The sequence below is a fragment of the Pseudobdellovibrionaceae bacterium genome (genome assembly GCA_020635075.1).
Taxonomy (GTDB): domain Bacteria; phylum Bdellovibrionota; class Bdellovibrionia; order Bdellovibrionales; family UBA1609; genus JADZEO01.
The window spans coordinates 1-57,671 of sequence record JACKAM010000001.1 but is presented as its reverse complement, the minus strand read 5'-3'; the positions used below and the strand labels follow the sequence as shown (position 1 = coordinate 57,671).

The window sequence follows — 57,671 nt, the reverse complement described above, 5'->3', positions numbered from 1 at the left end:
GACCAAAATCTCAGGCTTTGCGACCCCGGGCAAACCCAATCGGCTGATCACGGCATCCATGGCGGCGAGAACCTTGGGTTCGAACTTCTTCAGCCATGGGCCGGAAAAATCACCGGTAAAATTGAAATTGTCAGGACTTAAAACATAGGCCGGCTGGATGGGTGTCAATCCTCCCTTGGAAAGGGACTTCAGCACCGCCATTGCCTTGGTCATCGACTCCTCGTTTTTGGAGAAGGGATCGACGGCCCATACCACTAAGTTTTTGGTCGCTGCTTTTTTTGCGGCTTTCTTTTTGGCGGGCTTTTTCTTGGCCGCCGTTTTTACAGCCTTCTTTTTGGCAGTCTTCGTTTTTGCCTTCACTTTTGTCACTTTTGACCTCCCCGATTTTTTCTTTGCTGCCATCTCAACCTCTCCGCCAGCCTGCTGTTCTCAATTTTTCCAACACTTCAAAAGAATCTTCAGCCCAATCTATCTGCAATGGTCCTGCCAGTAAAACCCTTTCGCAGTACCCCCAATTGTGACGCCCGGGCCTAATTTTCCCAATTGACGGGTTCATTTACCCCTTTGTTGCTTCGCGAAAGTCACGGACTGCAGCAAACTGAGCCTTCATGACAACGGCCACCCGCTTTTCCCCGAATATGCGAACCAAGAGAGGGATTTGAGCCAACCCCCTGCGCTGAAGAGTTCTGAGGAACCGCGCCTCACTTTCGACTGAGGGAGGCTCCACCTCAACCCGAAAATTCTGACTGACAGCTGAATAAAACCGAGTGGTGCAATCGCGGACCACCACATGGGCCGCGACCTTCTCCTGCCCCAACCAGTGATGAAGCCAAGCCCACCCCGCCAAGAGCATGATGGAATTGAGACTACCACCAAAAGCAGTGCCCCGGTGATTGCGGTTGGGCGCCAACTCTGCCGCAAGAATCAAACCCTCTTTGGAAAGGCGGAGGTCATTGATTCCCATTTCCTGAGAAATGGGAATCTCATTGTGAATTGAGGATAGAAGTTGAGATTCTTCTTGAGTCACCGAGTTGGCCTAAACGGACATCCCCCGGCCATGATAATAGGAACCACTGCCACGATTGCGATCCTGGGCAAAGCTCACGCGCAGGTTACGACCATTGACCACCTGACCGTCCATTTTGACTGCTGCCTCCGCAGCTTCAGGCTTTTCAAAGGTCACAAAGCCAAAGCCCCGGGCTTTGCCAGTGAAAAAATCCTTCACAATTTTTAACTCGCGAATTTCCCCACAGGGAGCAAACAAGTCCCGCAGCTGTTCTTCCGTGAGATCATAGGAAAGATTTCCCACATATACCTTGTTGGTCATACATCCTCCCGTCCTTGGATGTGCACATCATAGCTGCATGGAAGCGAATAACCGCCTCTTTCTAAAATAACAGTATGACAATCCCCTCTCAGACACACAAGAAGGAAAAGTCCGGATTTTTCCCGCAAATGTATAATAATCTTAATTTTTCCTTAAATGCCGCTCTGCTTCAGGGGGCATGGAGGATAACCTGATCCTACTTTACCGTCAGTTTGATATTGGTAAACAGCAATTTGGAGTTTCCGTCTTGGAGGAAGTTGGCGAGGATCACAATCTTGGCCAACTTAATTCCTACGGGAAACTGAGTCGGCGTGGGGTTAAAAACTTCACCTGTTGAGGTTCCCGAAACTACGGTCCAAGTCGTGGGTACACTCAAATCTCGAGCGGCCGGATAAAGGTGCCAATCACCATTGGTGTGTTGCATGACAACCGTGTCAGGGTTCTGTTGTACAGTGGTGACCCAGTCGATTGACAATGATCCGTTGAGGGAAATCTTGGTCCCGGCGGCGGCACTATAGCCACCTTTTTCTGGCGCCGTACTCATCATGTCATCCCAAAGGAAGTAAACGAAATCCGGAGTGTGAGTCGTATCCCCATCCAGATAAAATCCCACATTTCTAAACTGAGCCTGGACCGCACCTGTTTGCCAACCGGCCAGTGCTGCAGTGGCAGTGATTTCCATAGGTGCTATGGATGCAACCTTTGCTGCCGTCCCGCGACGGGAGTACTCCAGGGAATGCATTTGCCTGTCTTCACCGTAAAAAGGCATAAAGCCAAAGTAGAGCCGACTTGGTGTTTCTCCGGAGGATTTGAACACCCCTGAAATGGTGTAGGACTTGCTGGGGTCAATGCCCACCGTCGCGTCAGAGACGATAATCTGATACCCGGTTGAGGAAAATACTCTCAGGTAATCGAGATTGGTTTCACGCTGGATTCCCGGTCCCAATAAGGCACTGGCAGCATCATCAGTGGCTGCGATATCCAGCGGTAGGTTTTGATAGATGTGAGTAAAGCCCTCGACTTCAGGCTCTTCGGACTGAGGGTTTTCAATGTTTGAACTCAGATTGACCAGATCATGCGGGATCACTCCCTTGGCGCAATTCTGAAAAATGGGAAACAAGGCCAGTAGAGCCACTCCCACGACTGCAGGAATCACTCCACGCCAAAGAGATTTGGAATGAGTCAATTTCCGATTCGCCACGCATTGCCCCTTCGTAGGCCTTATCGGGAGACTGGCGCCAATGTCTAAAGGCGGTCAGCACTAATACCCTGATTCTTATTTTAATTCATTATTAGTCTCAAACCTAGTCGGCCGCGTACTTGTCTCATGTCGAGACACTCTTATTCTCTCCATAGAAATCTCTTTCGTTGCCAGGTGCAGGGGACACTGGGAAGATGAGATTTGCTTCAAAATGAGATGGGATCAGCCATGAGAGAGGGTATTGAAGTTCAAGACCTAATGAAGGTCTTTCGCACACGTAAGATCAATCAGGATCGCCCCTGGTGGCAAAGATGTTCGTCCTACCTCAAACCCGACTATGAGGAAATGAGAGCCCTGCAGGGAATTAGTTTTTCCGTTCAACCGGGGGAGCGCATTGCCTTTATTGGTCCCAATGGTGCTGGCAAATCGACGACCATCAAAATCCTGGCAGGCATTCTTCATCCGACGACGGGCCAAGTTTCTGTGAGTGGTCTTATCCCTTGGAAGGACCGACAAAAACTGGGCTACCGCATCGGAACGGTTTTTGGTCAACGCAGTCAGCTTTGGTACCACCTCCCTGCCGGCGACACCTTACGCCTTTTGGCCCGGGTCTATGATTTGCCCATGACTGATTTTCGCCAGCGCCGAGATGAATTGGTTCGCCTCTTCGATATCAAAGAGCTTTTGGATCAACCAGTGAGGCAAATGTCCTTAGGACAGAGAATGCGCTGTGAAATTGTCGCCAGCCTTCTCCACCGTCCGGAGATTCTGTTTTTGGACGAGCCAACCATTGGCCTTGATGTCACAGCCAAAGCTATTATTCGTGATTTGATTCATACTCAATCGGTCAATGAAGGGACCACGATCTTTCTCACCTCCCATGACACTGGAGATATGGAGCGCGTCTGTGAGCGAGTAATTGTGATCAATCATGGACAGCTTCTCTTTGATCGATCTCTGCAAAATTTGCGGGCTCATTTTATCAAGCGCAAGATTCTCACCTTCATGACGGCTGAGGAAACTCTGCATTTGCAGATGCCGGGCCTGAGTCAACTTAAGATCGAACCCCATCGCTCGGTGTGGTCCGTTGACACCAAAATTTTGCCGGTGGGCCAGGTCGTGGCACAGGTTCTTCAGCAGGCCAAGTTGCGTGATCTCACAGTCGAGGATCCTCCCATGGAAGATATTGTCCAGGACATCTACCGCGCTCCAGCCCTGGTCCGGCAAGAGGCCCCACAATGAGCCATACACTCCGATCCTATGGTGGTTTTTTTCTTCTTGCCGCCCGCCAGGAACTATTTCATCGCGGGGCTTTGATTGGCCGATTTGCCTTTTACGGAGTGATACTTTTGGTATTTTCGCGCATCTGGTTCGTGGTTAAAGATGCCGGGCAACTCCCAGGTACAGATGCGCGAAATCTCCTTTGGTATTTGGCCGTCACCGAATGGATTATTCTTTCCATCCCGGTGACTCACACCGAGATCGAACAGGAAGTTAAGACCGGCAACATTGCCTACGCCCTCACCCGCCCTGTTTCCTTTATTTGGGTCAAAACCTTTGAGGGCGCTGGCCACCTGTTATTGCGTATGTGTGTCTTAGCTGTAGCGGGACTTTGCTTTGCCTATGTCCTGGCTGGTGGCCCACCCTCTCACCCAGAGGGCCTACTCCTCGCCTTCCCGGTTGGCCTATGCGCTGGTCTGGTGTCTTTGCTATTCCACAATTGTATTGGCCTTAGTGCTTTTTGGCTCCAGGATGCCAATCCTCTTTATTGGGTCTGGCAGAAATTAAATTTCATTCTTGGCGGATTGATCCTTCCCCTCAGTCTTTATCCAGAGTGGCTGCAAAAGATCGCCATGCTCACTCCTTTTTCGGCTCTCTTGTATGGTCCTGGGCAAATTGCCATGCAGGCGGATGTATATCTTGCTTTGTCGGTCACTGGCCGTTTGCTGCTGTGGGGGGGCTTGGCGGCATTACTCCTCGAATTGCTCTATCGGCGAGGATGTGCCATCCTCAATGTGAACGGAGGTTAGGCTATGTCTCATTGGACCTTCCTCCGAGCACTGATTGCCACAAATCTAAAGGCCTCAACGGCCCTGCGTGGAGCCTTTCTCATGCAGTGCTTTTTTATGGTCCTTAACAATCTTATTTTCTTCGCAGTTTGGTGGATCTTTTTTAAGAACTTTCGCGAGATCGGCGGCTGGGGGTTACCGGAAATCACGGCCCTCTACGGAGTGGTCGCCGGCTGTTTTGGCTGGGCAATGATATTGGGCGGTGGCATTCGCCATTTGGCCCGGATGATTACCGATGGGGACTTGGATTCTTTTATGACCCAACCAAAAAATCTTTTGGTTCACGCAGCGGGTTCTCATTCCATGGCCTCCGGCTGGGGCGATGTTATCAGCGCTATTATCTTGATTCATTTTTCCGGGTATCTGACCTGGCACAACCTGCCAGTTCTTGTTTTGTGCATGATTTCAGGAACGCTTTTGTTTATGTGCGCAGGGGTCTTGTTTAACTCGATGGCTTTTTTCCTCGGGCCGGTGGACACCCTGGCGCGGCAAATGTTTGAGTTTGTGGTCACTTTTTCGGTTTATCCTCAGACCATTTTTACCGGCTACATGAAGCTCATGCTCTTTACTCTTATTCCTGCCGGGTTTATTGGTTATCTCCCCATCGAGGCCCTGCGCGATTTCAGGTGGTCTCATCTGGTTGCCATCATTGTGGGGACGGCTGCCTACGCTGGCTTCACCCTGGTGGTTTTCCATCTGGGTCTCAAGCGCTATACATCTGGAAATCGTGTGGGCGTGAGGGTTTAGGCTGATTCGCTAAGAAAAGATTTCTCGACAACTAAAGTCTTTTTTCAGGACCCGCTCGGCCCCCTTGCCCTTGAAAGTGGAGCGTGGGAGATTGCCAAAGTTATTTGAGCTTGAATACAGTTCGAGGGCTTTTGGGTAAGGACTCACGGGCCGTTGAAAAGTTCAATTGAAAGGCTTCCTCTGGAAGCCTTTCGCTTTTTTGACCTGTGGATGTTATTCCTCTTCCGCCGGGACCGTGAGATTCCATTCAGTCTTGACCTCACTCAGCGTTCGCGCAAACAGGGTATCCTCCTCGCCCACACCACTTTGCAGGGACTCCATGAACTTACCGAAGTTGGGCGTGGCGTAAGCCGTGTCGAATAGACGACCTGTGAGGCCTTGGCTGAGGTCAATTGTCTGGTCCTCTCTCACCCGGCGCACGACATATCCGACGGTCAAATCCCTGTCGTTCAAAATGGACAGTAAACCGCTGGGCATACCCGCCTGAGCAAGGATCATACTAATCTTGAAGGTTTGAACTTGGCGATAAACCTGGAAGAGCACCCGCAAAGTGCGTCCATGGGCCTCATCAATTCCAGACCCCTCTTTCCAAGCCAAGTCGTCAGGAGCAAATATGGCCTGGAAGACCTTGGGTTGGTTAGCAAAGAAAAGCTTATCCTCCCGCCAGCTGTGGCTGACCACCCATTGGCCGGCCAATACGTGAGCATAGGCCACGGTAATGGCGTGAGGATTTCCGCCCAGCTTGTTTCGCTTGGCACTGGCAAATTGAGCCAGGGTCCTCATACTTATGAACAAAGGTTCATTACAGGCTGTGAATGAATCAAAATCCAGGACCTCGTCCAGATCAGCTTTTTCCAGAAAGCGCTCAAGACACACATCCACCATCACCGCCGAAATCTCGGGCTTCACATAGCGGGTGTCCTCGCGACCAGGGTAACGTACATTCAAACGACCACTTTCCAGATCAGCGACGATTCCCTGCATGATTTCCTTGCCAGACTCGCCTCCATGGAGAACCAGGACATCCAGGGCCTCGCGGAGACTGGGATCGTTGACGGCCTTGGAGGCTCGATGGGTCGGCAGAGGGGTCTGACCAGAACCGGTCACAATTCCTCGCCGCGGAATTGGCGTCAATCCATTTGGGTTGTGATGAGGAAACACCACATGACCTGATTGATTGCGGTCCTTCTTCTTACTACAGCCAACCGGACCGCCCAATGCCAGGGTTAGGGCTAAAGCGAGCCAGCCTACGAAAATTGCGGTTTGTGTGATTAGGGCCTTCTTCATGTTCACTCCTCTTCGAGTGCCCAATTGTGCAAAATAACGGCCCCTCGACGGGCTAATTTATTAAGTATTTTCAATTAGTTGCAAGATGGCTCCGAGGCTATGCTGGGGAAATTATGGGCACCGGTGACATTTTGGGCGGGAATGAGCCCTGCACTTGTCCCTGTTCTGAGAGAGGAATAAACTTGGGCCTGAATCGAACAACCGGGGTTTCCTCTCTGAATCGCATTTGTTTCATCGCGCTTTTTCTCCTTTCATCACTCCCGATCCTGGCCCAGGGCCCTCTCCCCCACCTGGACTTTTCCATCACCGGCACGGCCTATCCAGAGCTGGACATGCCGACGATCACCAAGAGCGAGCACATCTATGAATTCAAGGCGGATGGGACTTTGCAGAAAAAACGCTGGAGTTTCTCCTACGAATTCTACGGCAAATATCAAGGGCAGAGCGAATTCCCCAGAGAGAGACTGCTCTTCGATTTGCCGAACACCTACCTGGAGTACCGTCAGGCTCTGTGGCGGCTTCGTCTTGGTAGCCAGGTTTATGACTGGGGTGTCTTAGAGGGCTTTCGCCCCTTGGATCGCATCAACCCGTCCATCTATCACAATCCGCTGAACCCGCAGAAATTGGGTGCCGGGTCAGCGCAATTATTATTTGAAAAAGGAAACTGGCAAACAGAGGTCCTATTTATCCCTCAGCAAAGGCGGTCCCATTTTCCGGCGGAGGACAGCCCCTGGTTACCACGGGAATTTTTGCAGCAACTCGACACCGCCTTTGGCACCATCCTACTTCCCAAGGACATCCGCTACCATTATCTACCTTCCATAGTGAGCCAGAGAGCTCTGCAGGGGAATGCCGGTTTGCGCCTAAAGTGGCGCTCACTGGACTGGGACCTCAGTGTTTCCCACTTTGAGGGGGTGAACCCGGTCCCCTTGCTGCGGCCGGTGGTGGATCTAGTTCCTGTCGTGATTGGTCCCGAACCTGTGTACCGCGCCCAAAGTGATGTTTCCCTAGAACCCTATTATTATCGTCAAAGAACTTCGGGACTGACAGCCGTCTACGCGGGAGAGGAGTGGATTGCCCGAGTTGAAGCCGCCTACCATCACGCCCTCACCGAGGAATCGGGGGTTGATCAGTGGGCCTGGGAAGGTGGAGTGAATGTTGAGCGCAGTGGGTCCATTGGCTCAACCGCCTGGACAGCTCTTCTCCAGTACCACCAGGGCGAACACGCCCAGCAGGCCGACAACCTGGCCTCGTCGTCGGCGCGAATCTTTGACGAAGCATGGGTACTCGGCTACCGCCTGGGTTTTTCTGAACAACAGTCCCTCACCTTGCGCAGTCTTTACAGCCCTCCCGCAAGCGGGAGTTATCTGAGTCTAATATGGGAAGACACCTTTTGGGACAGGTTTAAGATTCAACTCTCTGGTAGCTGGCTGGATGGAGACAAGGAAAGCCTCCTCGGCACCTATCGAAAAAACGATGCATATCAAATTACGGTTCAAACCTATTTCTGAAAAATAATCTGTAGGGAACTGGCGTTGTAATGAAAGCGCTTGGCTTTTAGTACCAGCTTCTCTTTCACCTTGAGCTGAGGAAGTGGCAGAATCCAGTCCACTTCTTCAACCACATCCTTGATGCGACTGCCGATGCTCTTATGGGCAAAATGAGTCCAGGGGTAGAATTGGGACAAATAGTTCTGATCCCACTGGTATTCCAAAGTCATAGAGGGGTGAGGAAACCTGACATGAATCCCATCGCTTTTGACTTCCATTTCGGGCAAGGCTCTGAAGTCCGTCTGAAAATCCATATAGGAAACAAAATTCCCCTTCCAGGGCAAAAACATCTTCGCTGACATGGGCCAATAAAAGGTTCCCCTCAGCACTCCGTCCAAGCTGGAGACTTCAGAAACATGGGGAGCCTGGCGGCCAAAAATCTGCAGCGCAAAGTTGGTCTTTTTGGAGTAGTTCATCAGGTCGGGCCAGAGGAAAAACTGGTACCACCGGGAGCGCATTAGATCCCGCAATCCTTCCACTTCCTGAAAGCGAATGGTGCGATAGAGTTCACCGTTGGCACTAAACGCCCCAAGAAGGTTCGCGATCAATCGCGGTGGAACGGCCAATGCCGTTCCCTCTGAACCATCCAGCCCACCGTCGCCCTGATCGAACTCAACCTTCAAAACTTGGGCTGGGGCGCGACTGTTGGGAAAATGACCATGAATGTGACCACGAATGATCAGATCCCGACGGGCATTTTCGTCAAGAGACTCTGGAACCATGATCATCTTAAAGTTCGTAAAACCCAAATCAATGGGAGCGGCCATCAGCAACTGGCTGGAAACCTGAGCTGACCACTGGTCCACCTTTTCCTGAATCAGACCTTGCACCGTCCCCTGCCACAAGGCTGTCTGTTCCAAATACCTTTGAATTTCATCTTTAAGGATTGCCTCGTAACCTTGGGGCGCATGACATCTAGCGATCGACAATTCAAAGCGCCAGTTTTGGTTGGTGATGAACAAATCCTCCAGATTCCAATGCAGTTTACTCGGCTGGATGACTCGGCTGAGTCGCAAATCAGCTTGCACCTTGTCGTCAATAAGTTTTGCTGAGATCCCCTCGCAAGAGCCTTGAATGTGAACCCGCACGCGAACACCATTGATCACCTGTTCAATAAGCTGAGAAGTTTCCACCCGGTCAATCTGAAAATTCATCTCCGGAATTTCCAAGCGCAATCCAACCTCTGGCCCGTGATGGCTGACTCCGTTGACCTGACTTTTTACCAGCGCCTTAATGCCCTTGACCGAAGTTGCGTAGGGTTGACCAATGGTAAAATCCGGCACAGGAATCTCCCAAGATTCGTTGATCTCTCCCAGTCCACTGGTCAAAATCTGTTCGTATTCCTGGTTGCCCAACTGAAAGCTGAACTCGCTCTGAACTTCAATCTGTGCCCCCGCCCGTTCAGCAAAAGTAAAAAGGTTCACTGCCAGAGCACACAGGAGTATTTTTTGAAGAGTTGCCGAAAACATTACCTCATTCCGTTTCCCGAATCCCAGATGGTTCATCGGAAAATTTCTGTGCGACTCAAGTTTTGCGCGTTTATGCCGTTCTTTCAGTCGGGGGCACACGAAGAACGGGTAAAATGTGAATAGTATTTTTGCAAAGTTAGAGAAATTTGAAAAAAATGGCAGGAAGTTTTCTGTTGGTGTCATCGTGTTGTTCACTTTGCTCACGATTCTCGCTGCGCTCCAACTGGAAAATCTCCGCACCCATTATTCATTTGATCAGTTTTTACCCGCAGACCATCCCCTTTTGAAACAAGACCTGAGTATCCAAAAGACTTTCAACCTCGAGGCCTCCTCACCTTACTTGCTCACCCTCAGTTTACCACCTGACTCCCGTGCTTCCTGGTTAACGCCCGCCTGGATGGAGCGACTCCAAGAACTGACTAGGAGTCTCCATGGCACCAGTGAAGTGGACAAGGTGACCAGCCTGTCCAATATTCGTCTAGCAGTGAGTGATGAACACTCCTTTGGCACTGGAACCCTACTGGAAATTCAAAAGCAGGGGCAGTTTCGACAGGATCGCCTGCCCTGGAGCCTGTTGATACCCCAGGTGTTGTCACTTGATCACAAGCACACCCTCGTTGCGGTCTACCCCCGACTGGACCTGTCCTCTTCTGATCACGAAGCTTTGCACCAAAAACTCTATCAAACCGCGCACCACTACTTTTCGACGGCGCGAATCCAAGTTGGAGGCGGCCCGGCGATAAAAACAGAAATGAACAAATTGTTAATGAGCGAGATCCAGCGATTTCTGGTTCTGTCTTTGCTGGCTGCTCTCGCTGTTTTGGCTTTTGTAGTGAAGAGCCCCTGGGCCCTGGTGGTCGCCCTCTTATCCGTGGCTCTCGCCAATTTGTTTGGCCTGGGTTTCATGGCCGCGATGGGATTGACCTTCACTGTGTTGTCCACGACCGTTCCGGTACTTATTACGGTAACCGCAGTAGCGGTTTCCACCCACACCTTCGTCCGCCTCAATGAGGAATCCAAAGGCGGCCACCTTCACTTTTCCATGGTGTTCAGGGTTCTGCGTGAATTGGCCCTCCCTCATTTACTAACTGCGATCACCACAGCGGTGGGCTTTGCTACCCTCTTATTTAATGATAGCGAGCTCATCCGCGAGTATGGCCTAAGCGTTGCCACTGCTGTGCTTATGAGCTGCGTGGTCACCCAGCTTGTTTTGGCTGTTGGACTTTCCCGCCTACCCTGCCTCATCACTCGCGACTGGCGACCTCTGCGCCTTTTCTTTGCCAGGCGAATTCTTCAGCATCGCGAAATCCTCTTCGTCACCGTGTTGTCCGCCTGCCTGCTTATAGGCCTCAACGGCAACAGCATGAACTGGGGAGCACGTCTTTTTGACGATTTGCCATCTGGCCAACCGGCGCGAACTTCAACCGAATTTATCAGCGCCAAATTGGGAGGAGTGATCCCCCTCGAATTCTCCGTTCAAGCTCCTAAGGGATCGGAAAAATTTTGGCTGAACCCAGAAACCCTACAAAAGCTTCATCAACTCACTGAGCGCTGGCGAGCAAAACCCGAAGTCCTAAGTGCTCTCAGCTTGGCCGATTGGATTCGTGCCGGCAATGGTCAGGGCCATTTGCCATCAGATTCAAAGGCCGTTGCGGAAATTCACTTCCTTTACGGAATGGATCGAAACAACCCACTAAGGCAGTCATTGACCAGCTCGGGAGAGTTCACCCGCATCAGTCTTCGCCTGGCCGACCTGCCAGCATCCGACATGACCCAACTTGTTCATCAGCTGGCCGGCGACATTGAAGGCGAGTTCCCGGGGGTGATCACGCAAAAGGGTGGGTGGGCTGCCACCGTTCCGGAAGTTGGACAGCAGCTCAGTCAAACCCTCATGTATGGCTTCTTCCAGGCCTTATTTTGGATTTTTGTTCTTCTCTGTGTCATCTTTCGCTCGGTTCGTTGGGCCTTGGTGGCAGTTATCCCAAACTTGGTGCCCGGTGCGATCATTGCCGGAGCGCTCTCAATCACCCAAACCCCCATCAAACCAGGAATTGCACTGATTTTTGCCATCTCTTTAGGTATTGCCTTTGATAATACGGTTTACATCCTTGAGAGACTCAAACATCGGTTGAAATCCAAAGGCCACCTTCCTATCGCCACCACTCTTGCCCGAGAACTCAGCCCTTGCCTGGCTTCAAGCCTCTCTTTGTTTGCCGGCTTCTCTGTGTTTTTGTTTTCTTATTTCAGTATTAATCAGACCTTTGGACTGTTTATGATCCTCTCTCTTATTGCCGGGCTCATTGGCGATCTGGTACTCTTACCGACAGTACTGGGGTTATTTCCAAGATTACTCGGATCAGGTTCAAAACCAGACCGCCCCTTGGCGACCGTGATCCCCTTGTTTGTGAAGGAGGCACCTTCTATGATGAAAAAAGCTGCCGCACTGGCACTCATCACAATGATTGGTCTCGCTCTCTCCAATTCTGTCGACGCCACTAACCAGCTTACAGCTGAACAAATTCTCGGCAAAGTGGAACAACGACTGTCGGCTCCCAATGAGTTTGTCACCCTCAAAATGAAGATTCATGAGGCTGATGGCTCGAACAAAGAGAGAACCTTGCAGATAAAACGTAAGAATTCGTCCCAGAACCAAAAGGCCCTCGTCCGATTGCTGGCGCCCAGCGATCTCAGAGGCGTCAGCGTACTCACAGTTCAAGAGGGTGACGAAGAAAGCCAGTGGCTTTACCTTCCATCCGCTGGGCGATCACGAAGAATCACCGGATCCAGCACATCCAGTCGATTTTTGGATTCTGATTTAAACTATGAGGATTTCCGCTTCTCCACCTACAAGGCCTTTAACAACAAGATCTCAGGGTATCAAAATAAGCCTGAGGGACAGGAAGTTGTGATTATCAGTGATGCCAAAAAAGATGCCGAGAGTTCGTACAGCAAGATCAAGACCTGGATTAATCTGAAGCACTTCCGCATTGTCAAAAGTGAGTACTACGATAAAGATGGCAAACCTCTAAAGGTGATAAAGTTTGGCAACTACAAAGCCGTCCACAAGAGGTTTTGGCGAGCTCGGCAAATGAGGGTGGAAAACCTGCAGACCAATACCACGACCGAACTCACCATGACGGGCTTATCCACTAAAAAACTAGAGGACTCTGAGGTCTCTCTGTCTGCTCTCGAAGCAAAAAATTGATTATCCGCCGTTGGTCCGAAATCCCGGGAGGTCCAGTTGGACCCTGGGATTGTCGATGTTATCCTTTTTCTCAAGATCTTTGGGGACTTCAGGGAGACCATTGGTGGAAGCAGTTTCAGTCGTCATTCCTCTTTATAACGAGGAAAACACGATATTACCCACATTTACAGAACTCACGCGGGAGCTGGAAAATGCCGGGCTGACTTTTGAAATTGTCTACGTCGATGTCGGCTCCCGGGACCGTAGTTTTATGATCTCATCGCGGCTGGCAGAACACCACCCTCATGTTCAGGCTTTGAGTTTGCCATCTCCCTACCCGAGACTGACACAAGCGGAGGCTCTTCGCTTGGGTGCGGACTCCGCTCGCTATGAGGTTGTCTTATTTCCAGGATCCAGCGGCCAACTCCCCGCCTTTGAAATTCCCAATCTACTAAAAGCACTTCACGCAAATGAGTTGGATCTCATCTGCGGTGCCCGCAAGGGTGGAATGCGCTCCCGCCTGGCAAGTCAGGTTTCTCGTTACTTTTTGCGACGATTTTTCTCCCTTGATCTACGCGATTTCTGTTCACCCATTCGGGCGGTGCGCAAAGGTCGGCTGTCCCACTTTCTCCCAGTAAAAGGCTTTGATCGCATGCTCCCTTTGTATTTTAAACTCAAAGGCCTGAGTGTCTCTGAAGTTGGGGTCTCCACCCGCATCCACAAAACAGCCTCCTCTCCGGGCCCGCTATGGATCTTGCCCGAAATCTGGAGACTGCGGCGCCAGGTTCAACAACAGGGTCTGGCCTTCCTTGAAGAAATTCCCGGTCAAAACTGAACTGCCGACTATGTCATTAGCGTGAAATGCTGCCTTCGATTTTGTGAGAGGCACTACTTGCCGTTGAGGATTGGCCAAAGCCCACTCGCCCCTGAACCTTGTAGTTGGCCGACGAAGATGTTTGCGTTCCTGAGGACAGGTTGCCAATAGGTGGTTTGGTACCCACGGGAATTTTGTAATGGACCGTCACAATTGTGTCGCCGCTCGGGCCACCCTTTGTGAGCGAATGCAAATAGATATCGAAACTGAACTCGAAACTGGTATTCCAGTAGGCCAAGTCGGTCAAGCTCTTGAGACTCAGGGAGAAGCTTTTCCCATCCTTGCAGTTGATCACCGGAGCCGATGCCGACAGGTCTTCTGGCTTTGTCCAGCTAGTTTTGTCGGCTATGCGGATCTCAAGATCCTGGACTCGGCTGTCACACTCACCGCTGATAGGAATCAACTGCATGGGCGAGGTGAGAGTGATCGAGGACTTGGTTTTTCCAGCCAGCGTCGGCTGGGGAACCTTGTCACTACTTAGATCAGAAAACTCTGGCACCCCTCCTTCGCAACTCCAGATGACAAGGCACAGAAAAAAGGAGAGCAACCTGCCGCTCCCCTGCTCAATATCAAACTGATGCCTTTTTGATCCAAGATTCCTCATCGCCTGCTTATCGGCATTTGCCCGCCAAAAGTACAGGAGCCACCGACAATCCTCACCTTCTCGCTTTGAATCGTCTCAATGGGAGAAGTTGTCAGGACTTGGTCAATTTCGCCGGACTTTGGTCCGATAATATAGTGTGCGATCAAAGAGCGAATTTGGCGAAACCGGTCCGTTGGCTCACGAGGGAATCGAAATGATTCGTGGAATATCTGTGCGTTGCTTCATCTGTCGGCTTTTATTTGTGGCCGTATTTTGCTATCCGGTTACAGCTTTCACCCAAACGGATGTGGAGTTGAGCTTCACGTTTGATGGGCGCCTTTTTGACAATGTCGGCAATCCCAACAACACGGCATCGGCTACGTTCCGCTTCGTGATCATGGACCCCGGTGGCACCTGCCTTCTCTATCAGGAAAGCCAATCAGGAATTGACCTCTCCAATGCCGACCCCAATGAGGTGGGACGCTTTTCTTTGAAAGTTGGCTCGCCCATAGGCAGCCCTAAAAGATCTGGTCCTGACCCGGCCAATGCCATGGGAACTATATTTAGCAATCTTACATCTTCCTCAATTCCATCAATCGCTCCCTGTGCGTCCGGATACACTCCGACTTCTGGGGCCTCGCGACTTTTGCGGGTCTACGTGGACGATGGTGTGAGTGGGGAACAGCAACTCTCGCCCGATTATGTGCTCTCATCAGTGCCTTCAGCATTTGTTGCCCAAACCCTACAGGGCATTCCTCCGAGCCAAATTATTCAGTTCCTAGGCTCGGTCAATCAAACCAATGTGGAAGCTCTTACTTCCCGAGTGGGTTCGTTGAGTGCCTTAGGTGATGGAATCTCCACTGCCTACGTCAAAAGCGATGGGACGAACTGGGCGCCGGCAGCGGCGATCAACATGAACGGACAAAACATCACCAACCTCCCTGCCCCATCGGCGGGAGATCAGGCGGTGAACAAAACATATTCTGACGGAAAGTTTGGCGGCATGGATTTGAACCTCGCCGGTTTGGCTGACGGCCAGTCTGTTCGCTGGAACAATGCCATGACTCGGTGGGAAGTCTACACCCCCAGCGTGGCGACAGGTACCGTGACTTCTGTCATGACGGGAACCGGGTTGACCGGTGGACCCATCACCACAACCGGCACCATCAACGTCGATGTGGGAACAGGCCCCAACCAAATCGTGCAACTCAGTGGCAGTAGTGAACTGCCAGCCGTCTCGGCTGTGAATCTGACAAATCTCAATGCCAGTAACCTTGCCTCTGGCACTGTCGATAAGGACCGATTGCCTGCCACCTTTAATGGATTTTCGGTCATTGGCTCAGGAATTAATATGAGCTCTCAGTCCATCACTAATTTGGCTACACCAGTTGCGCCAAATGATGGAGCCAACAAAACCTACGTGGACACCATTGCCAGCCTTCTCGTGCAAAAGTCAGGTGATACGATGACGGGGCCTCTGAACATGAGCACCAACACCATCAGCGGCGTGGCCGCACCCACCAATCCGGATCACGCTGTCAATAAGGCCTACTCGGACGGCAAGTTAGGTGGACAAAACCTGTTCACCACTGGAGTCGTAGACGGACAAGCCCTCAGATGGAGCACCGGAAACTCCCGCTGGGAACCTTACACTCCCAGTGGTGGCGGCGGAACTGTTACTTCTGTCGGTGCTGGCGTGGGACTTACCGGTGGCCCCATTACGACCTCCGGTGTGCTCAACGTCAATACGGGAACAGGGCCCAACCAAATTGTGCAACTCAACGGCTCAGGGGAGCTACCCGGGGTTTCCGCGCCAAACCTCTTGAATCTGAATGCCACCAACGTCACCACAGGTACACTCAACAAAGATCGCCTACCTGCAACTCTCAATGGCTTTAGTGTCACCGGCAGCGGCATCAACATGGGTTCACAGTCCATCACCAACTTGGCCGCACCTGTAGGAGGGTCCGATGCCGCCAATCGATCCTATGTGGATCTTGCCGACTCCAACCGGGTCTTGAAGACGGGCGACTCCATGACCGGCCCTCTTAATATGAGTACCAATAATATCTCCGGTGTGGCGACGCCCACCAATCCAGACCACGCCGCCAACAAGGGATATGTGGACACAGCGATCGGAAGTTATGTTTTGAAATCTGGCGACTCCATGTCCGGACCGCTCAATATGGGTACCAATATCATCAGTGGCGTGACCACACCCACCAACCCTGACCATGCCACCAATAAGTCCTATGTCGACGCTCTGGTTGGCGCGATTCCCTCATGTAGCGGCGCTCAGAAACTACAAATTACTGGAGGGCCACCCTACACCTGGTCATGCGTCACCGACAACACCAGCCCAACAGGCCTTGCCGGTGGTGATTTGAGCGGCACCTATCCCAACCCCACTGTGTCCCGCATCCAAGGGCGGATCGTAAGTACAAATATCCCATCTACGGATCAGGTGTTGAAATACAACGGCGCTCAATGGCAGCCACAAAGTCTCCCTTGGCTTGAGAGTGGCGGCGACCTCTACCGCTCCACCGGAAACGTGGGTATTGGTAATGCGAGTCCGAGTTATAAGTTGGACGTCTCGGGAACAGGCCGCTTCACAGGAGACCTCTCTACCAGCAGCAAATTGGGCGTGGGTGGCCCCCCCGATGCTCTAGCCCCACTCAAGGTTACTGGCAGTGCTGTCGACCTCGTGCAAATTCAAGGAACGAGCACCACAGCCGGTATTAACTTTCGTAGCTCCGCAAGTGGTACGGGAAATCAAATCTATATCAACAACTCAAACAACTATTATATTCGCACCGACGGCGGCATTCGTATGCGCATCTTCGATAGTGACGGAACAACTGAGGTGGAAAAACTTCGAGTCCTGGGCAACGCAGACATGAATACCACCAATCGCATCATCAACACGGCAGATCCCGTGGCCCCCCAAGATGTGGCCACCAAAAACTATGTGGACAATGAAAACAAATTTATTGGCGCCAGATACATGATGTCCTCGAACCCCAACATCCCAAACGGGACTTGGACCAGGGTTAATTTTGACCAAATGGACTACGACATTGGAGGCAACGTGACCACTGGGGCTGGATGGGTCTTCACCGCTCCCAAAACTGGATTTTATCGAGTGGCCGTCAACTTGCAGTTTGTCGACCCCATCGCAGCGGGATCCGGTGCCGACTTAAAATTCTTTTGGGCCAACGGCACCCGGCAGGTGTCCATTGCCGGGAGATGGGGGGAGACTATTTCCTTTTATCCCGTCCTGACCGGTTCAACCACCGTTCGCATGAATGCCGGGGATACTGCCTATTTTGAATTTCTCCACGATGATCCTGGGAGCTACCAAATCGATGGGGCCAACGAGTACACCTTTTGCTCAATTGATTTCGCCGGCCCATAAGGGCCGTGATGCTCCACATCATCAAGACCCCTTCGCCGCCCAACCAGCTTTTTACTTGCCTCACTGCCTTGGCCAAGTGAAAAAAGAGAGCAAAGGGGGCTTTATGGGTAACCTAGGCCAGTGGATCAAGTCCTTTAAGGACCAAATTACCTCCGGAGTGCGCAACGAAATTGAAATCCAGCGCCTTCGATTTTCTTTTAGTGATGAGAACAGTAACGCCATTACCATGTCCAAGTTTGAACCTCCCCAGGGCACGGATTTTCAGTTTGAAAACAACGATGCGAGAGTTTCCTGTTTAGTCGGGATGCAGCTGAATCATGGCAACTTTAATAATAACCGTCTGCAAGCGGCGCAAATCCTGGGACTCACCCTGGACAGTTCCACCGTCAAAAGAAACAAGTTCAATGGCTCCACCATCGAAGAGCTCCTGCTTTCAGACCGATCCTCCTTTGTGGAAATTGTCCTCAACGGTAGTCGCATGAGCCATATGGAATTGCGCGACGGAAGTTATTTTACTTCCACCCGCATTGACGGCTGCAATCTGGAAAAACTCACCATCGGCGGAGCTTCATATCTGGAGGACTGCCGTCTCAATGGCGTGGCCATGATCAACACCGAGTGGGTCAGCGTAAGGGTGGCCAACTCCAAGTTCTTTGGGGTCAATTTTGCCGACACTCAATGGAGTGAAGTGGAAATGACCAACTGTCGATTTCGCAACTGCCGCTTCCTTGGCTCGCAAATCAAGAATGTCAAAATTCGTGACATCAAAATTGCCAACGTGGATTTTTCAGGACTGCAGATTAACAGCACAGATGAGTTTATGGAGGTCTTCATGGGCATGAAGAACCTCCAAAACAATCTTGAGGGATAAAATCAGTAAGCCAAAAGCTCCTGGGGATTGATGATTCCCGAGCGAACCTTGCCAGTAAAATCTTTGTTCAACACGGCCGTACGATTCATTCTGTCCAAAACCTGATCCATGGGAAGTCCGCCGCTAAAAGCACGGGCTAGAAGCCCTGCCACAATGGGCGTGGCCATGGATGTGCCACTCTTGCTCGCCCAGCGTCCTTTCGGCACAGTCGACATGATATCTGAGCCGGGAGCGGCTACGTGAACCGTGTCGAGACCATAATTGGTGAAGCTAGATGGACGATCGCTCATGTCTGATGAAGCCACAATGACCATATTCGAAAGGCCTTTGAAGTGAACTGGAAAGATCCCTTCAGCGATGTTGTCAACATCCCGAGATTCATTTCCGGCAGCGGCGACAAATGGTACACCCCTGGATTCTGCATAGCCAATCGCTGAGCGCAGAAGTTGAAGATTCTCCTCGCTGGGGTCAAAATCATCCCAACTGGCGTAAATCCGCCAGGAATTGGTCAGCACCTGAGCCCCATTGTCGACTGCATACATGACGGCCTCAGCGGCATCCGACAAAAAGGTGGAGTTATTGCCGGCGATCATCCGAACAGCCATAATTTTGGCTCCCGGTGCTGCTCCCTCCCCGCCCGAGTTGACATCGGGAAGTGCTGCGACCAGTCCGGCGCAATGGGTACCATGAGAGCTTTCATCCTTCGGGTCAGCATCGTCCTTAGCAAAGTCCCAGCCGTGAACGTCATCGATAAATCCATTTTGGTCATCGTCAATTTTGTTACCGGGAATCTCTCCCTCGTTGACCCACATTTGGTCCTTCAAAGCTGGATGGGTGTAATCCACTCCTGTATCGAGGACGGCAACAACTACCCCTCGACCATCCCGGTCCGCGGGCAAACTGGCGTAGTCCATGCGTTGAACATGCCAGGCCCGACGAGGCTTATTATTGGACCTTGCTGGCTCCACCAGCTCTAAAGGAAGATCAGCCGCTATGCCATCGGCATTGGTGAGGGACTTCAAAGCCGTGTAATTGTCCCTAGCCTTGACACTCATCAAGGAGTCTGGAGCCTCCAGGACCCGATAGACTTCACCGTCAATATTCAAAACTTTGACTTCCGTGATGCCAAACATGGACAAGCTGCTGATCTTCTCTCCATCGCCATTTTTGACAATCCAACGACTGGCAAATGCAGGAACCGTCGCAGCCAGAGAAAAAAACAGGACAAGACATCTCGCTCTACGGGTCATGGTCTCTCCCTTCCTTGGGTATGTTGATTTCAAGACTTTAACCCAGCCTGGCCGAGGCAAAAAATCCCAAGTGGTTCCATTTTGAAACTCTGGTCCGAAGTCTAGGACGGAGATCAGGTGACGCGCCACCATCACCAGATGTCTTTCCTCTCAACTCTTAATCTCTTTGCGTGTAGTGTCTCTGTTACAAGGAGAGGAAATTGGCAAAGAAGGCAAAATCCACCACTAGCGGAAGAAAAAGCGAACGAATTATCTGGACCTTAGACCTGCTTGATTTCAAACCAGGGCCGGCAAAGAAACAACTGCGGTTCGCTGAAGATCTTTTCCCTGATCGCAAGGTGGAAATTCAACCGACTTTTGTGTTTCGCGATATAAGAGGTGGGCAGAGTAACCACTATCAGTGGTGTACACTGTTGTTTAAGAAGGTTTTGTCCCAATTCAAAAGCAAGTCCCTCCGGCCTGGTAAAATTGTGACTCAGATCCCACCGCCTTATAATGTGCGCGCCTATGTGAGGGCCTTGCTCAACACCCCCTATACCAAGCGTGCCCATATGATTCTCGCCACGACGGCCAATCGCAGCGGCCTCAATCGGTTTCTGCTCGGCAGCTTTGCCGAAACCCTTTTGCTGACTTGCCACAAGCCGCTGCTGTTTTTTTCAGCGGGCAGCCGGGTTCCGACTTCGATCAAGACGATCATTTTTCCAACTGATTTTAGCGATGAATCCTTTCGCGCCTTCAAAATCTGTGTGAAGCGGGCGGCAGCCGTCAATGCCAAAATTCTCCTCTTTTACGCTGTTAACCAACGCACTTTTGATCCCAAGCTGACCAAGCGCTATATGGAGGAGAAAGCTCTTACCGACAAGTGGGTGTTGTGGGCAGAGAAGTCAGGAGTCCGCATCACGCCAATCATAGAAGCAGCGCCGGAAAACCCGGCTTCGGCACTCATCCATTTTGCCATTAAAAAGCGGGTTCACCTGATTGTCATGGCATCGGTGTCCTCTCCTGTGGAAGTGATTCTGGCCGGAAGTACCACCCGACAGGTGGTTCGCCAGGCACCGGTTCCCGTTTGGGTGATTCCCCCCGGCAACTAGATTACCAAGGAAATTTCTTCTTTTTCTTTTTAGACTTTATGCGTGTCATTAAGACACTGCGGTTGTACTCGGGAATCCGAACATCACCCTTTTTCACCTGGATACTAAAACGATCTGGAGTGCTCTCGGTTTCCAGGTCAAAAGGCACCCATTTGTCTCCGTCCGTGGCTTTGACACCACTGCACCTCAATTCAAAATCAGCGGGCCGGCTGGCAAAGGTGAGAGCCGTTTGATAGTCGATGAGTTCCTTGGTTAACAGGGACAGCAGACTTTGATCGAAGGTCTGCATCCCATAGTTAACAAAGCCCTCTTCAATGGCATGGATAATTTCGTGAGTGCGGTCGGAATTGCGAATGAGATCCTGAATGCGATCATTCACTACCATGATCTCCACCGCCGGCATCACCAAGCTCTTTTGCAGAGAAGGCACTAGTCTTTGTGAGACCACGGCCATCAGGTTGGCCGCCAGCTGCCTTCGAACCTGGCCATGTTGTTCACTCGGAAATGCAGCCAAGATTCGATGGATGACACCAGGGGCATCACCCGAATGCAGGGTTGAAAAAACGAGGTGTCCGGTTTCTGCTGCCACCAAGGCTGCCTCAATGGTTTCCCTGTCCCTCATCTCACCAATAAAGATGGCGTCCGGATTCTGCCTCAGTGCTGCTTTCAAGCCATCGGCGAAAGTAGCCACGTCTCGTCCGAGTTCCTTTTGGGTGATCATGCCTTTGGTCCCAGTGAACCGATACTCAATGGGATCTTCAAGAGTAATCACGTGGCGGTCTTGGCGGTTCACCATGTAGTTCAACAGCGAAGCCATGGTTGTGGATTTACCCGCTCCCGCCTTTCCAGAGATCAAAACCAGTCCACGCTGATAGCGGGTGAACTTTTTCAACTCAGAGGGAAGGTTCAGCTCATCCAAAGACATTGGAGAAACGCCGATGATCCTGACTGATAGCATCCAGTCCCCACGGCTGAGGCTGGCGTTGACTCGAAAGCGGCCGATTCCGCCACGCTCCATGCTGAAGTCAAAATTGCGCTTTTGCTTCATGAGGTGGATGGACAAGTTGTCTAATTCCGAAGTCAGTATTTGTTCGATGATTTCCGGGGTTAAAAGTCCAAACTCGTCGGTGAGGACTTCTAAGCGGCCCTGCCTTCTAATGATTGGGAAATTTCCTGATTTAATATAGAGATCAGAGGCGCCACTGTTGACGGCTCTTTTAAATAACGTATCCAAATGAAACGGTTCTACCCGCGCAATTCTAAGGTCTCTAGCCCCCACGTTCAGCTCCTTGATCGCCTAAGAACCCTCTCCGATTCTCACCCTGAGACAGTCCCTGCCTCATAAGAATTAAGGAGCATTTACCGTTCCAACCTGAACTCAACTCAATGTTTTTGGCGAAGTTTTGACGTCAAGTTTTCAGACACTGTAAAAAACACGCTCAACTTTTTGTGCGGCGCGCCGATAGGTCGTATGTGCCTGGCAGAAGCGTTGGCGGAAGGCTCGAATGAACTATTATGAGACTTGTTTCTCAAGCCTCATATTGTGGAACTCCCTTCGGGAGTAACACATGCATTCCTGCGCTCTACCAGAAATAACCAATTAACAAAAATTAATAGAAGACGTTTTTAAACACATCGTTTTGACCTCTGCACGTTTATCTCTTCATGGTCATCGTTTTTAAATACTCCGCTGAAAAATCAGGAAGATTAGGCTCCCTATCGTTGTCCGTTTCGTTGAAGGAGGAGACCAATGAGTGGTACGTTCCGTTGCCTGATGATTGCGGGAATATTGTTTTCCAGCTTTCCAGTTATGGGCCTTGATTTCGACCGGGAAATCGCCCGTCAAGAGGTGGTTACCGTCAGAGTTGTTGAGACTCTGCACCAAGACCGGGGTCGCATTCGACAAGCCCGTCATATTAAACGAAAGTTCCGTCAGCAAAGTAATGACTACAAAGTTACTTTGATCCCCAAAAAGAGGACTCGTAAGAGTTCATTCTGACTCTAAGGCAGAATGTGGTACTAGGGTTTGTCAATCCGTCGACTGGTGGGGAATCCAGTCGACGGATACGCTTTTCAATTTGAGACACTTTGCCTGAACTCAGGTCCCATTCTCGTTCGGTTTTTATTAAGCCCCCCCTCCTATCTTCCGATAAAACCTTGATCCTTGGTTAGGCCCATTGTTTGGGAAGGTCGAGACATGTTTTCACCAGATAGCCGCATACTCCTTATCGACGACTTTGAGTTGACCCGCGTCACCCTGCGCATAGGTCTCACCAATTTGGGTTACAAACACCTGGATGAGGCTGATGACGGTGACAGCGCACTCAAAAAGATAGTCGATGCCTATGGCTCTGGAAAACCCTACGACCTCATCTTCTGCGACTGGAATATGCCCAATCTGTCAGGGTTGGAGCTTCTCAAGAAGATCCGCCAGGACAATCGCTTCGTGCGCCTCCCCTTTATCATGGTCACCGCCGAGGCGGATCGAGCCAACGTCATTGAAGCTCTCATTGCCGGGGCCAATGATTACGTCGTGAAACCCTTTGATGCTGATATTATCTCTAAGAAAATTGAAATGGTCGCCAAGAAGTTGACAAGCCAGAAATCGGCCTAACCCAACTGAAGTGGGAGCGAATAATGCGAACTGATGGTTCGGCAGCAAAATGTTTGAGCCTCGATGATGCCCTAGGGGAAATATTAATTGAGAGCACGGTAAAAGTCTTTTCCATGACCTTTGGCATTGATGTGACATCCCAAGGCCATCAAATTGTCCCCAACTTTCAAGGTAAAGGGGATGTGTCCGGCTCAGTCGGTATGGTTCAGGACCGAATTGAAGCTAGCCTGACTGTCAGCTTTCCCGAGTCAACGATACTGGGTATTATCAATCTCGTCTATGACCCTGCCGTGACGGAAATCAACATGTCGACCAAGCAGGCCGTCGGTGAGTTAACCAATGTGATCTACGGCGTTATCAAGCAGGCTCTCAACGAACGGGGCTATCAATTTAAAATGGCCATTCCCAGCGTCATCGTAGGTAAAAGCCATTCCATTCAGCCGATTTCCAAGAGCAGCACACTGGTGGCTCCCTTTGAAACGCCCTATGGCCCCTTTTCAGCCTACCTTGTTCTGCAAGGGCAGCCGTAGGAGGACTTACTTTGAGCCTTTCCAAGGTCCTCCTCAGGCATCTCAAGAAAATCTGCGGGATCACCTCCCAGGACCTGGAAACTCTTTCGACGGAGTCCAATCGTCTTAGAGCCAACCCCGAATCGACCGAACTCTACCCGAATTTGATTAAACTGGGGGGATCTCACCAAGCTCTGTTAGAGGCCTATTCCGATTCTTTAAAGTCCACAGAGGAACGACTCGACTTTGTTCACAGAGCCATGAGCCTCTCCTCAAATGAACTAATTGAAGCCAACCAACAAATTCGCCTTCTCATGGACTCCCTGGGGCAAGGGGTCTTGATCTTTGGTCCCAATGGCCTATGCCACCCGTCCTATTCAAGTATCTGCGAAGATCTGTTAGAGTGCACCCCGGGGAATATACATATCGCCGATGTTCTTAAAATTCCCGAACATGACAGGCAGAGCTTCAATGACTGGATCAAGCTGGTCTTTTCAGACGACTTTGAGTTTCGCGAGATGATGGCCCTGGCACCGCGTTTTTTCAAACACTCTCACAATCGCAATATTAAGCTAGAGTATCGTGAAGCACGTACAACTGCGGGGACCCTTTCCGGTGTTATTCTAATCGCCACTGACAAAACAGGTGAGGAAAAGGTTCAGCGCGAACTGAAAAAGCAAAAGGACTATGTGGACCGGGTAGTCAAGATTCTCCACCACCGAAGTCAATTTCAGAATTACTTTGACTACCTGCGGACCACCCTGGAATGGTTGAAGTCCCTGTCAGATGCAGACTTTGCCTCCTCGGGTAATTTGGAGCAAATCAAAAGGGCCTTGCACAACCTTAAGGGCACCACAGGATCTTTTCACTTGAACGAGCTTCTCGACATCATTCACCAGTCCGAAAACCTTCTTGCCACCTATGTGGAGAGTCAAAACCCCACCCACCTCAAAGAGTTCAAGTTTTACCTCTCTGAGATGGAGATCTATGTCCGCATGTTTCTTTTGGAATATGAGTTTATTCTTGGCCGAGATTTCACGACCAAGGGACGCATCACTGAGGTGAACTGGGAGGATTTAAGATCTGTCTACAAATCCCTGATTTCTAATGACGTGCCAAATGAAGTCAGGGAGAAGTTCCTTAAGAATTTAATGTCCAAGAAAATCAGCGACTGCCTCGCCTATTTGAATTCGGCCCTGCAAATTGCCGCGGAAAGGACAGGCAAACGTTGTTTTCCCATCATCTTTGAAGGTGGAGATTTGCTAGTCATAGAGGATAGCTACAAGGAACTATTCAGCACCTTTGTCCACTTTGCCAGCAATGCTGCCCGCCATGGCATTGAATCCCCTTCGGATCGGGAGACATTGGGAAAGCCCCTCTCTGGTCAAATGAGGATTGCCTGCACGATCGAATCCAGTGAGGGTCAACAATGGCTCAAGATAGAGTTTAAGGATGACGGTCAGGGAATCTCAGCCAAGGCTGTCCGTGATCGCCTGAAGGCTATGGGAAGACCAGCTCCAAAGACCACTCCTGATGAAGAAGTCATCCAAGTAATCTTTGAGCCCGATTTTTCAACTGCGAAAAAAGTAGATCTGATTGCCGGCCGTGGCGTTGGCCTCAACGCCATCTATGAAAGCGCAATCCAAATGGGTGGCCAGGTCACCGTCACGAGCGAGCGTGGAAAAGGCACCACCTTCACCGTTTGTGTTCCTTATTTGTGGGATTTGGATACCGCGCAGCGAGCGCAGCAAACAAAGGCCGCCTAAAAGGCAGCACTCAGACTCAAGCCCATGATGTTGACCTTGCGGCCCGGATCGGAATCAAACTGACCTTTGCCTTCAGTCGCCTCAGTTTGCCCCCATTCCACCTTAGCGGCCATGGAATCCGTCATCCAATAGTTAAAGCCCAACATCAAAGCGCTTTGTTTACCAGTCGCCGCCAGGCCTTCATTCTTGGTGGTGGCTGATTGGGTGAGGTGCACCAGGTACTGGCTCTCCTGACCAAAATAATGGCCAAGGGTCACATAGTAGGCCGCTTGCTTGTCGTACAAACTGGAACCCTCATTATCCTGAACGGCGTACTCACTCATCAGTAAGTGCCTGCGGTCATCCCACTTGAGACCAATGCCGTTAAAATAGCTATGCTCGGAACTGATATCTGAAATCAAGGTCGAGCGAGTCGAAGTCCCTGGAGGTACGGGACCACACGCAGCCGTACAAGGTGTGTCCACGATGGTCGCCAAAGTCCCTTCAATATGGGCCACAAACTTACTCACCCGCAAAGTCCCTGAGCCAAGAAAGTTAAGGGCAATGTTGCCCCCCCATGCGTCGGTCACCGACAGATCAGCCTCGGAACCAGAGACGATGGAATCCAACTTCTGATTGGCCGAACCTGCCATCAGCTCCACCTGCAGGCTCCACTTTTCCGACAACTCCCAAGTATAGGTGTGCCCCATGCCCATAAAACTGCTCACCGGGTTCAAGGAGTAAACTTCCACCGGAGGCTTGATCCAGGGGAGCAAAATGCCCACGTCCAAATGATCAGAGACCAACCAGGCCGGCACCTTTTGTTTACCCAGCCTCATGGTGTAACGGGAGGTGGGTTGCCAGGTGAGGAGAGCCCAATCCAAGTCCGGACGAAAATTATCTGTCTCCCCCTTAGCCAACAACTGCAAAGTCGCTGTCCAGTTTTCAGACATGAGAACACTGCCGTTTAGTCCCGCAAGACTGTTGCGGAACAAGCTGGGCTTACGGTTAAGACCATTAAAGGATTCTTCTGAATCAGTCCCGGCGACTCCCATGGACCAAAACCCGCTCCAGCGAATCTCATCGGCCCCTTGGGCATAAAGAGCCCCACTGGCGACTAAACAGATGGCCGCTAAACGTAGATTTAAATGAAATACTCGCTTAGAAAACCGCACTGAGTGCTAACCCCACAACGTTGACCTTTCGCCCTGGATCGGCAGAAAACTTACCCATGCCTTCACTGGCTTCTGTTTGTGCCCACTCCAATTTACCGACCAGAGATTCTGAAAAATAACAATTAAATCCAAGAGTCGATGTGGTCTGCTTGCCATTTAATACCGTACCATCGGCGTCGGTCATGGTTGCATAGGTCACATGAGTGAGAAGCTTCTTCTCGCCCCCCATGTAGTAGCCAAGAGTGGCGTAATAAGCCCCCACCTTTTCCAAGAATGTGGAGTCCTTGTTCTCCTGGAGAGCATACTCAGTCATCACCAAATACTTCTTGTCGTCCCACTTAAAACCCGCACTTTTAAAAGTCCCCAGCCCTAAATCAATGGAACTGACCAGAGTTGTGCGCAAGGACGTGCCCGGTGGGGCTGATGGTCCACAAGTCGGAACTGTACAAGGAGTGTCGACTGTCGTCTCTGTTGTGCCATCAATATGTGCCTGCAAGTAGCCCAACCGGAAAGTTCCCGCTCCGAAGTTCAAGGTCAAGTTCACTCCACCAATATCATGGATGGTCCCTTTGGTGACTGAACTGGTCACATCGCTATGAATCTCGGTTTTACTAGAACCCGCCACAAAATCCACAACACCGTTTAAATCGGAGCCGAGAGAAAAGGCCAGGCTATGACTCATGCCCACAAAAGTGGAAATAGGATTGGCGTCATAAACTTCCAAGGGTGGGCGGATCCACGGCAAAAGAATTCCCACATCTAAATAGTCGGACACCAACCACACCGGTAGTTTTTGCTTTCCCAATCTCAGAGTGTACATGGAGTTGGGCTGCCAGGTGGCCAAAGCCCAATCGAGCTCCGGTTCAAAATCGTTGGGTTGTCCCGTTGCCAATAGCTGCAGGGTGGCCGACCAATCCTCTGATACGGCGATGTGGCCGTTTAATCCGGCCAGGCTATCTCTATAGACGTTGGGTTTTCGATTGAGATTGGAGAAGCTCAAGTCCGAGTCTGTCCCGGCCACTCCCATGGTCCAAAAGCCACTCCATGAAATGCGCTCCAGGGAATCGGCCATGGCGAGATGACCCACCAAGGACAATGCGAGACCGAACAATTTCAAAGGTCCAAAAATCCGCGTCATAAAAATTCGACCTACCACATCTCCGATGCTGTTTTCAGAATCTCATCATCAGAGGGACAATGATCGTGGTCAAGTTTTCTTAAAAAAAAATCCTTGCCAGGTACGCCGAGCTAAGTTGAACTGATCAAGATATCTTTTTGGTGAAGGAGTCCCTTGGTGAATAAGGTTTCACTCTTCGTATCGCTCATTTTAGGCGTACTGGTCTATGGGGGTGCTGATAGTAGCGCCTTGGCCCAGGAGAAGTTTGTCCTTGTTGTGAACGCCAAGAACTCGGTGACTCAGGTCGACTCGGGAATTGCCAAAGACATTTATTTTGGTCGCAAGCTCTTTTGGGAGTCCGGAGTGAAAATCCGCCCGGCCCTGTTGGACCAGAAAAACCCGGTGACTTCCTCTTTTCTCAGCGGCTGCCTGGATACTGAAACCTCCCGCTACCTGGCCTTTTGGCGAAGGCGCCTGTTTAGTGGTCGCGGGGTCCCACCCAAACAGTTTCAATCGGAAAAAGAACTCCTCGAATTTGTGTCACAAAACGAAGGAGCGATCGCCGTCGTTTCCACGCCACCTTCAGGCCAAGCTGCCTCTCAGCTAAAAGTCATTCCTCTCTCAAACTGAGACTCTTTAAATTGTAGGCTATTTCTACCGATGACCTGTATAAGTGGGTGGTCCTCTCATGCGTCATAGGCTACTTCGAACAGCTCTGTTTTTCTTTCTTGGCTTTGGCCTGCCCACGGCATATGGAGCCGAGGATCTATCCCAGATCTGTAAAGAACAGGGTGGGACCTGGATCAAAACGAAACACGGGAACACCGGCTGCAAATGCGCGGATGGGAAATACCTTAAGAACGTGTACTTCGACGTCTGCTCCCATTCCCGGAGGAAAGTGATCCGTCGGGACGCTCGCCCAAAGGAGGACAAACCCGGTACTGGAACGGAGTGGGGGCAAAAGGGGCAGGCCTGGGCTCTGAGCAGTAAAAGAAAAAGCCTTCCCTCGCCTCAGGAAGTGCTGCGGAGCTTTGTCCAGGAGCTCAACGCCGGCAATGTGGACGGCGCCATGAGTCTCGTCAATGACCATGATGTCCACCCCAGTCGGGAGATCGATGGCATCAATGAACTATTGAGGAGATTTTCCAGCGTGGCCACTCGTGAATGGGACCTGAGAAAACTGCGAAGCTTCAGTGCCGTGGCCGAGCCAGATGCCAAATTTTCTGGCTGCCTTTACTTCGAGGAATACACCACTACCATTGCGGACGGTGCCGACGAAAGTCGGGGATTGGGGCGAATGCACATTTACTGCGCCCATTATTCGGCCAAGTCCAAGGGCAAATATCCCCTGGCCCAGGCCCGCAACGAGTGTCCCAAATATAAACCCAAGATCACCCGCTTTGTCTGCAAGGTAGGTCGCATTGACATGTTTTGAGCCTATATGCGCCGCGATCGAATCTCCTTCGCCAATCAAGTTTTATCCGTGAAATTCCGAATAGATAGATGTGGGCAAATTGCGCACTCGCAGGGGGCTTTTGATTGGGTTCAGATAATGCATCAGTGATGAAGATCTCACAATTGGATCAGGCCAATACCACTGTTCCGCGAATGGTGGAGTACCTCTTTGACCTGGCCATTCGCGCTGGTGCCAGTGACATTCACATGGGAATCAACAATGTTCCCGGCGACAAACAGCGCTACCTACTACGCCTGCGCGTGGCTGGTCGTTTGCGAGTGGTCAAATCCCAGTTTATCAATTCTCACTACGACGAAGTCATTCAACGGGTGAAAATCCTGGCCGGTCTAAATACCACCAACATTGGCCTACCTCAGGATGGACAGATTGTGCTTGAAAGAGGTGGCGGTGACGATGTCACCCTGCGGGTGGCGATTATTCCCAATCAGGAAGCGGAAGAAGTTTGTATCCGGATTCAGCGCAACGAACGCTTTATCACCATGGACCAACTGTTGATGACAGAAAAGATGTTCAATAACGTTCAGGATCTCATTCGCCGCCAGAACGGAATGATTATCCTCAATGGTCCCGCCGGAAGTGGTAAGACCACCACCATTTTGTCCTTCCTTCATGAGTTGGCCGGACCCGAGAAAAAAATCATTACCGCTGAAGATCCCATTGAGCGGCGCCTTCCTTTTGTGAATCATGTGCAGGTCACTGAGAAAGCCGGCTATGCTGAACTCAGCCGAACCTATATGCGGCAAGATGCGGATATTATCTTTATTGGTGAGATCCGTGACGCCGAATCGGCCATCACTTCTGTGCAGCTAGCACAAACGGGTCACCTGGTTCTTACAACTCTCCACACTCGTGATTCGATTGGAGTGATCGCGAGGATGAAGGCCTTTGATATTCATCCCAACTTTATTGCCGATACCTTGATTGGCTCATTGGCGCAACGTCTTGTGCTCGGGCTTTGCCATCACTGCAAGGTGGAGTACCAACCAGACCCACGAATTCTTAAAAACTGTGAGAAGATCCTGCCTCCTCCGGACGGAGTGAAGTTTTACAAGGAAGGGCCCGGCTGTGACAAGTGCACGGAGGTCGTCAACGGTGAGGTGATCATGAAGGGCTCTAGCGGGCTGGTCCCCATTTTTGAACTCTTTGTGGTCGATTCGGAAATCCAAGAAGCTATTAATCGCGAACAGACAAAGATTGAAATTCGTGAGCTTGCACGCAAGAGAGGGATGACGACGCTCGCTGAAGAGGCTCTACTTCGTGTCTACCAGGGCTACATCGATTTAGCTTCAGTTTATGGCTCGGTCTTTTCCAACCGAGATTAGGCGAGCGGTCTCAAAGAGTCAGAATTCCAGAAGTTGACCGTTATTCAAATTCACCAGGACATCCTGGTAGGGTTTGCCCTCAACTTCGCGAAGCACAATCCTGGACAGCTGCGGATCGTAATAACCGTCTAAGCCGACCTCCTGTCGCAGCGTCTTGCCATCTCTCTTGCCTTCCAGTCGGAGTAAACCCTTCTGAAAGACAAAAATGTTGTCCAATGGGCTACGAAACGCCGCCGGGGCTTCGAGCACGAAGCACATGCTCTGGTTACAGCTGCGCAATTGAAAGGGGCGAATCTCCTCTGTTCCAGCCAGAGCGGTTGAGTATGTCGCCCAGAGGGCCACAGCAACAAGGGCCGGACCACACCATCTCATGGCTCCACCTCCTTCAACAGCCCTTTAGCCTCCCAGCGGTCCTTACACTCCCAATAGTCCTCTTCATAATCAAAGATGGAGTAGCGGGCGACCACCAGATCTTTGGCATCTCCCTTCGGGTACATTCCGCCAACAGTTCCGTCCATCAACTCAATTGGCCGGTCACACTCATCATAGGTTCTAACCAAATAGCCCTTGGCACTCTTGATCGGATTGAGGTAAGGAGCAAAAAAGTTCACGTCCGTGGTGAAGTAATGCTTGCGCCCCCCCTCGCCTCGGTGAGTGAAATACTGAGTCGACTGGGCAACACCGGTGAGGGCCAACTCAAACATAGCGAGGACGGTTTCGACCTTTTCATAGGGTCCTTCTCGGTCCACCTTTTCGCGAATACAAATTCCGTTATCAAACAAGTATCCCGGCCTGTTTTCCACATCCACAAAGCCCTTGGGACACAAGACCTTTTTAAGGCGATAAGCCCACTTAACGCCACCAAGAAGATCAACACCCAGGCCTTTAAAATCCCCAAAATCGTGATCGCTACGCAGGTCTCCCCAGCCTTCCAGGGTCTTGAGATACTCATTGATCTGTATACTCTTCCAGCCTTCCTTTTTTTGCAGCTGATCGGTGTCAATCGCGCCGGTATAATCATAACCGGTCATCATCATAAAATAGATTTGCATTCCAGCTGTCGCCTGCTGAAAGATCTCTAAATCCGCCCGGTTGATGCTCTTTTTAAGTTCCGTGATGTAGGGACACTTGGGTAGTTGAAAGACATTGGGCTCAACTTCAATGACTGCACACTTCTCGTATACTTTGTTTCCCTGTTCAGTCTTATTCATGGTGATGTCAAAGACCAAATCTTTGTTGGCTTTTAAAAACTGGCGAAACTCGGTTTGCGCCTGATAGACACCCTTAAGCCAATTCTGGCTGTCCACCTCATTGCCGATATCAGGTTGACCTGCCAACAAGAAGTCTTTCAGCCCACCCTCGGCCATGCGATCGCGGAATTCGGAAAATCTTTTTTGCGCTCGTGCATCCAATCGCTTTACCAGAGGCTCCACGCGAGTGATGATGCCCTTGAGTTCCATTGCCGGCCTCAAAAATGCTTGGTAGAAACGTGCCCGCCCATTATTAGGATCAATTTCCAAGGCCTTGGTGAAAACACGGTAGGCAAACATAAAACCAATCGGTGTCACCAGTTTTTCTGCTGACAAAGCCAAACGCTCCGCCTTGGCCTTTTTGCTGGAGGAGGTACTCTTAAGAGCCGGATTGAGATCCAAGTTCTCTTTGATTTCCGTCGCAATGGACTGTTGACGACCACCACCCTGACCACCCACTCCATCTGATTCCATGGGGATGTAGTTCTTTTCCGTTGTACACCCTACGGTCATAAGAACCAGGGATACCAGGGCCATGATGGCGACTCCCCTTTTTAGTAATTTCACAAGTTTCAATTCCATTTGTGTATCCACCTATTTCACTTGAATCACATTGGAGGCCTGGGCCTTGGCCAACAGGGATCTTGCCTCGTGGACAAAACGATCCAGGTAAACAACCTCACTGGCGGTCACCACATCTGTAGCCGTCGGCAAGCCTTGATATTTGTTCATCTGATCGGTAACAAAATCTTGAAGTATGCGTACCAGAGCTTCGTCGATCTCTGGATTTCCCGAGTTCAAATAGTGGTGCCCGAACTCATGGGCTGCCAAGGACAATATCATCACATCAACGGCAAAATCAGCACCTTTAATGCTGGCCGCCTGCAGTCGGCCCATGGAAAAACAAATTTCCCCACCGATATCCCCCGCCCCTGCAGCCGCCGCATTCTCCTCTCCCTTGATGTCCACACAAGGAGTGTTTTGAGGGGCGAAGTTGTTGTCAACGGCAATGTCGCCAAAGACATTCATGTACTCGGTTGTTTCACGGGTCATTAGGCCAATTAAATTTTGTAGTTCAGGGAAATCCTTGAGATCCGTCAAGCCGGGTGACAGCTGTTCGGCAACATTGAGGTCCTTTAAACCCAAAAACAGACGATGCAAATAGGGTTTCACGGCCGCCAACTTGATCTCGATTTCAGGAAAGGTCATTTTCATTTCATTGCCGCCGTTGCCTTTGCCGGTAACTTCATTTTGCGGGCCCGTGGGTCCGCCGCCACCAGATCCTGGAACATAGACATTTTCCTTTTTGGTGCAGCCCTGGCCCACCGCTAGGCAAAAGATCACGGACAATAAGAAAGTCAATTTTCTAACCGAGTTCATTTTGTCACCCGAAAGAGTTGAACGTTAAACTGATAGGTGTCATCACCCTCGCCTGCTGGGGCCTCAAACTCCTGGAAAAACTCATCCAAAAATTTGCGAATCTTCTTTTTGGCCTTACTCATTTGGCCCTTTTTCAAATTAAAGCTGTAGCTTCCGAATTCCCTTTCGTCCAAACTCTGTTCATAGACTTGCTCAGCCGCAAATTTGGAAATCGCCTCATGGAATTTTTTTGTCCCCAGATCGGCCACGTCATTCTCAGTGGTCAAAAAGGCATGGGTTTTATAGAGCTTTCCCGAGCTAAAATCCTGTTTGAGAAGCTTTAGCTCAATCAGGCGGCCCAAGGCTTCCGTGACTTCATCGAGAGTGGCTGAGAGACGTAGTTTTTGATGGATCCACTTTGGGTCGGGACGGAAGTTCTTGAGATCGGTCATTTCAATGATGGCCGTATGCAGAGGTTCACTCAAAAACTTGTACTCATCCACCACCTGGCGGGACAGCTCTGATTCAGGAGCGAGCTTTTTTAGTCGATTGAGATAAAATAGCCTCTGCGGGGTGGTTTTTGCCTTGGATAAATCCACGAGTGCTTCCAGGTAAAGACCTTCCTCTCCAGAGAGTCCGAGAGTCTGCACGACCTGAGGAAGATACTTTTTGGGAAGACTGCGCTTGCCTTTAAAAGCCAAACTCAGAGGAGAGCTATTTTCCAAACCCAACTGCTTCGCCCATGCGGACATGGAAAAAGCAGGGTTCCGCTTTTTCTTTTCTTTCCAGGCGTCCCGCAGGAACTGGCTGGCCTCTGAATAGCTATAAATACTCAGCATGGCTTTCCTCTGATGCGGCGCAGTATATTACCACCGCCGCCCAATATCAACACTTTTGAAAACGATCTATCAAGTTTTTGAAAAAATCAAATTTAAGCTAATAAATTCATAAAGTTAGGGGGTGCTTCGCACCCCCTATTGGGGTTTGGAGTTGGGGTCTGAATCAGTAACAATCGCGGTTGAGCTCTCCTTTGGCTGTGAGGGTTCGCGTGGCATCGCCATGGGGAAAGAGACCACCCAGGGTCTCCTCGCCCACATTGACTGGGTTTCCGCACTCGTTGAATCGGGTAGGAGCCAGGGGTTTTAGGTCAGGCACAGGGTTGAGAATGGGGGCAAAAAAGGCCATGGCAGTTTGATACTTCACCGGTCGATGGGCCGACCACTCACCTTTCACATGAATGGAGCGCTTGGTGACAATCACCGGATTGGCCTGACCGGAAAGGGCCAGCTCGATGGCGTCAAATAAGGCCTCAATGCGCATCCGACGTGAGTCGTGAATACAAACTCCGTGGTCGATGGCAAATCCCGGCCGATTGATTTTTGTTTCATCACCCGTCGGGCAAAGTCGGTCTTGAAGCCTGTGCGCCCATTTGGCTCCGGCAAAAAGGTCCACTCCCAGACCATGAATAGACTGGAGGGTTTTACCCCTGCGAATCCGACCAAAGGCTTCCACTTGCCGCATGCGAGTGATGATCTGCTCTGGATTCAATTGGTTCTGATAGGTAAATCGATTGTGATCGATGAGCCCCGTTGTATCGTAGGCCACGGCCAGAGCCGAGTAGATTTTTACTCCTGCCATCACCTGCTGGAAGACTTCAAAGTCCACCATATCAACCTTGTAGTAGCGGGAAATCAGGTTGTCACAAAGCTTGCGGGCAAAGACTCCTGGCCTAATTTTCCAGGCGTTGCACTTTTTGATATTGGCGGAATGACTGTGCTTGATGCGGTTGTAGCGGACAATGAAACTCAGATTCTTAACACGCTTAATTTTGGCAAAGAACAGGCGGGCTTGATCCTGTTTGACGATGAAGTCATCAAACACTTTTTGCATTTGTTTTTCCGTGCGGATGTCTCGCGGACCATCGGTTAGAAATTGGCCAAGACCAGTGCCCTTAATGTCCTGATCGCGAAACTTGTAAAAGCTTTGCACTCGGTCTTGGGGCTCACCCTTCACAAAGGGATCAAGGCGAGTCAGGATGCCCTTAAATACCAATGCCGGGGCGATGAGCTTTCGATACATCTGCGCCTTCAAATTATCTGGCTGCCAAATCAAGGCTCGCTGCAAGATCTCATCGGCCCACATGGCACCGTAAAGGTTATTAAAGCCCTCGGCCTCCTGGATCAGCAAATCGGCTTTTTGTCTCGGGGACAGGGAGGCATTTTCTTCGATTTTTCTAATGTCCACCTGGTGGATGGCATCCTCCGCGCCGGCCAAGGTGGGGAACAACAACACAAGGACAAATAAACTCAGGGACAAAATGGGTTTCAATCCTAGAAATTTCATTACTTCACTCCTCCATCAATTTTTGAAACTTGAAAGCCAATACGCTGGGATTTGGCCTCTTCGAGATTAAAATCGGCAATCATCACTGGCGGGAATAAACTTCTCTTGATCCAAAAGTCGCGAATCACACGATGCCTTTGGCCGCGAATAAACTGATCTTCCAAAGTCATCACCACTTGTTGGCGCCTCAGGTAGAGACTGTAAAACTCCTGGCACAAACGCCCAGCTTCGATCTCTCCTGAAACCAGCACACGCACTTTTTGCAAACTGGGCACTTCGCCTTCGCTGGAGAGGACCAGCCACAACATGAGATCGGACTCTCCCTCGTGATTCGAACTGACTTCACTTTCACAGCCCCCTTGGGTAATCAAAAAGCGACCGCTCTCTGTCGAGGCCGAGGCCAAGGCGCTGTAGGCAACTAAGACAAATACGACTGAGGCCTGAACGAATCGGAACCACCAGCCAAATTTCATTTTCACTTCTTTCACTTTCGAACTCCTCGTTTTCAACAACGTTCCACTTCAGTTTTGCTTTCGTGACGCAACTTATCATTTGTCCCAAATTTGTGAAGCCCCTTTTGAAAATAGACCTGGACAATTTTGAAAAAACTCTATTTTCCCTTAATATTTCCAATATCTTATTGCTCAATCAAAATGCCTTGAAAATGGACAAAACCACCCCTCTTTATTGTTGATCCACTATCAAGGGGGGCAGTTTGAAGGGAATAGGCTCAGCCGAACGAGGCGCGGACCCGTCGGAGCGCAGCCCTTGATCGAGGCCACAGCCAACCTTCGACCTGAGTGGCCCGACTCCGTAGATCAACCCGCCTAAAACTCGGACCTCTTAATTGCTGATCCGCAAAACTTGGCCCCGCCTTTGTCCGTGATGAAGGTCCGATTGCCGAGCCATCCCCGTAACAAAAACACGGACCCGTCGGAGCGCAGCCCTTGATCGAGGCCACAGCCAACCTTCGACCTGAGTGGCCCGACTCCGCAGATCAACCCGCCTAAAACCCGGACCCTTTAACTGCTGATCCGCAAAACTTGGCCCCGCCTTTGTCCGTAAAGAGGGTCCGATTGCCGAGCCATCCCCGTAACAAAAACACGGACCCGTCGGAGCGCAGCCCTTGATCGAGGCCACAGCCAACCTTCGACCTGAGTGGCCCGACTCCGTAGATCAATGTGCTTAAAACCGAGTTCGGCTTGGTGCAGTGCTCTGAGAGAGAGCGCTGCTGCCAAACGTATGTCTGAGGTTTTAAGCGTATTGATCGCAGGAGTCGGGCCACTCAGGTTCCTTACGCGGCGAAGATCAACAAATAGGGGACCAGTTTCTACACTTCTGAGTTCAATCCCACCCATGCCTATGGAAGACTTTAACCAAATGAATAAATCCGCAAAACCTGACGCCGCCCTGGCTGTGGTGCTTTCAGTCGTCGCCGCCATCTGTAGCCTTTGGCAACTCTGGGAACAGGATATCTTTTGGCAGATTCGCGCCGGGGCCTTTACTGCGGAAAACTTCTTCCCCGCCACCCAGGAGCTTTGGTCCTACACCGCTAAAGGCAAAGAGTGGATTGATATTCAATGGCTTTCCAACCTGGGTTTTCATTTGGTCTACCTTTCAGGCGGTGTCCCCGGGCTGGTTGTTCTTCGCGGTGCTTTGTCGTTTGCGCTGATTTTTTTGATTACCTTTCTGGTCCGCCAAACGCTAAAAAACTCAGAAGGTGAACGCTCCAGTGCCCTGCTCATTTTAATCCCCCTCTTGTTTTGTACTTTGGCTTTTCGCATTCACTTACGACCCGACTATATATTGATGGTGATGACAGCAGGGATGTTGGTGATGTGGGAGTCGCCCTCACTTGCCAGCGAAAAGAAGGCCTGGCTCTCTCTACCCCTAGTGTGGCTGGCCGCCAACCTCCACGCCGGGACCACGCCCTATCTGATGCTCATCACTGGCGCCTATCTGATCACCCAGCCCATCAAACTCAAGACCCGTGTCCCGGTTCTTGTTTTGATGCCTCTATTGTTCTTTGTGACTCCCAGCTCTTATCACATTGTGCCTTTTATTCTCGATGCCGCTCAATACTCTCAGGGAAGTCTCATCACCAATCCGGATTTCATGTCATTGGGAGGACTTCACTTCAACCCCAGAGTCATGGGATTTACGGGGTGGGCCTGGATTTCTTTGATGACACTGACACTAGTTGGTTGGTGGGTAAAACGTCAGCAGATGCTCCGCTGGCCGTGGATGATCTTTACCGCAACACTCATCCTACTCACCATCAGCGGAGTGCGGCTGGACCGCAGCCTTCCCTACCAGGCACTATTTTGTCTACCCTTTGCCATCAGGGGGCTGGAATTTCTTTTTGATAAACTCCCAGCCCTCAAACAAGGCCGCCTGGCAAGCCTGATGGGCACCCTTGGCCTGGCGGCCATGATCTATTCCTCTCTGTTTGGCTATTCTCTCTACCAATGGGGACTCGATCTCAACCCCAGGATTTACCCCGTGGAGTCGGCAAGGTTTATCGCCCAATCCAAGCCGCAGGGCCCGATTTATCATTTGCCCGAGTATGGCAACTTCATGATTACCAACCTCCCCGGCTATCCGGTTTTCTCTGACACACGAGATCTCCTGTACCACGAACACTATCAAATCATGCAGGACTCTTATAAGCGACCAGACAAAACCCAGGAGTTGATCAACAAATTTGGCATTCAGACTTTTTGGATGCCGGTTCATCGCATTTCACTAAAGAAGGACAATCAATTTGAAGACAAAGTTAAAGAGTTTTATCCACCCGCAGACTGGGCTCTGGTGGACTTCGACAACCTGGCCATGGTGTTGGTGAAACGCATACCGGAGCATCAGCATTTGATTGCCAACAACGAATACCTGCACCTCAAACCCCATTTGCCTCCTGATCACTATTTGTTTGGCAGTGACAGATCCAGGGAAACCGACCAAATCTATTTGCGCGAGATTGAGCGTTGCCTCAAACACCATCCTCAACTCCCCCACTGTTGGGCAGCAAAATCAGCATGGACCCGCTCTGAGGGGGACAAGACCCAGGCGCCAGCTCTTTTCACTCAATTGGAACAGCTGGTCAGCCAATGGCCCAATCACCTGGCTTTGCGCATGGAGATTCTTAATTACTATAAGATCCTCGACCGCAAAGATGATATTCGTGAGACCGAAGCCAAGATCAAGGCTTTGATTTATTCTCCGGCTTTACGCCAATAACCGTCCAACTGTAGCCATGGCGATGACTGCGCTGAATCTGGGTGAAACCGCCATCGGCCATTAATTTTTCGGCTTCGTCACCCGTATAATATCGGGCATAGGCGGGGTTGAGCTGGTCAAAGATCACCAGAAAGCGTTTTTTCCACGAGAAGTGACCGATCACCTCATTCATGTATCCCCGCAAAGGAAGGGGCAGCACTCGACAAAGAAGAACATAGACCGCGAGAGCCACATTCAATAAGTGGCAAAAACCACGGAGTAAAAAATCTGGCAGGCGGGCCGTGAGCTTTCGCAGGGGCATGATAAGCCTCAAATAGGCTTCGTTTCCCTCGTAGCCGTAGACCCAAAACAAAAACCGCCCTCCAGGCTTTAAGACTGCAAAGACCTTTTTTACCACCGGTTCCGGTTCAGGAATATGGTGAAGAACACCAATAGAGGTGGCCAAATCCACTTGCACATTGGGGATCTGATCGCCGGCGACCTGATGACAGACAACACGGTCACCAAAGGGGGCAAGATTCTGGCGTAAGACATCCATCGCCTTAGAGGGTTCAACCGCGTGGACGGTCTGCGCACCCGCAGTCAAAATCATGTGGACGATTCGACCTGTGCCGCTTCCCACGTCCAAAACCTCCTTGCCAACAAACTCCGGTGCTGTCATCAGACCCGATAGCATGTCCGCAAACAAGGCGGAGGAACCATAGTAACCTTCATTATCCTGATAGCGAGTCCATTGGTCACCAAAGTCCTCTATGGACTTCTCTCTCAGGGACTTGCCTTCGGCGGAGACTGACTTCACAGCACCCTCCTTTGCCAATCCCACAAGACCATTAAAGCCCAAAGGGGGCGGGAGTGGTCACGGACACAGGTCGTCTGCTCCTGCCACATTGTTTGCCCCGCTTGGGCATTCAGCCCCATATCTTGCCAAAACCTCTGGTCATGAATCACTTCTTCCATCCTCTTCTGCAGTGGCCCGTTCAGCCACTTGGCCAGAGGAATGGCAAAGCCCTTCTTTTTTCGCGAGGCGGTCTCAGCAGGAAGATACTTGGCACCCAATCGTCTTAATGGAACTTTGTTGGCCTTCCCCTGAACTTTGAGGTCGGCCGGACACTGCCAGGCCAATTCGATCACATCTTTATCCAACAAAGGAGGACGCACCTCCAGGCTGTGAGCCATACTGGCCCGGTCGACCTTACACAAAACTGAACCGGGGAGGTAAGTTAAATAGTCCAATAACAGATAGCGATTTAAATCCTGTTTTCGCCCTGCGATTTCCAGGCGTTCCCCGCTGATAAGATGCAAATGATCCACCTTACCCAACAGCTTCTCCAATTCTTCCGGGTGAGTGAAGGCCATCCAGGTCAGGTGGCGATTCAGGTCTCCCTCTTCCCAATAGCCAAAAAAGCGTTCCAGTTTCCACCGCCAACTCTGATAGTCCTCATCCACTCCTCTTTGTCGTGACCAGTCGCCAATGAGTTGGCGCCAACGATTTGGCATCATCTTGGGCAGACCACTCATGCGATGGGCAAAATAGGTGGGATAACCTCCCCACAGTTCATCACCCCCGTCCCCGCTCAGGGCGACGGTCACCTCTCGACGTGTGACTTCGGATAATGCAAAAGTAGGAATTAATGAGGGGTCCGCCATTGGTTCATCCAGGGACTCAAGAGCCCCGGGCAAATAGCTCAGCAGCTTTTCCTCGCTGAGAGTTTCCACAGAATGATCCGTCCCCAAATGGTTGGCCAGAGCCCGACTCAGTAAGCCCTCATCAAATTGAGGGTCCTCAAAGCCAATGCCAAAGGTTTTGATTCGTTCTCCGGCATGTTTGCGAGCAATGGCCGTAATCAGAGAGGAATCAATTCCCCCTGATAAAAACAATCCCAAGGGAACATCGGCGGCCAAAGATCTGGACACCGCCCGGTTCAATCGCAATTCCAGTTCTTCAACTAACCCGTTTAGGTCACCGGGAAATGTCTCGTTTGAGATAGGAGCATACTCCCATTCCTGTGGTTCACCCCCTACCTTGAGGGACAAACAATGGCCGGGAAGAAGCTTCTGACAGGACTTGGCAATTGTATGCGGTGCTGAAATATATCCGGCAAACAGGTAACGGGCGAGAGCCTCGCGAGAAACCTCCCTTGATACTGAGGGATGCTCAAATACGGCATTGAGCTGAGACGCAAAGATCATTCCACCCTGGGGCAGAAACGAATAATAGAGAGGTTTGACTCCAGCTCGATCACGGGCAAGGAGGATTTCCCGCTCACTCTTGTCCCAAAGGGCAAAGGCAAACATGCCACTCAGATCTTTTAGTCCCTCGCGGCCATTAAGGATCAACCACTCCAACAACACCTCAGTGTCACTGGTGGTTTTCAGCTGAACACCGCTTTGTTTCAAGGTCTCGGCCAATTCCAAATAATTGAAGATCTCACCATTGAAGACCAAGGTGAAGCGCCCATCCCGGCTGCGAAAGGGCTGACGGCCCCCTTGAGGATCAATCACCTGCAAACGGGTATGAGCCAGACCGATCTGCCAGTCGCCAGCGGCTTCCCAGAACACATCGGCCTCGTCCGGGCCACGTTTTTTTTGCAGATGATTGATTTTGTGTAAGACCTCTTGGCCCTCAGAAATTCCGGGCTGTTGAAGAAGCCCTCCAATCCCACACATTATTGATTCGCCAACCGCCGGAGATTGTCCTGCTGGTCTTGATCAAATCCCGTCAGGCGGGCGATGCGGTAGGTGGGAACCTGGGCAGCATCGTGATAGGTGCGGATGGAAATTTCAGCGAGCAAACCCAAGCCAACAAATTGAATGCCCGCCAAGGCAATAAAGATCCCTATCATAAACAAAGGGTTGCGGTGTACCCAATAGCCAAACTGGAATTTCTGCCAGAGCACAAAAATCGAGAGCAGAACACTGGAGGCCAAGAGTAGTCCCCCAACTCCTGAAAACACATAGCTAGGTTTCTGACCAAATCCGCGCATAAACCAGACTGTTACCAGGTCGACCAGAACTTTAAAGGTGCGAAAGATACCATACTTGGATTGGCCCAATTCACGAGGCCGATGATTGACTTCCATCTCCTGAGTGCGGGCTCCCGACTGCACCATGAGGACACCAATAAACCGGTGCATCTCCCCAAACAACCTGAGCTCTTTGACGAATTCCGAGCGATAGGCTTTCAGTGAACAGCCCAGATCATGAAGGTGAGTCCCGGTCACCAGGCGGATCAAACGGTTCGCCAAGCGTGAAGGAATGGTTCGCAACCAAGAGTCCCTTCTCTTGCGCCGCCATCCGGAAACAAAATCACAGCCTTCTTCGATGAGGGCCACCATCTTAGGGATATCAGCTGGATCGTTTTGTCCGTCGGCATCCATGGTGATGACGATTTCAAATTGACTGTACTGAAATCCGGCATCGAAGGCTGCAGTCTGTCCTTCGTTTTTGCGAAAGTGAATTATCTTTAAGTAGGGATAATCTCCCGCCAGTCGATCCAGCTCTTCGGTGGTTCCATCCCGGCTGCCGTCATTAACAGCGATGACTTCAACCTCATAGTTCAAGGTCGACACAACCGGGTCCAATTCCTTAAGTAACGGACCAATGGACTCCCGCTCATTGTAAACAGGTAAGACTATGGATATTCCACGACGCATAACAAAATTCTACGTCCTTGCGCAAAATATGTCCACGGTCCCCACTCCCTGAGGCGAGGACAATGGCAACATATCTGGACCTTGGGCGGAGCTATTTCTGGGGCTTTTGCAGGAGCAAGAAGGCCGACACCCCGACAGGAGCTTTGATCCAAGGGGCCACACTAAGATCAAAGGAAAAAACCCGATAAAGCACTTTGTTCATCAGTGGCGTATTGACCTGATTTTCACTTTCGATGCGATTGGGAATTCGCTTCAAAACCTGACGCGCCAACCAGATGGGGGCAAACAACAGGAAATTAAAATAGTACTTTTCCCGCACTTCGAAACCCGCTTGTAAACAGATCTTCGCCACTTGGGAAAGACGATACCTGCGCTTGTGAAGGGAAACCTCATCCTGCTTGCCCCAAAGCGACTGAAAAGTGGGTACGGTCACCAGGGCCCAACCCCCGGGCCGTAGAACACGATAGAGTTCTTGCGCCCCTTTGAGATCATCGCCCAAGTGTTCAAGAACGTCGGTGGCCAGCACCACATCAAAGGCCGCTTCAGCAAAGGGGAGATCCTGGGCATCCCCCAATGATACAAAGCCCAACTTCTTTTCCCGACACCAGTCTACCGAACTTTGGCTCGTGTCCACTCCTTGGTACTTTTGAAAACCCATTTCCTGAAGCAATCGAAGGTTGGTGCCCGTGCTGGAACCGACATCTAGGATTTCCGTTTGATCATTGAGGTTGAGTTGATGAAGGTAGCCGGCAATCAAGTCACGGCGCGCCCGGAACCACCAGTGGTCGGACTCAACCTGAGCTTCGATTTGATATGTTCTATCCTCCACCTACAACTCCGCCTGAATTAAGGCCGCTAACTCGGGAAAGGTCGATTGCCAATCTGTTCCCCGAATCTGATCGAGAGCATTTAAGTACTGAACAAACTCTCTGAGGCCTTCATTGATTTCTTGTTTTTTTTCAAAAGCATAATGCCAACGCCTCTGCAAATCTCGCAGCAAAAAGGCCTGAGCTGAGTTCTTAAATTCACCGGCCTCTTCGGGCCAATTGACCTTGATTGATCTCACCAACTCTTCCATTTTGTGCCAGGCCTTCTCCTTAATCGAGGGGGCCGCCAAATGACTGGTCAAGCACTCGGGCCACTCGACCAGATTCCATACGATTTGGTAGCGAACATCCGCATCACTTCCAAACACATCCAAATACCAACTCAAGATTTCGTCTCCGTCCAAAGCATTCAGTAGCTGCTGAGTCACCAAAATTCTCACCGTCGCACCGGGAGCCTGCCACTGACTCAGCAGACGAGCGACCTGGTTCAGCTGTTCCCACTTTCCCGGGTAGCGGATGTATTCGTATTTTGGGCCGACCCCGTCCACCGACAAATGAATATCGACCGTTTCGAACCGCTCCCATTTTCTTAACCAATCTTCATTAATAAACAACCCATTGGTGTCGTACATCAAATGAATATGTCGACAATGACCCGTCTCTAGACAGTGATCAATCAGATCGCCGTGAAGCTTGGTCATCATGGGCTCCCCGCCCGAAAAATAGAACTGTTTTGTCGACGGCAGGGAACTCTTGAGAAACTCAAAAACCCGAGATTCCTCGTACCAACGGTGATCTCCCTGCTTGCCTTCGCCAGGGAAACCAAGATGCTCCGCAGCCGAAGGGGGAATTGCCAGGCCTTCTGTAAACAATCTTGTAAAATCACCCTGCCACTTTGAGGAAAAGTCTGGGCGGCACATCACGCACTTCAGGTTGCAGACATTTCCAAGGCGTAGATTAAATGAGCGCGGACCAGCCTGGAGATGGCCGTCTTCCCCAGTTTCCCGTAACAGGTCTTTGGGATCCCCTGCCCACTCAGGCTTTAGGTGAATCATCTTGAGTCTTTTGGATTCAAGACCGGAACTCTCCATATCAGAACAGCGACGGCAGATTTCTGGCAACTGTCCAGAAATCATCTGCCGACGAATGGCCTTCATCTGCTCCCCGTTCCACACTTCATCAACCCCCAGGGAGCAAGAGACCTGTAACCGCTCACCACTTTCGTCTCTCAGGGAGGGAGTATTGGCACAAAGGCGAGGGAAGCCCCCCACTGTTGTGCCAAACTGAACCCAGGGCAAATAACAAAAGGAAGATGGCAAACCGGGAGGATAGGGATGGGGTTTCTCTTGCTTAGCCACGTCCCACCTCCTCGATGAGTCCGGCCAATTCTGGGAAGGTCTTTTGCCAACAGGTTCCGCGCACTTGATCCAGTTGACCAAGGTAGACAAGGAAGTCCTCTACCCTTTTGTTTCCACCCTGGGTGTCCTCAAAGCAAAATTCCATTCTCCGCCCAAGATCACCTAAAGGAAAAAGCTCTGACTTCGGCACCCCAGAGGCTAACAACTTGTGGGCATAATCTTCCGCCTTTTGAAATGCCCGGCGACGACCCTCCAGAGGTAAAATTCTTGGCGACAGGCATTCGGGCCATCGCACCTGGCCAAAAACGATACTATGGCGAATCTGAGACTCCCGACCAAACAAAGTCCAGTACCAGTCTAGGATCTCCGCCTGATCCAGAATATTCAGAGCTTGAAGGGTGACCAGGATCCGCACCTTTTTGCCGCTGAATTCCCATTCAGCCAGGGCCCGAGCTGCCTTTTCGAATTCAACAAACTTGCCTGGGAAGCGGATGTACTCGTATTTCTCACCTAAACCATCAATGGAGATATGAATATCAATACCGCCAAACTGTGACCAAATCTTCAACCACTCCTCTGAAATCCCCAGCCCATTGGTATCATAAATCAACTCAATGTTTTTAGCATATCCGGACTCAATGCAAAGATTCACTAGCTCCCGATGACTCGAAGACAACAAAGGCTCTCCACCAGAAAAATAAAGTTGTCGCACATGACCCAAGTTTCCGCGGAAAAAATCAATCACCTTGCCATCAGCAAACCAGTCGTTATTTCCCTCGTTATCATCCAGCGTCCACGACAAGTGCTCTTGGACTGACTGTGGAAGAACGAACTGACTCTCTCTCAGGCTCCTATAATCCCCCTCCCATTTGCTGGACAGCTCCGGTCTGCACATGACGCATTTCAAGTTACATACATTTCCGAGTCGAAGGTCAAACACTCGGGGCGGGCGATGAAGAGCTCCATCCGCATCAGTGGCGGCTATCAGGCTTGCAAAATCACCAGCCCATTCAGGTCTTTGCCGATTGTACTTCTGCCGCTTACTGAGAAGCCCCCCGCTCTCATGGCGCTGACAATGCTCACAGTCCTTCGGCAGGGAGCCACTCAACATCTGCCGCCGGACCTGGCGGTAGGCTTCGGAGTTCCAAATGTCGGATAAGGCCACACTCTTCGTCAGCAGGAGGCGACGACCTTGCTGATCACGCAGATTCTTGGCAAAACAACAAAGGCGGGTAAATCCTTTTACTGTTGTGGCGATTTGGGTCCAAGGCAACACGCAAAAAGCAGCAGGCAAATCACTTGGTTCTGCTCGATTGTCCATCCACTAAGTATGCCCCGACCCACTTAGCCGATGTCAAGAAAGGGGCCTCCGGCCTAATGAGTCAATGTCTGTGTTGCCAGCTCTCGAACCTGATTGATGGTTCCACGGAGAGCGTAGACTTCGTAGCCTTGCAGTTGCAAGACTTCGGCTGCGAGTGGAGCTTTAGTGCCATAGGTGCAGTACACAACATAAACTTTGGTCTTATCTAGCTTCTGAGTGCCCGACACCAAAGTCTCCCAGTCAATGTGAGTCGAGCGAGGCCACTGCCAATCCCGCCTCATGTGGGCTTCCTGACAATCGATAACTTCAGCTTCGCTGGGAACCGCCTCGACAAATAAAAAATCTTTGCGCAAAGTGACTCCATCCACCGCGTGAATGTCACGCTTTTTTAGATTTTCCAAACAGTCATCTACCAATTCCTGGCTCAAGCGAGCCTCACCTGGTTCGACTTTATCCCGCCGGCCGGAGATCATGGGCTTTTCTCCACCCAAACCACAAAACTCGCGGATTTTTTCAGAGAGAACCGCTGTTCCCACATGTTTTGCCTCCGCCATGATCTCTTCTTTGTCCATACCAACCAAAGGACGCAACACCGGCAGTGTCGCCTTTTCCTCAATCAATTTGAGGTTGCGCAATACTTGCGAGGAAACCTGGCCAATGGCTTCGCCAGTGATCAGGGCATCCACTTCCAACTCCTCGCCCAACCGACTGGCTACTTCATACATCTTGCGTTTCAATGCAACCTGCTGACCAGCCCCGCCGACTTCACGGCGGAGTTCTTGGGCAATTTGGCCAAAATCGACGCTATAGAAGCGAGGGTAATAGGCCCGACCCCACAATTCGCACAATACCTTCGTCACCTGGAGGACGCTGCGCTCATAGGCGGCTCCTCCAAGATTGCAAAACAAAAAGTGCACGGCAACTCCCCGCCGCATGATCCGCCAGGCAGCAACGGCCGAATCAAAACCGCCCGACATCAGGGCCAAAGCTGATCCCTGAGAGCCACAGGGAAGGCCTCCCGCGCCGCGAATTCTTTGGCAGTAAAACAACACTTCGTCGTTATTAACATCCACGTGTACGGTTACCTCTGGTTCCGTTAGGTTGACAGTGCCAAAGGGGTTCAGAACCGATCCCAATTGAATCTCCACCTGACGGCGGGGAACCGAACTGGTCCCCACCTTTTTCGCCCGCACAGCGTAAGTCTTGCCCTGAATCCTCTCCCTGAAGATCTCTAATCCAACCTTCAGGATTTCATCTAAATCGGCCCCGCAAGTTCCCACCACTGGACAAAACAGACCAATGCCGAAGACCCGCTTGAGCAAAGGAATAAACTCCTCTGCCTGAGGTGATTTTAGAACCAAACAATTGAATCCTTTGATGAGCTCGCACTCCAGTTGGTTCAAGCGAGCCAGTTTGCGGATGTGGCGCCTAACACGAGTGGCAAACCTTGCTTTGGCCGGTCGCCCTTTAATGACGACCTCAGAGCTGTAACGGATGAGAATAATGCCCGGGGAAACCTTGTCCATGGCCGAATGTGGGGGAAATGGCGCCAGGAGTCAAGCCTTCCCTTAGCGACCTAATTGGCGAAGGAGAAGGGTGACCTGATTCTCGGATTTCATCAAATCGGCAAGACTCATCTGGCCCAAAACCCCTTCGATGGCATCAGAGACGGCCTGCCAAACGGGTCTCAGGGTGCACTCCTCAGACAAAACGCAATCGGACTCGTGACCTCGGAATTTCTCGCAGTAGTTGCAGATCTCTTCCTTCTCAGGATGGACGGCTTTTAAAATATCACTCAGGAAGGTACTCGGAGGGGGTGAACTCAAAACATATCCCCCCTGCTTGCCTCGAACAGACTTCACCAGCCCGCCATGGACAAGGGAAGTCAAAACTTTGCGTGCGTACTCTGGCGAAACATCTTCCATTTCGGCCACTTCAGCGGCTGAAAGGGGACTCTTGTCGCAGGTTGCCAAGCGCAGGCAAATTCGGATGGAGTATTCATCCAATGCCGATATAGTCATCAATATAATCCTTAACCAATTTCTTGACCCATATATTGGCTTCACCTTAAATTAAATCACACAAAAAAAGTACCAATTAAACGAAAGCTTGATTACATCAATTGGGATTTTTCAACAACGCATAGGAGAAGAATGTGAACATCGTTTCAGGGGATTCGTCTGTTCGCACCACCTGGTTCAGCAAAGAAGGCACCGTCCTTCTTGTTGCCCTGGTCGGATGCTTGGTATTCCAGCACAAGGCAACAGCGGCAAATGACAGGGGACAATCTTTGTTTAAACTTTGTAGGTCCTGCCACGGCACTACTGGGGAAGGAAGACAAAACCTTCAGGCTCCAGCCATCGCGGGTCTTCCAGAATGGTATCTGGTCAACACCTTAAACAAATTCAGAGATGGTGGCCGCGGCTCTCATCCCGGTGACTACGCGGGCCTGAAGATGCGTCCCATTGCTCGTATGCTTCGCTATGAAGGTGACGTTGAGGCCATTGCCAAATACGTATCGAACATCAAACCCGGAAAGCCCCCTCAGACCATAACCGATGGTGACGCCACCAGTGGCGCCGAAAAATTCGCCGTCTGTATTGCTTGCCATGGGGCCGACGGCAAAGGAATGCAGCCGATGAATGCTCCGCCTCTGGTCGGTCAGAGCGACTGGTACCTGTTTGCTCAGCTCAACAATTTTAAGCACGGGCGACGTGGGGCCAATGTCGAAAAAGACGCGACTGGCGCCACCATGGCTCCCATGGCTAATATGCTTCCAGATGATCAATCGATGAAAGATGTGCTGGCTCACATCTATACACTTCAATAAGACGGGAGATTAGAATGAGCAACAGTGATCCGGGCGACATTCTCGCAAAAAAGTTATTCTACATCATTTTGGTCAGCACCATTGCCTATGCGGGTGTTGTTTTCCTCTTTGTTCTGTAAGCAGCGAAAGAAGGTTAAATAATGGGAAGCATGATTGAAAGAGCCTCAACATTTGCAGCTGATATCGACTCCGTTATTATGCTGATCGCGGTTCTTGGCGGTTTCTGGTTTTTGGTCGCCCAGGGAATTCTCTTCTATTTTATGATTCGCTACCGCCGGAGCAAGAATCCGACGGCAGGCTATATCGCCGGCGAAAAGCACGAGGAAACCAAGTGGGTTCATTGGCCTCACTATGCAGTGATCGTCTGTGACATCATCATCATCGGTTTCGCCGTTAAGGTGTGGTACGATGTGAAGCAAACCTTACCCCCACCCGACAGCACCATTCGCGTGGTTGGCCAACAGTGGGCGTGGAAGTTTCATCACCCAGGGCCTGACAATCAGTTGGGCACCGAAGATGACATCGTGACGGTTGATGAACTGCACGTCGCGGTTAACAAAACCTATCATTTTAAACTGGAATCAGACGATGTGCTTCACAGCTTTTCAGTTCCAGTTTTCCGTCTCAAGCAGGATGCGGTCCCTGGTCGGGTGATCACCGGCTGGTTCAAACCCACCAAGACCGGCGAATTTGACGTCCAGTGCGCGGAAATGTGCGGCATCGCCCACGGGGCCATGGCGGCACGGATTTTTATTCAAAGTGAAGAGGATCACCATGCATGGATTCAGGGGCAGCGACCTCACCATGTCCAGTCCCAAATAAATGATAACGACAAGTCTGAGCAAAACTCCAAAGAAGGTGCGGAAGCGATATGAGTCACCCAGAACACGGCCACCAAAGTATTTGGCAAAAATATATTTTTTCAACAGACCATAAGATCATTGGCTTTCAGTACTTGTTTACTGGCATGGCCATGGCCTTAATCGGGGGCTTTTTTGCCTACGCCTTTCGTATGCAATTGGCCTTTCCCGGTCAGGATGTCCCTCTCTACGGTCTGGTAACAGCCGGCGAGTACAACTCTCTGGTCACCAACCACGGCACGATCATGATCTTCTGGGTGGCAATGCCTGTGCTTATTGCCGCCCTAGGGAACTTTCTGATTCCCCTGATGATCGGCTGTGACGACATGGTCTTTCCCAGAATTAACCGCCTCTCCTATCAAATCTTTTTGTTGAGCGCGATCGTTCTGCTGACTTCATTTTTCGTTCCTGGCGGGGCCTTTGGTGGCGCCTGGACAGCCTATCCACCCCTTTCTGCTAATGCCGACTACAGCTTAACGCCTTTAGGCTCTGTCCTGTGGCTCCTGGCTGTAGCCTTAGAGTTTGTGGCCTTTCTCCTCGGCGGAATTAATTTTATCACCACCTTAATGAACGCCCGCGCCCCAGGGATGAAGATGTTCGACATCCCCATCGTCGTGTGGATGATCGTTTTGGCGAGCATTATCTTTATGGCCTCGGTGGGTCCACTGGTAGCCGGCGCGGTCATGCTCCTGCTTGACCAACTTTTGGCGGTGGGTTTTTACGATCCGGGAAAAGGTGGAGATCCTATTTTGTGGCAGCACCTGTTCTGGTTTTTTGGCCATCCGGAAGTCTATGTGGTGCTTCTCCCCGCCATGGGTGTGGTGGCTGAGATTCTGCCGGTCTTCGCCCGCAAGAAACTCTTTGGCTACAAGACGGTTCTTTACACAGCGATTGCCACTGGTACCTTGAGCTTTTTCGTGTGGGCTCACCACCAATTCGTGGCCGGTATCGACCCGCGCATGGCCAATGTCTTTACGGTCACTACGGTTTTGATTTCAATCCCCATTGCCGAGATGGTATTTGTTTACATCGCTACTCTTTATAAGGGCTCGATTGAATTCACCAGTGCCATGCTCTTTGCCCTCTCTTTCCTCGTCACCTTCCTCTTGGGTGGTGTGACTGGAATTTTTCTTGGCTCCAGTGCTTCGGACATTTACTTCCACGATACTTATTTTGTCTTGGCTCACTTTCACTTCACATTCGTGCCAATTGCCATTTTGTCAGTGTTTGCAGCTCTTTATTACTGGTACCCCAAGATGTTTGGCCGCAAAATGAATGAGACTCTGGGGAAGATCCATTTCTGGGGAACTCTCATCTCATTCCACACGATCTTTTTGCCACTGTTTTACTTAGGTGCCAGCGGACAACACCGGCGGATTTATAACTATGATAACTTCCCCGACTTGGCCCATCCCTACATGCAGGATCTGCGTGTAGTGGCCACGGTGGCTCTGATTGCCATGTTGTTGTTCCAGATTCCTTTCCTTTATAACTTCCTTACCAGTTGGAAAACGGGAGAGGTCGCGGGCAAAAACCCATGGAATGCCAACACCCTGGAGTGGACCACTGAGTCTCCACCTCCTCATGGCAACTGGGCGGAACTTCCAACCGTGTACCGTGGACCATACGAGTATAGCGTTCCTGGCAGATCTTCAGATTTTTGGCCTCAAAACGAGAAAGCATAAAGGGGTTTTAAGGTGTCATTTCCACAACCAATAGCAACAAATAGAAGCGCAACTGGAATCCCAACGGGCAAATTGGCGGTTTGGTGGGTCGTCGGATCTGAAATCGTCATCTTCGGAGGACTGCTGGCAAGCTATCTTATGCTTCGCCTGTTTCACACCGGATGGCACGCGGAGGCGGCTCACACCAACACCTGGTTTGGGGCTATCAATACATTTGTCCTCCTGACCTCCAGTTTGTTTATTGTCTTAGCCCACCAGGCAGCCGAGAAGGGCGAAGAAAAAAAGGCCTTTAGGCTCATATGGCTGACCATTTTGGGGGGTGCCATCTTTTTGATAAACAAAGGGGTCGAGTGGACAGGGGAAATCTCCCACGGCTTTGTGATGACCAAGGCTGTATTCTGGTCATTTTATTACACGGCCTGTGGACTCCACGCCCTGCACGTCATCGGTGGAATGGTCATTATGGCGATCATTTCTTTCGATGTTCTCAAGAAACAACACATGAACCGAGTGGAGCTAATCGGGATCTACTGGCACTTTGTAGATATCGTTTGGATCTTTTTGTTCCCCATGCTGTACATTGCAAAATAGGAAGGACCAACCATGAGCGCACATGCAGATTCAACTTCACATTACGTAAAAATCTGGGTTTGGCTGACCGTTCTCTTTATTATCAGCGTCTGTGGACCCATGTTGGGTATCCAGGCAGTCACCATCATCACCGCATTTGGAATTGCCCTGGTGAAGGCCTATCTGGTGGCTTCCAATTTCATGCACTTGAATATAGAAAAGAAATACGTCATCTATATGCTTCTGGGCATGGTTCTGATGGTGATTTTGTTCTTTGCCGGGACTGCACCGGACGTGATGACCCCTGGGGGACAAAACTGGGAACGGATACCCCTTCCCACAACTGAAAGTGCTCCGGCACACTAAAGGAGACCACCGTGTCGACCGTCGCCCAAAGCCTGCCGAAATTTCGCAAACCAGCTATCCCAAGCTCTGTACTTGGGATGCTGATTTTTATCGCTACCGAAGTGATGTTTTTCACCGCTCTGATCAGCGCCTTTGTGGTGATTAAAAAGGAACGGGCAACCTGGGCCTTACCTGAGAATATTCAGCTTCCGGTAGCTACTACGGGCTTCAATACCTTTCTTCTTCTGCTCAGTGGCGCTTTTCTGATTTTCGCCGGCATGAAGCTGGCCCAGAATGAAGCCCACTTAGCCAAATCGTGGACCTTGCGCTGCTTGATCTTCGGGACTGCCTTCGTGACCATCCAAGGCTTCGAATGGGTCCAGCTCATTGGCTATGGCATGACCATGAATTCGAGCATCTTTGGCGCCTTGTTTTTCCTTATCATCGGGGCTCACGGGTTTCACGTCCTCGCTGGAGTTTTCGCCTTGGCCTTTACCCTGGTGAAAATGAACCGGGATCAGGTGGCGCTCAGTGACTTTAGGGCCATGCAGATGTACTGGTCTCTGGTCGTCCTGGTTTGGCCCCTTCTCTACTATCTGGTGTATTTCTGATGCCTAGGACTCTCCTGCCGACTCTTGCTGCCGCCCTCATGTTTGCGCCCTCCAAGGCTCAGGCCTGCACGGTGTGCGGCTTTGGCCAGGATGGCAGCCAAATGGCCTTTCTTCTCACCACGATTCTCATGACAACCATGCCCTTGGCCTTTATTGTGGCTGCCGTCTTCTATATTCGCAAGATGGTGAAAGCCCGCAGTCATGAAGAGGCCTGATAAAAGACAAACGATTCTCATCAATCTCATTCTATTCCTGGTCGTCACCGGCGGGTATTTTGCCGTTCGCCATTTTTCCCCTCGACATGAACTCAAAACGGCACCCTCTTTCGAGTTACCTCTGGTAGAGCCGGGCAATGATACCAATCCTATGGCCTCACTAGGGACCAGGATCAGCCTCAAGGAGCTACAAGGAAGGCTCACTCTCATTAATTTTTGGGCCAGCTGGTGTGAAGCTTGCGCTCAAGAGGCTCCGATTCTCGAAAATCTGTGGAAGAAGTACGGCAATGGACAGCGCATATATCTCCTTGGAATTTCCACTTTTGACAAATGGTCCGACCTCAGCGCTTCTCCGAAGTTAGCGACAAAGTCCTTTCCCATCCTTTTTGATGATAAAGGTCGCATCGCCTTAAAATATGGCGTCACCGTCTTGCCAGCGACCATTCTGCTCAACTCCCAAGGCCGGATTCTCGCCACCTTTCAGGGCATACTCAACGAGGAAAGACTCAGGGTCATAGAGGCGCAGATCCCGTAGAGTGCCTAGTTAGGTACTCTACGCTCAACCTCGGGTGACAATTGACGGCTCCCTCCAAAAATAGTCTCTGATTTCCAGCGGAAGGGCCCTTCTCGCTCACCTCAATGGGCATACCCCTTGCTCTGTCCAGGACTGCCCTAACTCAACTAAATATCTTAACCAACCCTACACAGTGTAGAACGTCCACTGGAGGACTCTCATGAGAAAAAACACCCCCAAGATTATTGCTCTGGTGCTATCGGCAGGCCTGATTGCCCCTGTCGTTGGCCATGCCGTGAGTGGTGATACTTCCGAGGGAGCGGCTGTCAACCCGCTTCAAATTCTAAAAGGCCACCTAGAGCCCCTATACGATAAGCCAAAAACATCAGCGGATGCCCAAATCGGAATGGGTTTCTGGGAATCCCTGATTCTGGCCAACCGCTTTCGCATTGTTGTCAAAAAGGTCCGTATCAATGGCGCCGTGAACGGTTTAATGGCTGAAGAGACGGCTCTTCTTAACTCCGTCGAGGGCAACACTCGATTGCAGGCTCAGCTATTTTCGGAGCTGGATACGAACAGCCTTCTTCGCTCAGCCGACAGCCCGGTGACGCTCCAGGGCCGAATCGATCACCTCAACGGATTGATTGAGGCGAATACTGGCCAAGCAGAATCTTTGCGCGCCCAGGCAGTTGACAACTCCACTCGCTTAGCCAGTGAAACCGTTGGCGCCAGCGAAGGTGCGGCCTCGGAAGTCACGGACAAAATCAAAACCTTCCAGGCGGATCAAGCCCGTATTGGCCAACAGATCGCGGCCCTTGAGCAGGAAAGTGCCGCTTACGCCCGTCAAATTGAAAGTCTGTCAGAGTTACAGGTAAAATTGCGTGAAGCTGGTGGCGGATTACCCGCTGAACAAAGAGCAGCTCTGCAGACGGAAGCCAAAGCTCTAGAACAGAGAATTGGCGTCGTCAGTGAGGAGCTCGGTGCCGCGAAATCTAAATTGGCGGATGCCCAAACAAAACTAGCGAACGCTGTGAAACGTCAGGTTAAAGTATCACCCAAACCTGGTATCACCCGTGGTTTTTTTCGTTGGGGCATGCGCCTTGGAGAACTTCTTATTGCCGTCGATCTGGCTGGTCGTGTTTATGTGTGGAATGTTTTGGACAAAGACCCTGGCTTTTCTCCCTTGGCTCATTACGTAGCCAACACCGGGATGCTTGGTTCTGCCTCTGAAAGCCTAAAGCGATTTTTGGCGGAAGTCGAAGCTGGTGACAGCGAGGGTGCTCTACAAAGTCTCTCCAATGAAACTGGAGCCCCGATCCAGGATATCTCCGATGTGGGAGCTGCAAAGCCTGAGTGATGACTCGTTGCTGGTCCTTTTTTGTTAGCCTCTCTTTGATTGGGTGTCTCCTTGGGACGCCCTTTCAAGTCCTGCAGCCAACCCAAGCTTGGGCCGCTGACGGCTTTACTGCGCCCTCAGCACCTGCAAAAGCCTCCCGGTGCCCGGGGCTTTTGCGCCGAACCGGTTCGGCCATGGCCCAGTATTGGCGCGAGGTCAAAGAAAGCAAAGGGGTGCGAATTGTCCTAACTGAAGGACGACCTGAAGACCTGGCTCACATTGAATACGCGGGCTTTCTCACCCGCAATGCCCAATATATGGCCCAGGGGAGGATCCGCCGTTACTTTCAGAACATTCTCCAATTTGTACCCAGACGATTGATTGGAACTCTGCGGGGAGAACAGGGGCGAGTGCGCGGAGCCTTTTTGGGTGATCCCACCTTTTCGTTTACGCCATGGCGAGGGCTTCACTTCGTCGCCCTGGATCTACCGGCTGCCTACTTCGGCGGACTTAAGCAGGGCAAACTCACCATTAAGCGCCCCACCATGCTCACGTCCTTCCTCGCAGGGCTAGCTGTGATTGTGCCTCTTTATATGGTCTTCGACGCCTCGTACATCAAAGGGCTTGAAAACAACAGAACTGAAATCGTCCTTGAACATCGGGGTGAGTATCAGAGAATGATCGAAAGCGATTGGCGGTTTAATTACATTAAAGACCTTCGGGATGCTGGCCGCTACACCGAACAGCAGGCCATGGAGGAAGCTTTTAATCTTCAGTTTGCCTATAATCAATACTACTCCTATCGCAACGCCAAAGATTCCTCTCTCACTGTGGAGGAGGCTCGTGGTCTTTCCGAACACCTGTTGTTTGCTCATCTCCAACGTCTGTTCTCCGATGGAGTGAGGGAAATTCCAGGTTTTGAAGTCCCAAATCAGGCTCTCGGCCCCTTGAAGGATCAACAAATAGTGGAGATCACCAGCCACAATCAGCTTCTTTACCTCAAGTACCAAATTCTGGACGAAATCTTCCTCCTCGGCAAAGGAAGCTCCCTACCTCAACTCCTGGAGGCCAGTGCTGACCTCCACCGCCAACACGACTCCATTGTAAGCGATGGCTTTTATCAAACGGTAAGGAGGCTCGAGGCCTCAGGTCGAATCACGGCCGAAACAGCAAAATATTTATTGCAGCAGGATTTTTGGTGGCAAACTCGTTTCGCCGAATGGGACGTTTTGGGAATCAAACCTCTACGCGGTGGGGAATCAGGCCAGTACACAACATTAAATGACATCCGCAATGGACTTCTCCAGGAAGCTGGCATCCGCTAACTGTCTCAAAATGAGACAGTGTTTAAGTGACCATACCCTTCTCTTTCCAGCAACCTGTGAACAGTTCCTTGGCCCAGGACCCTTCTAAAGCTCCACTGCCAGGGAATACAGCTTGCACAAGCCTTCCCTGAGTTTCCTTGCTTGGGAGAGGTGTATTCTGAAAATATCATATGGAAAAACGCTGTGGGCCGTTTCGGCCCTTGGGCTTCTACTATTGTTTCAAAACTGTGGTGACCAGGGCTTTCAGGCCCAACACAAGGATCTCCTTGGTGCAGAATATCCATTTCAGGATATCCCAGATTGCTTTGTCCAAGGTAACTGCCCTCCGGAGATTCTCCAAGCACTCGAATCTGAGCATGAAGGGGGCGAGGGTTCTGCACCAGAGCCTGCCCCAAGAAGTGACTCTTCAGATCCTTACGTCACCGAGGTTCTTGGCAAACTGGAATCCGCCATTGAAAAGTCTCTCGACAAGATGGACCGCGGACAGTCCTATCCCTACTGGAGTTTAGCCGACAATCTGCGAACTGCCCAAGAACTCTATCACCTGAGTCAAGATCCCCGTGTTCTTGTCTTTCTTCTCGAAGCCGGTGAAGCACTGCTAGAGCGGATAAGCAAGGCTACAGGACAAAAAGACGTGCTTTACAATAAGCCTGTCTATGCCTGGATCACTGGAAACTACTCCTGTGGCCGAACCTACGGCCATTTGGTGCACAGTATGATTCTTATGGATAATACGGCTTTCGCCATGAATCAGCTTCTACGCTCCGGCCTGGCCAACACCTATCGGCGGCGAATTGAGAATGTCACTCGCCTCTATGAAAAGGTGTTTGCTCACTTTGACAGCGATTTTGTCGCCAGCCGATACACCTATGTGTTTTCCTCACGTGAGGGGAAGTTGAGCTCATGCAAGGATAATGATTTTGCCAAACGCAAAGGAACTCCACTACCTCTGAACATGAACACTGCAGCCGGGTTAGCTCACTTCCAAATGTACCGGCTCAATGCCAAGCTCGGCAATACACAGGCAAAGCTTTGGCACAAGCGGCGCTTTGGCGCTATTTCCACATTGGTAAAAAGGAGTTTCAACTCATGGAGGGTTGGAAATCGCACGGGCTACACCTGGCTCTACATACCCGGCGGACGCGTCGAGGACTC

At 50.9% G+C, this 57,671-nt stretch carries 53 protein-coding genes (1 of these 53 running past the window's edge); 28 read left to right on the top strand and 25 right to left on the bottom strand.

From position 1 onward, the window contains the following. The 4 genes from H6624_00265 to H6624_00250 form a co-directional block, all read right to left on the bottom strand. On the bottom strand, positions 1 to 369 hold the beginning of the coding sequence (locus H6624_00265) for a universal stress protein (GenBank protein ID MCB9082740.1). It extends 654 nt beyond the left edge of the window; only the first 369 of its 1,023 coding nucleotides appear in the window; its start codon is at positions 367 to 369; its stop codon lies beyond the left edge, outside the window. 187 nt (positions 370 to 556) lie between these two features. Continuing rightward, the gene (locus H6624_00260; protein MCB9082739.1) at positions 557 to 1,027 is read right to left on the bottom strand and encodes a YiiD C-terminal domain-containing protein; all 471 of its coding nucleotides are present in this window, start codon (positions 1,025 to 1,027) and stop codon (positions 557 to 559) included. Positions 1,028 to 1,036: 9 nt separating this feature from the next. Beyond that, positions 1,037 to 1,327: an RNA-binding protein gene (locus H6624_00255; GenBank protein ID MCB9082738.1), complete on the bottom strand. Its 291-nt coding sequence runs from the start codon at positions 1,325 to 1,327 to the stop codon at positions 1,037 to 1,039. 196 nt (positions 1,328 to 1,523) lie between these two features. After that, the gene (locus tag H6624_00250; GenBank protein MCB9082737.1) at positions 1,524 to 2,528 is read right to left on the bottom strand and encodes a hypothetical protein; all 1,005 of its coding nucleotides are present in this window, start codon (positions 2,526 to 2,528) and stop codon (positions 1,524 to 1,526) included. A 228-nt stretch (positions 2,529 to 2,756) separates the two neighbouring features. On the opposite strand from H6624_00250, the gene H6624_00245 reads away from it, so the two are divergent. From H6624_00245 to H6624_00235, 3 genes are read left to right on the top strand one after another with little or no spacing between them, the layout of a single operon-like run. Beyond that, positions 2,757 to 3,770: an ATP-binding cassette domain-containing protein gene (locus H6624_00245; GenBank protein MCB9082736.1), complete on the top strand. Its 1,014-nt coding sequence runs from the start codon at positions 2,757 to 2,759 to the stop codon at positions 3,768 to 3,770. Then, positions 3,767 to 4,558: an ABC-2 family transporter protein gene (locus H6624_00240; GenBank protein MCB9082735.1), complete on the top strand. Its 792-nt coding sequence runs from the start codon at positions 3,767 to 3,769 to the stop codon at positions 4,556 to 4,558. Before H6624_00245 ends, H6624_00240 begins: the two co-directional genes overlap by 4 nt. Positions 4,559 to 4,561: 3 nt before the next feature. Next, complete coding sequence (locus H6624_00235; GenBank protein MCB9082734.1) at positions 4,562 to 5,344, top strand: ABC-2 family transporter protein; 783 nt, start codon at positions 4,562 to 4,564, stop codon at positions 5,342 to 5,344. 213 nt (positions 5,345 to 5,557) lie between these two features. Here H6624_00235 and H6624_00230 read toward each other — a convergent pair whose 3' ends face one another. Beyond that, on the bottom strand, positions 5,558 to 6,631 hold the full coding sequence (locus tag H6624_00230) for a hypothetical protein (protein ID MCB9082733.1): 1,074 nt from the start codon (positions 6,629 to 6,631) through the stop codon (positions 5,558 to 5,560). 182 nt (positions 6,632 to 6,813) lie between these two features. On the opposite strand from H6624_00230, the gene H6624_00225 reads away from it, so the two are divergent. Next, on the top strand, positions 6,814 to 8,142 hold the full coding sequence (locus H6624_00225; protein ID MCB9082732.1) for a hypothetical protein: 1,329 nt from the start codon (positions 6,814 to 6,816) through the stop codon (positions 8,140 to 8,142). Here H6624_00225 and H6624_00220 read toward each other — a convergent pair. Further along, complete coding sequence (locus H6624_00220; protein MCB9082731.1) at positions 8,133 to 9,650, bottom strand: hypothetical protein; 1,518 nt, start codon at positions 9,648 to 9,650, stop codon at positions 8,133 to 8,135. The genes H6624_00225 and H6624_00220 overlap by 10 nt on opposite strands. Positions 9,651 to 9,765: 115 nt before the next feature. Here H6624_00220 and H6624_00215 point away from each other — a divergent pair, with 115 nt between their 5' ends. Then, positions 9,766 to 12,855 carry an outer membrane lipoprotein-sorting protein gene (locus H6624_00215; protein ID MCB9082730.1) on the top strand — a complete coding sequence of 1,030 codons (3,090 nt, stop codon included), beginning with the start codon at positions 9,766 to 9,768 and terminating at the stop codon, positions 12,853 to 12,855. Between the two features lie 103 nt (positions 12,856 to 12,958). After that, complete coding sequence (locus H6624_00210) at positions 12,959 to 13,669, top strand: glycosyltransferase family 2 protein (GenBank protein ID MCB9082729.1); 711 nt, start codon at positions 12,959 to 12,961, stop codon at positions 13,667 to 13,669. 16 nt (positions 13,670 to 13,685) lie between these two features. On the opposite strand, the gene H6624_00205 is transcribed toward H6624_00210, so the two are convergent. Beyond that, positions 13,686 to 14,207, bottom strand: a complete 522-nt coding sequence (locus tag H6624_00205; GenBank protein MCB9082728.1) for a hypothetical protein — start codon at positions 14,205 to 14,207, stop codon at positions 13,686 to 13,688. A gap of 298 nt (positions 14,208 to 14,505) precedes the next feature. On the opposite strand from H6624_00205, the gene H6624_00200 reads away from it, so the two are divergent. Next, positions 14,506 to 17,706: a hypothetical protein gene (locus tag H6624_00200; protein MCB9082727.1), complete on the top strand. Its 3,201-nt coding sequence runs from the start codon at positions 14,506 to 14,508 to the stop codon at positions 17,704 to 17,706. Between the two features lie 103 nt (positions 17,707 to 17,809). After that, positions 17,810 to 18,577, top strand: a complete 768-nt coding sequence (locus H6624_00195; GenBank protein ID MCB9082726.1) for a pentapeptide repeat-containing protein — start codon at positions 17,810 to 17,812, stop codon at positions 18,575 to 18,577. Between the two features lie 2 nt (positions 18,578 to 18,579). On the opposite strand, the gene H6624_00190 is transcribed toward H6624_00195, so the two are convergent. Further along, positions 18,580 to 19,827: a S8 family serine peptidase gene (locus H6624_00190; protein MCB9082725.1), complete on the bottom strand. Its 1,248-nt coding sequence runs from the start codon at positions 19,825 to 19,827 to the stop codon at positions 18,580 to 18,582. A gap of 200 nt (positions 19,828 to 20,027) precedes the next feature. Between H6624_00190 and H6624_00185 the strand changes: the two genes are divergently transcribed. Beyond that, entirely contained in the window at positions 20,028 to 20,918 is an 891-nt protein-coding gene (locus H6624_00185) for a universal stress protein (protein MCB9082724.1), read from the top strand. 1 nt (position 20,919) lies between these two features. Here the strand turns inward: H6624_00185 and H6624_00180 are convergent, their stop codons facing one another. Next, entirely contained in the window at positions 20,920 to 22,197 is a 1,278-nt protein-coding gene (locus H6624_00180) for a PilT/PilU family type 4a pilus ATPase (GenBank protein MCB9082723.1), read from the bottom strand. Between the two features lie 471 nt (positions 22,198 to 22,668). Between H6624_00180 and H6624_00175 the strand changes: the two genes are divergently transcribed. From H6624_00175 to H6624_00160, 4 genes are all read left to right on the top strand, one after another. Beyond that, positions 22,669 to 22,917, top strand: a complete 249-nt coding sequence (locus tag H6624_00175) for a hypothetical protein (protein ID MCB9082722.1) — start codon at positions 22,669 to 22,671, stop codon at positions 22,915 to 22,917. A gap of 198 nt (positions 22,918 to 23,115) precedes the next feature. Then, positions 23,116 to 23,532 (top strand): response regulator, encoded by a 417-nt coding sequence (locus tag H6624_00170; protein MCB9082721.1) that lies wholly within the window; start codon positions 23,116 to 23,118, stop codon positions 23,530 to 23,532. 23 nt (positions 23,533 to 23,555) lie between these two features. Beyond that, complete coding sequence (locus H6624_00165) at positions 23,556 to 24,062, top strand: chemotaxis protein CheX (GenBank protein ID MCB9082720.1); 507 nt, start codon at positions 23,556 to 23,558, stop codon at positions 24,060 to 24,062. An 11-nt stretch (positions 24,063 to 24,073) separates the two neighbouring features. After that, positions 24,074 to 25,807 (top strand): Hpt domain-containing protein, encoded by a 1,734-nt coding sequence (locus H6624_00160; GenBank protein MCB9082719.1) that lies wholly within the window; start codon positions 24,074 to 24,076, stop codon positions 25,805 to 25,807. On the opposite strand, the gene H6624_00155 is transcribed toward H6624_00160, so the two are convergent. Next, positions 25,804 to 26,961, bottom strand: a complete 1,158-nt coding sequence (locus tag H6624_00155; GenBank protein ID MCB9082718.1) for a hypothetical protein — start codon at positions 26,959 to 26,961, stop codon at positions 25,804 to 25,806. The two genes, H6624_00160 and H6624_00155, sit on opposite strands and share 4 nt — an antisense overlap. Then, entirely contained in the window at positions 26,948 to 28,117 is a 1,170-nt protein-coding gene (locus H6624_00150; protein ID MCB9082717.1) for a hypothetical protein, read from the bottom strand. Before H6624_00150 ends, H6624_00155 begins: the two co-directional genes overlap by 14 nt. Positions 28,118 to 28,255: 138 nt before the next feature. Here H6624_00150 and H6624_00145 point away from each other — a divergent pair, with 138 nt between their 5' ends. From H6624_00145 to tadA, 3 genes are all read left to right on the top strand, one after another. After that, the gene (locus H6624_00145; protein ID MCB9082716.1) at positions 28,256 to 28,708 is read left to right on the top strand and encodes a hypothetical protein; all 453 of its coding nucleotides are present in this window, start codon (positions 28,256 to 28,258) and stop codon (positions 28,706 to 28,708) included. Positions 28,709 to 28,766: 58 nt separating this feature from the next. After that, positions 28,767 to 29,513, top strand: coding sequence for a hypothetical protein (locus H6624_00140; protein ID MCB9082715.1), 747 nt, complete (start codon positions 28,767 to 28,769; stop codon positions 29,511 to 29,513). A gap of 104 nt (positions 29,514 to 29,617) precedes the next feature. Continuing rightward, complete coding sequence (gene tadA / locus H6624_00135; protein ID MCB9082714.1) at positions 29,618 to 30,877, top strand: Flp pilus assembly complex ATPase component TadA; 1,260 nt, start codon at positions 29,618 to 29,620, stop codon at positions 30,875 to 30,877. 18 nt (positions 30,878 to 30,895) lie between these two features. Here tadA and H6624_00130 read toward each other — a convergent pair whose 3' ends face one another. The 6 genes from H6624_00130 to H6624_00105 form a co-directional block, all read right to left on the bottom strand. Further along, positions 30,896 to 31,249 (bottom strand): hypothetical protein, encoded by a 354-nt coding sequence (locus H6624_00130; protein MCB9082713.1) that lies wholly within the window; start codon positions 31,247 to 31,249, stop codon positions 30,896 to 30,898. After that, a complete protein-coding gene (locus tag H6624_00125; GenBank protein MCB9082712.1) occupies positions 31,246 to 32,709 on the bottom strand; it encodes a hypothetical protein in 1,464 nt (487 codons plus the stop codon). Before H6624_00125 ends, H6624_00130 begins: the two co-directional genes overlap by 4 nt. 12 nt (positions 32,710 to 32,721) lie before the next feature. Next, positions 32,722 to 33,507 carry a hypothetical protein gene (locus H6624_00120; GenBank protein MCB9082711.1) on the bottom strand — a complete coding sequence of 262 codons (786 nt, stop codon included), beginning with the start codon at positions 33,505 to 33,507 and terminating at the stop codon, positions 32,722 to 32,724. Continuing rightward, positions 33,504 to 34,325 (bottom strand): TIGR02147 family protein, encoded by an 822-nt coding sequence (locus H6624_00115; protein MCB9082710.1) that lies wholly within the window; start codon positions 34,323 to 34,325, stop codon positions 33,504 to 33,506. The genes H6624_00120 and H6624_00115 overlap by 4 nt, the downstream gene beginning before the upstream one ends. A 163-nt stretch (positions 34,326 to 34,488) precedes the next feature. Then, positions 34,489 to 35,829 (bottom strand): hypothetical protein, encoded by a 1,341-nt coding sequence (locus H6624_00110; GenBank protein MCB9082709.1) that lies wholly within the window; start codon positions 35,827 to 35,829, stop codon positions 34,489 to 34,491. Then, positions 35,829 to 36,317: a hypothetical protein gene (locus tag H6624_00105; protein ID MCB9082708.1), complete on the bottom strand. Its 489-nt coding sequence runs from the start codon at positions 36,315 to 36,317 to the stop codon at positions 35,829 to 35,831. The genes H6624_00110 and H6624_00105 overlap by 1 nt, the downstream gene beginning before the upstream one ends. 892 nt (positions 36,318 to 37,209) lie before the next feature. Here H6624_00105 and H6624_00100 point away from each other — a divergent pair. Beyond that, positions 37,210 to 39,066, top strand: coding sequence for a hypothetical protein (locus H6624_00100; protein ID MCB9082707.1), 1,857 nt, complete (start codon positions 37,210 to 37,212; stop codon positions 39,064 to 39,066). Here the strand turns inward: H6624_00100 and H6624_00095 are convergent. From H6624_00095 to H6624_00060, 8 genes are all read right to left on the bottom strand, one after another. Beyond that, entirely contained in the window at positions 39,029 to 39,865 is an 837-nt protein-coding gene (locus H6624_00095; GenBank protein ID MCB9082706.1) for a class I SAM-dependent methyltransferase, read from the bottom strand. The genes H6624_00100 and H6624_00095 overlap by 38 nt on opposite strands. Beyond that, a complete protein-coding gene (asnB, locus tag H6624_00090; GenBank protein ID MCB9082705.1) occupies positions 39,862 to 41,733 on the bottom strand; it encodes an asparagine synthase (glutamine-hydrolyzing) in 1,872 nt (623 codons plus the stop codon). Before asnB ends, H6624_00095 begins: the two co-directional genes overlap by 4 nt. After that, positions 41,733 to 42,719, bottom strand: coding sequence for a glycosyltransferase family 2 protein (locus H6624_00085; GenBank protein ID MCB9082704.1), 987 nt, complete (start codon positions 42,717 to 42,719; stop codon positions 41,733 to 41,735). Before H6624_00085 ends, asnB begins: the two co-directional genes overlap by 1 nt. Before the next feature lie 91 nt (positions 42,720 to 42,810). Continuing rightward, on the bottom strand, positions 42,811 to 43,548 hold the full coding sequence (locus H6624_00080) for a methyltransferase domain-containing protein (protein MCB9082703.1): 738 nt from the start codon (positions 43,546 to 43,548) through the stop codon (positions 42,811 to 42,813). Further along, on the bottom strand, positions 43,549 to 44,904 hold the full coding sequence (locus H6624_00075) for a radical SAM protein (GenBank protein MCB9082702.1): 1,356 nt from the start codon (positions 44,902 to 44,904) through the stop codon (positions 43,549 to 43,551). Beyond that, positions 44,897 to 46,225, bottom strand: coding sequence for a twitch domain-containing radical SAM protein (locus H6624_00070; protein MCB9082701.1), 1,329 nt, complete (start codon positions 46,223 to 46,225; stop codon positions 44,897 to 44,899). Before H6624_00070 ends, H6624_00075 begins: the two co-directional genes overlap by 8 nt. 53 nt (positions 46,226 to 46,278) lie before the next feature. After that, positions 46,279 to 47,751: a tRNA 4-thiouridine(8) synthase ThiI gene (locus H6624_00065; GenBank protein ID MCB9082700.1), complete on the bottom strand. Its 1,473-nt coding sequence runs from the start codon at positions 47,749 to 47,751 to the stop codon at positions 46,279 to 46,281. A gap of 42 nt (positions 47,752 to 47,793) precedes the next feature. Beyond that, positions 47,794 to 48,246 carry an Rrf2 family transcriptional regulator gene (locus tag H6624_00060; protein ID MCB9082699.1) on the bottom strand — a complete coding sequence of 151 codons (453 nt, stop codon included), beginning with the start codon at positions 48,244 to 48,246 and terminating at the stop codon, positions 47,794 to 47,796. A gap of 134 nt (positions 48,247 to 48,380) precedes the next feature. Between H6624_00060 and H6624_00055 the strand changes: the two genes are divergently transcribed. The 11 genes from H6624_00055 to H6624_00005 form a co-directional block, all read left to right on the top strand. Then, a complete protein-coding gene (locus H6624_00055; protein MCB9082698.1) occupies positions 48,381 to 49,055 on the top strand; it encodes a c-type cytochrome in 675 nt (224 codons plus the stop codon). 140 nt (positions 49,056 to 49,195) lie between these two features. Continuing rightward, a complete protein-coding gene (locus H6624_00050) occupies positions 49,196 to 49,930 on the top strand; it encodes a cytochrome c oxidase subunit II (GenBank protein ID MCB9082697.1) in 735 nt (244 codons plus the stop codon). Next, complete coding sequence (locus H6624_00045; GenBank protein ID MCB9082696.1) at positions 49,927 to 51,600, top strand: cbb3-type cytochrome c oxidase subunit I; 1,674 nt, start codon at positions 49,927 to 49,929, stop codon at positions 51,598 to 51,600. The genes H6624_00050 and H6624_00045 overlap by 4 nt, the downstream gene beginning before the upstream one ends. A 12-nt stretch (positions 51,601 to 51,612) precedes the next feature. After that, positions 51,613 to 52,191 (top strand): cytochrome c oxidase subunit 3, encoded by a 579-nt coding sequence (locus tag H6624_00040; GenBank protein MCB9082695.1) that lies wholly within the window; start codon positions 51,613 to 51,615, stop codon positions 52,189 to 52,191. A 12-nt stretch (positions 52,192 to 52,203) separates the two neighbouring features. Next, entirely contained in the window at positions 52,204 to 52,536 is a 333-nt protein-coding gene (locus H6624_00035; GenBank protein MCB9082694.1) for a cytochrome C oxidase subunit IV family protein, read from the top strand. 11 nt (positions 52,537 to 52,547) lie between these two features. Further along, positions 52,548 to 53,126: a cytochrome c oxidase subunit 3 gene (locus tag H6624_00030; protein ID MCB9082693.1), complete on the top strand. Its 579-nt coding sequence runs from the start codon at positions 52,548 to 52,550 to the stop codon at positions 53,124 to 53,126. Next, positions 53,126 to 53,341: a hypothetical protein gene (locus H6624_00025; protein MCB9082692.1), complete on the top strand. Its 216-nt coding sequence runs from the start codon at positions 53,126 to 53,128 to the stop codon at positions 53,339 to 53,341. Before H6624_00030 ends, H6624_00025 begins: the two co-directional genes overlap by 1 nt. Further along, a complete protein-coding gene (locus tag H6624_00020) occupies positions 53,328 to 53,876 on the top strand; it encodes a TlpA family protein disulfide reductase (GenBank protein ID MCB9082691.1) in 549 nt (182 codons plus the stop codon). The genes H6624_00025 and H6624_00020 overlap by 14 nt, the downstream gene beginning before the upstream one ends. Before the next feature lie 199 nt (positions 53,877 to 54,075). After that, positions 54,076 to 55,212, top strand: coding sequence for a hypothetical protein (locus tag H6624_00015; GenBank protein MCB9082690.1), 1,137 nt, complete (start codon positions 54,076 to 54,078; stop codon positions 55,210 to 55,212). A 152-nt stretch (positions 55,213 to 55,364) separates the two neighbouring features. Then, positions 55,365 to 56,516: a hypothetical protein gene (locus tag H6624_00010; protein ID MCB9082689.1), complete on the top strand. Its 1,152-nt coding sequence runs from the start codon at positions 55,365 to 55,367 to the stop codon at positions 56,514 to 56,516. Between the two features lie 214 nt (positions 56,517 to 56,730). Then, a partial coding sequence (locus tag H6624_00005) for a hypothetical protein (protein ID MCB9082688.1) occupies positions 56,731 to 57,671 on the top strand: 941 nt, incomplete at its 3' end.

Bases quoted from the DNA above. Each gene is read 5' to 3' on its own strand.
- H6624_00170 (MCB9082721.1), top strand. From the start codon at position 23,116: ATGTTTTCACCAGATAGCCGCATACTCCTTATCGACGACTTTGAGTTG.
- asnB (MCB9082705.1), bottom strand. From the start codon at position 41,733: ATGTGTGGGATTGGAGGGCTTCTTCAACAGCCCGGAATTTCTGAGGGC.
- H6624_00060 (MCB9082699.1), bottom strand. From the start codon at position 48,246: ATGACTATATCGGCATTGGATGAATACTCCATCCGAATTTGCCTGCGC.
- H6624_00195 (MCB9082726.1), top strand. From the start codon at position 17,810: ATGGGTAACCTAGGCCAGTGGATCAAGTCCTTTAAGGACCAAATTACC.
- H6624_00050 (MCB9082697.1), top strand. From the start codon at position 49,196: ATGGGAAGCATGATTGAAAGAGCCTCAACATTTGCAGCTGATATCGAC.
- H6624_00230 (MCB9082733.1), bottom strand. From the start codon at position 6,631: ATGAAGAAGGCCCTAATCACACAAACCGCAATTTTCGTAGGCTGGCTC.
- H6624_00110 (MCB9082709.1), bottom strand. From the start codon at position 35,829: ATGAAATTTCTAGGATTGAAACCCATTTTGTCCCTGAGTTTATTTGTC.
- H6624_00255 (MCB9082738.1), bottom strand. From the start codon at position 1,327: ATGACCAACAAGGTATATGTGGGAAATCTTTCCTATGATCTCACGGAA.
- H6624_00025 (MCB9082692.1), top strand. From the start codon at position 53,126: ATGCCTAGGACTCTCCTGCCGACTCTTGCTGCCGCCCTCATGTTTGCG.
- H6624_00175 (MCB9082722.1), top strand. From the start codon at position 22,669: ATGAGTGGTACGTTCCGTTGCCTGATGATTGCGGGAATATTGTTTTCC.
- H6624_00190 (MCB9082725.1), bottom strand. From the start codon at position 19,827: ATGACCCGTAGAGCGAGATGTCTTGTCCTGTTTTTTTCTCTGGCTGCG.
- H6624_00130 (MCB9082713.1), bottom strand. From the start codon at position 31,249: ATGAGATGGTGTGGTCCGGCCCTTGTTGCTGTGGCCCTCTGGGCGACA.
- H6624_00165 (MCB9082720.1), top strand. From the start codon at position 23,556: ATGCGAACTGATGGTTCGGCAGCAAAATGTTTGAGCCTCGATGATGCC.
- H6624_00100 (MCB9082707.1), top strand. From the start codon at position 37,210: ATGAATAAATCCGCAAAACCTGACGCCGCCCTGGCTGTGGTGCTTTCA.
- H6624_00035 (MCB9082694.1), top strand. From the start codon at position 52,204: ATGAGCGCACATGCAGATTCAACTTCACATTACGTAAAAATCTGGGTT.
- H6624_00220 (MCB9082731.1), bottom strand. From the start codon at position 9,650: ATGTTTTCGGCAACTCTTCAAAAAATACTCCTGTGTGCTCTGGCAGTG.
- H6624_00045 (MCB9082696.1), top strand. From the start codon at position 49,927: ATGAGTCACCCAGAACACGGCCACCAAAGTATTTGGCAAAAATATATT.
- H6624_00120 (MCB9082711.1), bottom strand. From the start codon at position 33,507: ATGAACTCGGTTAGAAAATTGACTTTCTTATTGTCCGTGATCTTTTGC.
- H6624_00240 (MCB9082735.1), top strand. From the start codon at position 3,767: ATGAGCCATACACTCCGATCCTATGGTGGTTTTTTTCTTCTTGCCGCC.
- H6624_00235 (MCB9082734.1), top strand. From the start codon at position 4,562: ATGTCTCATTGGACCTTCCTCCGAGCACTGATTGCCACAAATCTAAAG.
- H6624_00115 (MCB9082710.1), bottom strand. From the start codon at position 34,325: ATGCTGAGTATTTATAGCTATTCAGAGGCCAGCCAGTTCCTGCGGGAC.
- H6624_00020 (MCB9082691.1), top strand. From the start codon at position 53,328: ATGAAGAGGCCTGATAAAAGACAAACGATTCTCATCAATCTCATTCTA.
- H6624_00140 (MCB9082715.1), top strand. From the start codon at position 28,767: ATGCGTCATAGGCTACTTCGAACAGCTCTGTTTTTCTTTCTTGGCTTT.
- H6624_00015 (MCB9082690.1), top strand. From the start codon at position 54,076: ATGAGAAAAAACACCCCCAAGATTATTGCTCTGGTGCTATCGGCAGGC.
- H6624_00070 (MCB9082701.1), bottom strand. From the start codon at position 46,225: ATGGACAATCGAGCAGAACCAAGTGATTTGCCTGCTGCTTTTTGCGTG.
- H6624_00085 (MCB9082704.1), bottom strand. From the start codon at position 42,719: ATGCGTCGTGGAATATCCATAGTCTTACCTGTTTACAATGAGCGGGAG.
- H6624_00200 (MCB9082727.1), top strand. From the start codon at position 14,506: ATGATTCGTGGAATATCTGTGCGTTGCTTCATCTGTCGGCTTTTATTT.
- H6624_00245 (MCB9082736.1), top strand. From the start codon at position 2,757: ATGAGAGAGGGTATTGAAGTTCAAGACCTAATGAAGGTCTTTCGCACA.
- H6624_00065 (MCB9082700.1), bottom strand. From the start codon at position 47,751: ATGGACAAGGTTTCCCCGGGCATTATTCTCATCCGTTACAGCTCTGAG.
- H6624_00125 (MCB9082712.1), bottom strand. From the start codon at position 32,709: ATGGAATTGAAACTTGTGAAATTACTAAAAAGGGGAGTCGCCATCATG.